We start from the raw sequence: 57,671 nt of genomic DNA, 5'->3' as shown, positions 1-57,671 counted from the left end.
CCCTCATGATTTTATCTGACGAATACAACAAACCTTTCGACAACAATCGAAAAGGACTAAATCTGGGTGAGGCAGCTGCTTTTCTGGTTTTAGAATCCGATGAAGTCGTTCAGAAACAAAACAAAAAAGTGCTGGCTCGTGTTTCAGGTTATGGCAATGCCAATGATGCTTTTCATCAAACGGCTTCTTCAGAAAACGGAGACGGTGCTTATCTGGCCATGAAAAAAGCCTTTGACGTTTCGGGTTTAAAACCAAGTGAAATTGACTATATCAACGTTCACGGAACGGCCACTCCAAACAACGATTTGTCTGAAGGAAGGGCCCTGCTTCGAATCTACGGTGACGAAAAAGTCCCTGATTTTAGTTCAACAAAACCTTATACCGGACATACTTTGGCAGCTGCGGCAGCCATTGAAGCTGTTTATAGTGTTCTGGCGATTCAGAATAATGTGGTTTACCCCAATCTGAATTTTGAAACACCAATGGAAGAGTTTGACTTAAAACCACAAACGACTTTAAAGAATAAAAATATTGAACACGTTTTATCAAACTCTTTTGGGTTTGGAGGAAACTGCTCCACTCTTATCTTCTCAAAATGCAATTAAAAAAAACATATATAAATGGAATAGGTTGTATTTCGACTCAAAAAACATTTGATACTGTTTTTTTAGAAGAAGCCATACACAACCTCAACGAGAATGTGCTTAAAATCGTTCCGCCGGTTTACAAGGATTATATTTCTCCTGCTGCCATAAGAAGAATGGCAAAAGGGGTAAAAAACGGAATCGTGGCCTCGGCAATTGCCATGAAAGATGCACAGCTTGAAAATGTGGATGCCATTATTACCGGAACAGGATTAGGATGTATTGAAGATTCTGAAAAATTCCTAACCAACATCCTCGATAATAATGAGCAATTCTTAACACCAACCTCCTTCATTCAATCGACTCATAATACGGTTGGCGCTCAAATTGCGTTATTGCAAAAATGCAACGGTTACAATTTTACCTATGTCAATGGAGCTGTTTCTTTTGAATCGGCACTTTTGGATGCTAAAATGCAAATTGAGGAAGAAGAAGTACAGTCTGTTCTTGTGGGCGGTGTGGATGAAAATGGTGATTATACTACCGCACTTTTCAAATTGTCAGGACGAATTAAACCAGACGATCAGCAACCCTACAATCTTTTAGATGCTACTACAAGCGGTGCCGTTTATGGAGAAGGTGCCAGTTTTTTTGTTTTAGAAAATGAACGAAAAGAAACTACCTATGCGGAAGTTCTGGACATTGCCATAGTAAATACTCTGGAAGAAAATGAAATTGAAGCAGAAATCAGATCGTTTTTGAAATCCAATCAATTAGAAATTTCAGATGTTGACGCTTTGATTTTAGGATTTGACGGTAATGTGGATTTTGAAAATTATTATAAAAATCTAACTCAAAATGATTTCGTTCAGACCCCGCAATTGTATTACAAACATTTGAGTGGTGAATACGATACAGCCTCTTCTTTTGCTTTATGGGTGGCGTCTAAAATTTTAAAAACTCAGGAAATCCCTGAAATTATAAAAGTAAATTCAGTCGAAAGACCGGCTTACAAAACCATTTTATTGTACAATCAGCTCAACGGAAAAAACCATAGTTTTACGTTACTTTCAAAATGATAACGCATAAAAACATTTCGTTATTCTTTCTCTTTGTATTGCTGCTACTGCTTCTTCTGAATCTCTATACAGCAATTAACTTATCATGGTTTATCGCAATTGTTTTAATTTGGTTAGGCATAAATGCTGTGGGCTCTGCTTTAATTTCTTCTAATTATCATGTAAAAGCTTACTGCAGCAATCCGTTAGAAACCCAAAAGAAAATTGCGATTACTTTTGATGACGGACCCTCTATTTTTACTCCGGAAGTTTTGACCCTTTTAAAGAAATACAATGTCAAAGCTACTTTTTTCTGCATCGGGAAAAACATCGAAACTCATCCTGAAATCGTACAACAAATTATAGCAGAAGGGCATTTGGTCGGCAATCATTCGTACAGCCATTCTCCTTTTTTTGATTTTTATAATGCTAAAAAAATCACAGCCGAAATTCAGAAAACAGACGCTCTTTTAGAAAAATACACCTCTAAAAAAATAAACTTCTTCCGCCCACCCTACGGAGTTACAACACCCTCCATCCGAAGAGCTTTAAAACGTACCGACCACAAAGTAGTTGGATGGAATATTCGCTCATTGGACGGCGGCACAACCAACCAAAATTTAATTTTCAACCGAATCATAAACCGTATTTCTCCGGGTGGAATTGTACTTTTGCACGACACAGGAGCACACTCTGTTTTGGTACTGGAACAGTTTTTGCAATTTTTGCAGCAAAACAATTATAATGTAATTTCAACCGAAGAACTTTTGAATCTTAATGCTTATGAAAACTGAACGCGGATGAAGCAGATTCGCTTACGCGAAGACGCGGATAAAAACGGGTTTTAATAATTTAATCTGTGAGAATCCTTTAATCTGTGACAAAATAATAAAGCGCAATTCGTAATAAATATGAAAACTAAAATAGCACTCTTAATTTTATTTATCTCAGGCAATTTGTTCGCTCAGGAGCAAAAAATGTCTGATGCCGAAATTAATGCTTTTAAGCAGGATGTCAATATTGTCGCGAAGAAAATTAAAACCCTGAGTACCGATTTTGTTCAATACAAACACTTGGACTTTTTATCGAAAGATATTGAAACTTCGGGAAAAATGATTTTTAAAGAACCTTCTTTACTGCAATGGCAATACAAGAAACCATACAATTACAGTATTGTTTTTAAAAACGGAAAAATACTGATTAACGACGAAGGGAAGAAAAGTGCCGTTGATATTGGCAACAGCAAAATCTTTGGCAGAATCAACAAATTGATTGTCGGAAGCGTAAGCGGTAATATGTTTGACGACAAGGAGTTTGTCATTTCTTATTTCAAATCAAAAGGACAAAATATAGCGAAGTTTGTTCCTAAAGATGCTACTTTAAAAAAATACATCAAACAAATTGAACTGACTTTCGACAAAGAAGAAGCAACTGTAGTTCAGGTAAAACTGTTAGAATCCTCTGAAGATTATACCCGAATTGTACTTAAAAATAAAGTAATCAATGCAAAAATCGACGATTCAGTATTTAATAATTAATTGCTTCCTTGCAATTGTTCTGGTTTCTTGCGGTTCTGTCACAAAAAACTATACTCCTAAAAAATTAGACCGAACGTCTTACCAGATTCCTTATTTCTCCGATTCAAAAACCGATTACATTTACAAAACGAACATCACGGTTTACGGCCATGAAATGTCAGGAATTTTCATCGCCAAAAAAATAAACGACACCACGCATCGTATCGTTTTTACAACAGAATTCGGTAACAAATTAATGGATTTTGAGATTTCAGAAACAGGCTTTAAAATCAACTCAATTGTATCCGAATTAGACCGGAAGATCCTCATCAACACACTAAGAGAAGATTTTCGCTTGCTGCTGAAAAAAGATTATATCCTTCAAGAACAATTCGAAAACGAATCCACTGACATTTATAAATCACAGGATGGAAAACGTGACAACTATCTTTTTATCTCCAAAAAGGACCAGAAATTAGAAAAGGTCGTTCAGTCTTCTAAAACAAAAGAAAAATTTACACTGACATTTCGTTCAGAAAACGATATTTTTGCTGAGAAAATTTTGATTAATCATCAAAATATTAAGCTGAAAATTGAATTAAATTATTTGAAATCAGAATAAAAATTTAAACTAAAGCTAAACTTAAATCAAAACCCAAATGAAAAAAATAACCGTAATTGCCTTTGCTTTATTTATTGGAATTATAACGACAAATGCACAAGTAAAGGTTAGCCCTGGATTTCGCGGAGGTTTAAACATATCCGATTTGACCAATATGCCGGGAAACAGCAGTTCAAAATCTGATTTTTATATCGGTGCACTAGCAGCCATAAAATTCAATAAATATTTTACGCTGCAGCCTGAGTTAAATTATTCGAGACAGGGTTCTGAGATTCGTTTGTCTTATTTAGATTTTGACAACAGTACTTCCCGTCGCAGAAGCCAGAAAGCCGAAATCAACTATCTTACACTGGGAGCTGTGGCGAAATTTAATTTTAAAGGAAAAGGTTTCCACGTATTAGCCGGACCATCTATAGATTTTAAAACCAATGATAATTTTGACAAATTTGGTGAGAATCCTGTTGATGTTGACTTTGCTATTGTTGGCGGAGTTGGATATACCCTTCCAAACGGATTAACTTTTGAAGCCCGATTAAAACAGGGATTAGTTGATATTTATGGATATGACAGACGTTATTATGATAATGAAAACAGACGTTATTATGATGACATCACTCTAAATGAGGTTTTCCAAATTGGTATTAGTTACACTTTCAAAGTAAAATAAATTAAATCATGAGCAAAAGAAATTTAGTCATTATCGTATTGACCTTATTTGCCCTAACAAATTTACAGGCACAGGTTACCTTTAAACCCGGTTTGAGAGCCGGAGCGTCCTTTTCAACATTCTCAAATACCCGTTCCGACTATAAAACTGATTTTTATATTGGTGGTTTTGGTGAAATCAAATTAACCAAAATTTACACGTTACAACCTGAAATCACGTATAGCCAGCAAGGTGCTAAAAATGTAAAAACTTTTATCAGTACCAATAATGGTAATGATGTGGTGAGCTCGAAAGATCTAGAAATTGATTATCTTTCCATTGCTGCAGTCAATAAATTTACTTTAAAAAATGGTTTTCAGTTTCAGGCTGGTCCCACTTTAGACTTTAGACTACAGGACAATTTACTTTATGAAAAATCAGATATTGATCTGGCTTTTATCATGGGTATTGGTTATAGATTGCCGTCAGGATTAACTTTTGAAGCCCGTTTCAAAAAAGGAATTGTAGATGTTCTCGACAGTGATTATTACGGAAGCAATGGCAACAATAGCGATTATTGGTTTGGTGATTATAATACAAATGTTAGTTTTCAATTAGGTATTTCATATCCTTTTGGCAAATAAAAAAATATGGTTTTAAACAATTTTTACAAAGTTCTTTCCGAAGAAAAAACAGGCGATTCTAAATACACAATTTCGATTCTGATCAATGAAAAACATGACGTTTTCAAAGGTCATTTTCCGGGCAATCCAATTATGCCGGGAGTTTGCATGATTCAGATTATAAAAGAACTTACGGAGTCTATCACCAAAAGTACTCTGATTATGCAGACACTTTCCAATGTGAAATTCATGGCGCTGATCAATCCGGAAGTGAATCCGGAATTGCGCTTAGAACTTGATATTGTTACAACAGAAGACGATTTGGTTAAGGTAAAAAACACCACTTATTTTAACGACACCGTTGCACTGAAACTGAGCAATGTGTACAAAAAAATATAACTATGAAATTACTATTGTCATTGTTTTTATGGGTTCATTTTGTGAGTACTCCGGATTTGGCCAGCATCAGAAAAATGTATGCCGACGTCACAAAATCAGAAGCAAATGCTAAAGAATTTTCAGAAAAACTTTCCGGTATTTCTGCCAACGATGATAAAATTTTAGTAGCTTATAAAGCAGCTTCTATTTTATTGGATTCAAAGTTTAAAAACAAATTAAAAGATAAAATGGATCGTTTTAAAGAAGGCGCAAAATTATTGGAAGCCACTATTAAAACGGACCCCAATAATATCGAAATGAGAATGATTCGCCTGAGTATTCAGGAGAACGTTCCCGGAATTACCGGCTATAGAAAAAACATTAAAGAAGACAAAAAATACCTCACCGATCATTACGCTGAGCAAAGTGCCGCTTTAAAAGAATATCTAAAAAACTTTGTTTTACAATCAAAAAGTTTCTCTGAAAAAGAGAAGCAATTTGCCAAGTAGATAAAGGAAAAAAAACTCATGAAACCTACTTTACCACAGCAGGAATTACTAAACGCTACAAGTTTTTGTGTGATTGTTCCAACGTACAACAATCACAAAACGCTGAAAAGAGTGTTGGATTCTGTTTTAGATTTCACTTCAAATGTCATTATTGTTAATGACGGTTCGACTGATGAAACTTCTGAAATTCTGAAACACTATTCGCAATGCACTCAGATTCATCATCCTAAAAATCTGGGAAAAGGAAGAGCTTTACGAAATGGTTTCAGAAAAGCAATCGAGTTAGATTTTGAGTACGCGATTACAATTGATTCAGACGGACAGCATTTTGCTGCCGATATTCCGTATTTTATTGCCGAGATTCAAAACCAACCTCATTCGTTATTGATTGGGAGCCGCAATATGACTCAGGAAAATGTTCCCAAAAAGAGCAGTTTCGGAAATAAGTTTTCTAATTTCTGGTTTAAATTTGAAACCGGAATTCAACTCGATGATACTCAATCCGGTTACCGACTGTATCCTTTGAAGCTCATTCCGAAACAATTTTACACCAATAAATTTGAATTCGAAATTGAAGTAATCGTTCGTTCTGCCTGGAAAGGTATTGTGGTTAAAAATATTCCTGTTCAAATTCTGTACGATCCTGCTGAACGCGTTTCTCATTTTCGTCCGTTTAAAGACTTTACCCGCATCAGTATACTAAATACGGTTTTGGTCGTTTGCGCATTGCTGTACATCAAACCCAGAGACTTTTTTAGAAAAGCAAAAAAAAAAGGTTTTAAAAAATTCTTTCTCGAAGACATTTTAGAAAGCAGTGATTCCAATTTCAAAAAATCGGCAGCAATTGCTTTGGGGATTTTTATCGGAATTTCTCCTTTCTGGGGTTTCCAGACCATTCTGCTTTTAACTTTTGCAACCTTATTTAAGCTTAACAAAGTGATTGCTTTTCTGGCTTCAAATGTGAGTTTCCCCCCTTTCATTCCGTTTGTCATTTACGGATCTCTAAAAATGGGAAGTTACTTTGTTTCGAACGATGTTATGCTAACGGCAAATGGTTCGGTTACACTCGACGATATTCAAAAAAATGCAACACAATATATCGTGGGAAGTCTTATTTTAGCATCCGTTTTAGCGCTCTCAGCAGGTCTCATAAGTTATTTACTTTTAACCGCTTTTAGCTCCAGAAATAAAACAAAGATTATGTAACGTTTTGCCAGATTGAAAGGATTAAATTGATTTTAAATGCTGTTGCCGGTTCGCCACGAGTTCACGAATTGGCACAAATTAATTTGCAAAAATTCATGAAATTCGTGGCGAAAAAAAAAGTAGCCAAAAACAATAATAGATAAACATGCATCAATACTTCTACGCCATTCATATGTTTGTAAACCGAAGAAAATCTTTATCGGTTGTTCTGGCTATTTTGATCCTTTTTGTTTTTGGATTTTTCGCCTCTCAAATTAAATTCGAAGAGGATATCACCAAACTGATTCCCACAAACGACAAAACAGATGTCACGGCAAAAGTGCTCAAACAACTTAATTTTGCTGATAAAACTACCGTTATTTTCAAACTCGATAAAAACGGAACCGAAGACGATCTGAAAGAAATGGCAACTGCTTTTTCAGACAGTGTCACTCAATCCTGCAAGCCCTATGTAAGCGGTATTCAGGGAAAAATTGACGAAGAAAACATTCAGGAAACCATCGATTTCGTCTACCACAATCTGCCTCTTTTTCTGGAAAACAAAGATTACGAAGTCCTGCAGAGTAAACTTCAAAAAGACAGTATCGCGGCGACAGTTCAGGCCAATTATAAATCGATTATTTCTCCATCCGGATTTATCACGAAAGATTTTATTTTACAGGATCCGTTGGGAATCTCCTTTATCGCTTTAAAAAAATTACAGCAATTAAATATTGGTGACGATTTTACGCTAGACAATGGTTTTGTCATGACCAAAGACAAAAAGAAATTACTCCTTTTTATTACCTCAAATCTTCCTTCAAGCGAAACTGAACAGAATACAATCTTTGCAGCAAAACTGAAATCCATTCAGGACAATCTGAATCAGAAATTCAAAACCAAAACCTCGATTCATTATTTTGGTTCAGCACTGATTGCGGTCGCAAATGCCAATCAAATTAAAAGCGATATCATCCTGACCACATCAATCGCGATGTGTACACTGATGCTTATTTTGATTTTGTTTTATCGAAAAATATTGATTCCGGTAATTATTTTTCTTCCTACTGTTTTTGGCGCTTTGTTTGCCATCGCCTTTTTATATTTTGTAAAAGAACAGATTTCTGCTATTTCACTCGGAATTGGTTCTATTTTATTAGGAATCACGATTGATTATTCCCTTCATATTCTCACGCATTACAAGCATAACAGCGATATAAAAACCTTGTACAAAGACATTACCATGCCGGTAATCATGAGCAGTTCCACCACGGCTGTTGCTTTTTTGTGTCTCCTTTTTGTAAAATCGGATGCCTTAAATGACCTGGGAATTTTCGCTGCCGTTATCGTAATGGCTTCTGCATTTTTCTCTCTTTTAATTATTCCGCATCTCTACAAACCGAAAGAGAATAACTTAGAGCATAAGAAAAATGTGATTGATCAACTGGCTCATTTTTCCTTTCACAACAACAAATTTCTGATTGGTTTTTGTGTTTTGGTAGTCATTGTTTCCTGTTTTACTTATAAGAATGTAGGTTTCAATAACGATTTGTCACAGCTGAATTTTATTCCGACAGAAATAAAAGCGGCTGAAAAAGATCTGGAAGAAAGTACAAGTCTGACCTCCAAAACTATTTACGTAGCATCTTACGGAAATAGTATGGAAGAGGTTTTACGGAACAACTCTGTCCTGTTCTCCGATTTATCAAAAGAAAAACAAAACGGCAAAATATTGAATTTTAGTTCTGTTGGCGGTATTATGCTTTCGCAAAAGGAGCAACAGCAAAAAATCGAACGTTGGAATTCATTTTGGGATACCAGCAAAAAACAGCTTTTACAAGCCGGACTAATTGCCGAAGGTTCCAAACTCGGATTTAAACCTACCACTTATACCGCCTTTTTTGATCATTTGAATTTCAATTTCAAACCCATTTCGGCACAGGAATATTTGAAAATACAAGCTTTGCAGCTGAAAGAATTTGTAACCGAAAAAAACGGATTCTTCACCATTTCTACTCTGGTAAAAGTGAGTCCTGAGCAAAGAGATGCTTTTGTAAAATCAACTGACACCAGACAAAATCTGATTGCAATTGATCGTCAGCAGATGAATGAAACATTTTTCAGTACTTTAAAAACCGATTTCAATACACTGGTAAATTATTCGTTTATAGCGGTGATTCTGATTTTATTTTTCTTTTTCCGAAGACTTGAACTGGTTATTGTAAGCTGCATTCCTATTGCTTTAACTGGAATTGTTACAGCTGGAATTATGGGCGTTTTTGGACTTCAGATGAATATTTTCAGCCTGATTGTCTGCACACTGATTTTTGGTCACGGTGTCGATTTCAGTATTTTCATGACCAGTGCCCTTCAAAAAGAATACACGACCGGAAAAAACGAAATAGCCATTTACCGAACCTCTATCATTCTTGCAGTAATCACCACTATCTTAGGAATCGGTGCAATGATTTTTGCGAAGCATCCGGCCTTGCGATCTATTTCATCCGTATCTTTAATAGGAGTTTTTGCGGCACTTATTATTACGTTTATTTTCTATCCGATTCTTTTTAAAATCTTCATTTCAAACCGTTCAAAAAAAGGAAATCCTCCATTCGTCGTACGCACTTTTATACACGGTGTCCTCTCTTTTTTCTATTACGGTATGGGCGGAATTTTAATGTCGCTTTTCAGCATTACTATTATGCCGTTGCTGCCGATAAAGGAGAAAACAAAAATGAAAGCCTTCCGATATGTGATCTCAAAATTCATGAAATCGGTGCTTTATTCCAATCCGTTTATTCATAAAAAAGTCGTGAATAAATTTGGAGAAACCTTTAAAAAACCGGCCATTATTATTGCCAATCATTCTTCGTTCATTGATATTTTGGCAATGGGAATGTTAAGTCCTAAGATTATATTTTTGGTAAGCGACTGGGTGTACAACTCTCCTATTTTTGGCGGTACTGTCAGAAAAGCAGGTTTTTATCCGGTTTCGGAAGGAATTGAAGGCGGAGTAGAACATTTGCGCCAAAAAGTAAACGAAGGGTATTCGTTAATGATCTTTCCCGAAGGAACACGTTCTGAGAGCAATCAGGTCAAACGTTTCCATAAAGGAGCCTTTTATCTGGCTGAGGAATTTAATCTGGATATTATTCCTGTGATCATTCACGGAGCTTCAGAAGCCATTCCAAAAGGTGATTTTGTCATTCATCACAGCAGTCTTACTATTTCAATTCTGGAACGAATTTCTCCTGATAATACTTCTTTCGGAAAAAATTATGCCGAGAGAACCAAACAAATGAGTGCTTTTTTCAAAGAAGAGTACCACAAAATCCGTCAACAATTAGAAGGCCCGGATTATTTCAAAAAAATGCTTTTACACAGTTTTGATTATAAAGAAATCGAAATCATCAATACTGTTGAGAGCGATTTAAAAAAGAATCTGGAAGTCTATTATCGTCTAAACAAACAGCTTTCGACGAAAGACAGAATACTCCATTTATCCAATGATTACGGACAATTAGATGTGTTACTAACCTTGCAGGAGCCTCAGCGAAAAATAACTTCGTTCAATAATGACGAAGAAAAAAGAGCGGTTTCAAAAACCAATTATTTCCTCAAAAAAAGGAAAATCTCTTATTTAGATATACTTGAACCTGCTTTGCAAAATCAATATGATGTTCTTTTAATTTCCGATAAGAATCAGGTGAATGATCTTGAAAAAGTCATTACTCTAACTTCTACAGTAATCCTGCTCAACCATTCTGATTTAAAAAACACTTTGATTACATTTGGTTTTGAATGTGTTTTCGAAGAAGACGTTATAATTGCATTAAAGAAAAAAGGAGCATGAAAGAACATTACGATGTTGTAATTGTTGGCAGCGGATTGGGTGGATTAGTCTCTTCGATTATTCTCGCCAAAGAAGGTTATAGCGTCTGCGTGCTCGAAAAAAACAATCAGTATGGTGGAAATCTGCAGACTTTTGTACGCGATAAAACTATTTTTGATACCGGAATTCACTACATCGGAGGCTTAGAAGAAGGACAAAATCTGTTCAAATACTTCAACTATTTGGGCATTATGGAACATCTTAACCTCAAAAAAATGGACGATAACGGTTTTGACATCATCTCTTTTGAAGACGATCCAAACGAATATCCTCATGCACAGGGTTACGCTAATTTTACTTCCCAATTGGAACATTTTTTTCCGGAAGAAAAAACCGGTATTGAGGAATACTGCAAAAAAATAAAAACAATTTGCGAGTCTTTTCCCCTCTATAATTTAGAATGGGAAGGCAAATACGATAATGAAATCTTAGGGTTAAACGCCAAACAGACGATCGATGAATGTACCCAAAATGAAAAGTTAAAAGCTGTTCTGGCAGGTTCTAATTTTTTGTATGCCGGAATTGCCGACAAAACACCTTTTTATGTTCATGCACTTTCTGTAAATTCTTACATTCAAAGTTCGTGGCGCTGCATCAATGGCGGAAGTCAGATTACCAAACAGCTTTTAAAACAGCTCAAGAAATATGGTGGTGAATTTTACAAATACAAAGAAGTCACCCGTTTTAATGTGGAAGACAAAAAAGTAACTTCGGTAGACATTAAAGACGGAACCAGCGTCTCCGGTACCCGTTTTATCTCTAACATCGAACCTAAAACAACTCTGAAACTGACTGGGGAGGAACATTTCCGAAAATCATTTTACAGTAGGGTTCAAAGTCTTGAAGGTGTAATTTCGGCATTTAGTCTGTACATTGTCTTTAAACCAAAAACTTTTAAATACATCAATCACAACCATTATCACTTTAAGAAAAGCAGCGAAGTCTGGACCGCTTATGAGTATGATGATAATTCCTGGCCCAAAGCCTTTATGGCCTCCATGAATGCCTCAAAAAAACAGGAAGAATGGGCAGAAGGGATGACTTTTATTACCTATATGAAATACGATGATGTAATACCATGGGCAGCTACCTTTAATACTACCGTAGACGAAAATGACCGTGGAGAAAGTTACGAAGAATTTAAATCGAGAAAAGCGGCGAAATTCTTAGACGAAATCGAACTAAAATTTCCGGGTATCAAAAACTGTATTCAATCGATTCATACTTCGACACCACTCTCCTATCGGGATTATATTGGCGGAGACCATGGTAATATGTACGGATATGTTAAGGATTCAAATAATCCGATGAAAACACTGATTCCCTCAAAAACCAAGCTGGATAATTTGTATCTTACGGGCCAAAGTATCAACATGCATGGTGTACTCGGAGTAACTATTGGAGCCGTGGTAACCTGTTCTGAAATTGTTGGTAAAGAATATTTGGTAAACAAAATCAATCAGGCATCTGAATAAAAAGCTATGAAAAACCGAATTATATTCTTTTTATCTATCGGTTTTTTAACGACGCTTGTCTCTTGCGGAACAGCAAAATCAATGCGGCACCAGCCTGAAATTGCCAAATACAATGTGACAAAACCTATTGTCACCAAACTTTCCGACAGTATTTTTATTTCCGGAAAAAATTCACTTTTAAAAAACAAACAAGGACTCTGGGAATTGTATGCCGAAGGTGATCCTTTAGAAATAGGGCTCAACACCGGTGCTTTATCAGATTCGCTTTTAAAAAAACAAGAGCGTATTTTCTTTTCTAAAATACAGGATATCGTTCCGTCAAAATTTCAGCAGAAACTCCTTCGTCATTTTCTGAAATGGTACAATCGAAAATTATATTTGAATGTTCCGGAAGAATATCAAACCGAAATTTTTGGAATTTCACAGTACACCTCTCCTGATTTTAATAACATTGCACCACAATACCAACGCAGTTTGTACCTGCATGCTGCACACGACATTGGTCACGCCTTGCAGGATCTGGCATTAGTCGGCTGTTCGTCTTTTGCTGCATGGGGAGAAAAATCGGAAGACGGAAATTTAATTCTGGGGCGCAACTTTGATTTTTATGTGAACGATGCTTTCGCAGAAAACAAAATAGTAGCGTTTATCAATCCGAAAGAAGGCCACAAATTTATGATGATTACCTGGCCCGGAATGATTGGTGCTGTTTCCGGAATGAATGAAAAAGGACTAACCGTTACCATTAATGCCGGAAAATCTGAAATTCCGCTGATTGCCAAAACCCCCATTTCGATTCTTACCCGCGAAATATTACAGCACGCCAAAAACATAAACGAAGCAATTGCGATTGCCCAAAAAAGAGCCGTTTTTGTATCCGAATCAATTATGGTGGGAAGTGCCGAAGATAACAAAGCTGTTCTGATTGAAGTCACACCTCAAAAAATGGACGTTTACGAGACTCCAAACGGCAATCAATTATTTTGTTCGAATCATTTTCAGGGAGAAGATTTAAAAAACGAAAAGCGCAATCAGTTTCAAATGACCAACAGTCATTCTCAATATCGTCTGGAAAAAATGAAGGAACTCTTTGCTGAAAATCCGAAAATCGACCCTAAAATTGCAGCAGATATTCTTCGAAATAAAGAAGGTTTAAATAATATTAGTCTGGGATATGGAAATGAAAAAGCACTTAACCAGCTGATGGCGCATCACGGTGTTATCTTTAAACCAGCGACAAAACAGGTTTGGGTGTCCACAAATCCGTATCAATTAGGAGAATTTGTGTGTTACAATCTGGATAGCATTTTTAAAGAAAGAAAAACGGATCACATTGTTTCCTTACAACAAGTAAATTTAGACATCCCAAAAGATCCTTTTTTAGAAACAATAGCCTATAAAAATTACCAAAAATTTAGAGTCGAAGACCACAAATTCGATTTGTATCTGAAAAACAAAGAAACACTAAGCCCTGAATTTATTGCGAATTACCAATCGTTAAACCCTGATTATTGGGTTGTGTATTACAAAGCAGGGTTGTACTTTTATCAAAAAAAAGAGTACTGTCTTTCTCAGTCTAATTTTGAAAAAGCACTAACAAAAGAAATCACAACTGTTCCTGACAAAACAGTCCTTGAAAAATATTTAAAAAAAATCAAAAGAAAATTACAATGATTCCATTAATAGAAAAAAATTCTTTAGAAGAAATTAAAATTTTTCAAGAGCAGAAGTTAGCGGAACTATTACACTATATCAGTCAAAATTCTCCTTTTTACAAACGTCTTTTCGCCGGACAAAATATTGACCTTTCGAAGATTAAAACCCTTGAAGATTTACAACATTTACCCGTAACTACAAAAGAAGATTTACAAGAGTACAACGATGATTTTTTATGTGTCCCACAGCATCAGATTATCGATTATGCTTCTACTTCCGGAACTTTGGGTGATCCTGTTACTTTTGGTTTAACCGATTCTGATCTGGACCGTCTGGCGTATAACGAAGCCATTTCGTTTGCCTGCGCCGGAATTGCCGAAGGTGATGTAGTACAGCTGATGACGACAATTGACAGAAAATTTATGGCCGGTCTGGCTTATTTTCTGGGATTGCGAAAATTAAAAGTAGGTGTAATCCGCGTTGGTGCCGGAATACCAGAATTACAATGGGACTCTATTTTAAAATACAAACCTTCATACCTAATTACCGTTCCTTCTTTTTTACTGAAGTTAATCGAATATGCCGAAGCACACGGAATTGACTACAACAACTCCAGCATAAAAGGCGCTATTTGTATTGGCGAGCCTTTGCGAAATCAGGATTTTTCAATGAATACCCTGTCAAACAAAATCACCGAAAAGTGGAATATTAAGTTGTTCTCCACTTATGCCTCTACCGAAATGAGCACCGCTTTTACCGAATGTGAACATGGTGTTGGCGGTCATCATCATCCGGAATTGATCATTGTTGAAGTTTTAGATGAAAATAATATTCCTGTAAAAGAAGGTGAAATTGGCGAATTGACTTTTACTACTTTAGGTATTGAAGCCATGCCTTTACTCCGTTTTAAAACCGGAGATATTGTGCAATTACACAATGCTCCCTGCGCCTGCGGGAGAAATACCTTGCGTGTTGGTCCTGTAGTTGGCCGCAAAAAACAAATGATCAAATACAAAGGCACAACACTTTATCCGCCTGCGATGAATGATGTTCTGAGCGGATTTGACAATATCGAAAATCATATTATTGAAATCTCTACCAACGATTTAGGAACCGACGAGATCCTGATAAAAATAGCCGTGAAAAATCAGTCTCCTGAATTCTTACAGGAGATCAAAGATCATTTTAGAGCCAAATTAAGAGTAACCCCAAAAATTGAATTCGCTCCAAAAGAAGCGTTGAATCCTTTGGTTTTTAATCCTATGAGCCGAAAACCTATTCGTTTTTTTGATTATAGATCTTCTATATAAGTTGCTAAGATACTGAGATTCTAAGGTTCTACGTTTTTCTTTTACTATTAAATAAGAATGAAAACTCAGAACCTTAGCATCTTAGAGACTTAGAATCTTTTAAATTGAACTAAATGTTGTAATTTTGCAAAAAATATTGAAGATGGTCAAGATTGGCAACATAGAATTACCCGAATTTCCTTTATTACTCGCACCGATGGAAGATGTGAGCGATCCGCCGTTTCGCAGATTGTGCAAAACGCATGGTGCTGACTTAATGTATTCTGAATTTATTTCGTCGGAAGGATTGATTCGTGATGCTATCAAAAGTCGAATGAAGCTGGATATTTTTGATTACGAGCGTCCTGTTGGAATCCAGATTTTTGGTGGTGATGAAGAGGCAATGGCACTTTCGTCTAAAATTGTTTCTGCCGTAAAACCGGATTTGGTGGACATTAACTTTGGATGTCCGGTAAAAAAAGTAGTCTGCAAAGGTGCAGGAGCAGGAGTTTTGAAAGATGTCGATTTAATGGTACGTTTAACCAAAGCGGTGATCAGAAGTACCGATTTACCAGTAACGGTAAAAACACGTTTGGGCTGGGATGACAGTTCTATTAATATTGATGAAGTAGCCGAAAGACTTCAGGATATTGGCGTTCAGGCTCTAACCATTCACGCCAGAACCCGTGCACAAATGTATAAAGGTCATTCAGATTGGTCACACATCGCACGTGTAAAAAACAACCCGAGAATTACCATGCCTATTTTTGGAAATGGCGATATCGACAGTCCTGAAAAAGCATTAAAATACAAAAATGAATACGGTATCGACGGGATCATGATCGGTCGTGCTGCGATTGGTTATCCGTGGATTTTTAACGAAATCAAACACTATTTTAATACCGGTGAGCATTTACCTGCTCCAACTGTAATCGATCGTGTTGAAGCAGCCAGAAATCATTTGCAATGGTCTATGGATTGGAAAGGCGAACGTCTTGGAATTGTTGAAATGCGCCGTCATTACACCAATTATTTCAAAGGAATTCACTCGTTTAAAGAATACAAACAAAAACTGGTTACTACCGATGAACCTGAAAATCTTTTCGCTGTTATGAAAGAAATTGAACAGGTTTATGCGGGATATGAGTTTGTTTAAAATATAATTTTTGTCAAATTTTGAAACTTTGACAAAAAACTTGACATAAAAGAAAGGCTAACCATTAAGTTAGTCTTTCTCTTTTACTGTCTAATTTTTAGTTCTTGACTTTCTCTAACTTTTCAAGTCTTTTTTCAAGATCAGAGAACCTTTTATTCTCTTTTTGAAGCTCATTAATTTTTTTATTCTGTTCAATAGTATAAAGCGTTAACTCTTCAATTTTTTGTAAAAGTTTTATATTCATCTCCGATAAATTAATACCTTTATTTTGCATTTCTTTAGCCGAAGCAATTTCCGGTAAATGTTTATTTTCTTTAATATAATTATCCACGAATTCTAACGATGGCAAATTATAATCTTTGTCAAAAACAAAATCAGCTCCGGCATCCACCGTAACCTTAACTTCTCGCGAATTAATATTTCCTGCTACTGTTAATTTTGAAGTTGGATTTATTGTCCCTATACCGACATTTCCATTTTCAGCAATTCTAACTTTTTCAGTTAGATCTTCATTATTATCCGCTTTTGTCCAAAAAGTCAAATACCCCATATATGTTCCTCCAGCTCTGGGCATTCCAATTCTAGCGATCTCGACAGATTCTTGTTTTGCACTTATTCTACCAACATCAACAAACGAAAAATCATTTCTTTTGCTTTTTAGGGAAACTACAGCCGGTGTTGTATCTGAGTTATAAATTTCTAATTTTTCACTTGGATTCGAAGTTCCTATACCAACATTTCCAGTAATTATTTGATCTCCTATAAAGTTATTTTTCCCTCTGGTTGCTAATTCATGCCACTTTGGGTTGGTTGCAGTTGCATCTCCTGCAGCTAACTTTCTGAAATATAATTTATCATTTTCAGATATAATTGAGGCTATCTGTAATTGATAGTTATTGTTAAGGTTTGGGTGTCTCACTACAAATAAATGTTGCCAATCATTTTCAGGAACTTTTCCATTTGGATTAAGCGCACAATAAGTTCCTGAAAGAAGAGGCACCGTAAAATCTCCAATTCCAGTAGCTAATCCATTTCCAATTTGTTGAGATTGCATCGTAAAAGCAAATAGGCCAAGTCCAATAGTAATCTTAATTTTTCTAAACCGATTTTTCATTATTCTATATTTAAATATTTTGATTGTTTTAAGATTCAAAAGTACCATTTTATATACGTTTTATGGTCAGTCACTATTTATACCAAACAAAAAAACCTTCAAAATAGAAGGTTTTTCTCGTATTTAAAAAATGCTGATTTTAAGAATTACACCTGAACCCTTTTCCATTTTCCTTTTTTGTAAAAGAAAATCCCCGCTAAGGTTATAGCAGTTTCAGCAACCGGAATGGCAATAAAAACACCTTTTGGTCCCATATTAAAATGTTTCGCCAGCACAAATGCCAACGGAATCTGAAACAGCCAAAATCCAAAGAAATTAATTCCTGTTGGTGTCCAGGTATCTCCCGCCCCATTAAACGTGTTGATCAAAACCATCCCGATTCCGTAAAAAATAAATCCGATACTCATAATCTGTAAGGCTTCAACAGCAATTGTTTTCACCATTTCATCATTGGTAAAAAATGAGATGATATATTCTCCAAAACATAAGGTGACAATCATAATTGTTGCCATAAAAATAACATTGTATTTGGCTGTGGTATAAACAGATTTTTCGGCGCGCTCAATTTGTTTGGCCCCTAAATTTTGTCCCACCAAAGTCGCAGCGGCATTACTCAATCCCCAAGCCGGAAGAATAAAAAACATCATTATCCTAAGAGCAGTCTGATAACCTGCCGATCCGTGATCTCCTCCCGTTGTTGCTACCAATTGTGCCAGAAAAATCCAACTGCAGGAAGCTATCACAAACTGTAATACACCCGGTGCTGCAATTTTTACTAAGGCATTTATCTGTTTGAAATCCGGTAAAAAATATGACATTTTTATTTTCAAAACTCCATTTCCGTAGAACAAATGATAAACTTGATACAAAACACCAATACTTCTTCCGGTAGTTGTGGCAATCGCCGCACCAAGTAAACCAAGTGCAGGAATTTCCGCAAAACCATTAATTAGTATCGGACATAAAATAATATTGCAAATATTGGCAATCCAAAGACTTTTCATTGCGATTGCAGCATTTCCGGCACCACGAAAAATTCCATTAATCAGGAATAAAAATGTAATGCTTAAACTGGAACCAATCATAATTTGGGTATATCTAAAACCATGTTCGGCTGCGTCTGCAGATGCTCCCATTAAAAGAAGAATATCCTTGGCATAGATAATTCCAAAAATGCTTAAAAAAATACTTAACACAAATGCAATAACGATGGCCTGCATTCCCGCTTTTGCTGCAGCGACAGGATCTTTCTCTCCAATTCGTCTCGCCACGACTGCAGTTGCTGCCATACTCAAGCCAATGTCCAGAGAATATATAATTGTTAAAACAGATTCGGTTAAACCAACTGTTTGAATGGCAAAACTGCTATGTTCCAAATGTCCTACAAAGTACAAATCGACAAGAGCAAAAACAGATTCCATCATCATTTCCAAAACCATAGGAATGGCTAATAGAATGACTGCTTTTTTAATATTTCCTGCCGTATAATCAAAAGACTCATCTCCTTGGAGAGCTTGTTTTAAAGTAGTGTAAATTTTAGAAAATAGATTTTTCTCTATGGTAGTTTCTGTCATGATATATTAAGATAAATGATAAAATTTGTTCAGATGTAATGATCTGAACTCAAAAAACAAACGTAAGTATCCTAATTATTCCAAAAATAAAATAGGACTAGGCAGAAACTATCATATGCTGCAGATTTTTAATACGGTAAATATAGGTAATATTTTTCTGGTAGAAATACTAATCGAGAAGCTTTTTACTCACACGGCTGCTTGCAATTAAAGAAGCAACAAAACCAAGTGATACAATGGTTGCCATCACAATGAGTACATTTTCTAAGGTAAAAACTACCGGATAGGCCAAAGTGGGTGTCAGCATAATCAGATTGTATTCTTGTTGAAGCAATACTAAAATAATCCCTAAAACAAGACCAATTATACCTCCAAATACACTTAACAAGGTTCCCTGAAGCAGGAATATTTTGCGTAAACCGGTGATTTCTGTTCCCAGATTAAAAAGCGTTTTCAGATTAGGCTTTTTCTCCAAAATCATCATAATTAAGGCACCTACTAAATTAAAAAGCGCCACGATAATTACCAATGTAAAGATTAGATACACTACAATATTTTCGGTATTGAGCATCTTATACAAAGATTCGTTAAGCTGTGCTCTGTTTTTTATAGTGATTTTATTTTTGAATAGCTTTTCAAGCTGAGATCGAATAGCCGTTTCATTTGCATTTTCTTTCAGATTGAATTCTATTCCGGAAATCTGATTGGTTTTATACATCAGTAATTCCTGCGTCAGACCCAAATCAGCAAAGACATACTTTGAATCTAAATCCTCACTGATCGAATAAATTGCGACGGGCAAAACATCTGTTTTATTGAAGGCTTCTTCCGGATTTTCGATAGCTCCTTTTCCGGGTTTAGGTGCAAATATTTGCAAAGGGTTTTCGAAATCCAGAATCCCTAACGAAAAATCACGGGCAATTCCGTAGCCAATAACCACCTGATACGTATCCGGTTTCAGCCATTCTCCGTTAAAAAGTTTTTTCTTAATATCGTTAACAACAACATAATTTTTGTCAACACCCTTTAAGTAGGTTACAAGCTGTTTGTCTTTAAACAGAAACAAAACCCGCTCTTCAATGATTTTACTGTACGAAGCAATTCCTTCAATTTTTTTAAGCTGAGCTTCCTGATCCGGTGTTACAAAAAAAGACTTCCCGTAAGTACTGCTTATTTTCAGATCAGGATCAATTTCGTTGGTGAACGAAAGACTGAAGACTTTTAGTCCGCTAAAAACGGACAAAACCACAAACAAAGCCATTGTTCCAACAATAATTCCCATGCTGGCAATACGATTGATGATATTGATAGCATTGTTTTTACTTCTGCTAAAAATATAACGTTTGGCTATGTAAAGGGGGAAATTCAATTTATGATTTTCTTCTTTTTTCTAAAAGATCACGGTTTTCAATTGGGTTTTCTCTGTTCGATAACGCATTATCAATCTTTTCGATATAATCTAAAGAGTCATCAATAAAAAACACCAAATTTGGCACACGACGCAATTGCAAACGCACACGTTGTGACAAATCGTGTTTGATTAAAGTTGTATTTGACTTTATTCCTTCTAAAGTTTCCTGGGCTTTATCCTGAGGAAAGATGCTTAAATATACTGTCGCTACCGATAAATCTGTAGTAACACTAACTTTGGATACTGAAATTACTAAATTAGTGATTCCGTTTTTTCGCACTTCACCTTGCAAAATATCAACCAAATCTTTTTGGATGACACCGCCTATTTTTTTCTGTCTGTTTGTTTCCATACTGCAAAAATACTATTTTTAAATTTCAATCGGTGCAATTTCAAATGAACAATAGGATGATTTTTGTATTCTGGTTCACTTTCTTTCAAAAATAGCTCTCCTTCTAAAGAAAATTCAACAAATACTCTACTTGTTTCAACATTTTGAAAAGTTGCGAAACATGATAAAGGTCATTTGTTTTACGTGTATTATTTCACAATTTTAATGAAAATAATACAACACTTCCTATTATGAAAAAGAGAGAACCTATCAGTCATATTATGACTAAAAGCGTCATTACTGCAAGTGAAAATGACGACCTTAAAAAAATCGTTGAACTTATAAAACAACACAATATCCGCCATATTCCCATTGTCAGAGGCAAAGAAGTAATTGGTATCATAAGCCGCACGGATATTAATCGCCTAACTTTTGGTGCTTTGTTCGAAGGACAGCAAGAAGCTGACGAAGCTATTTTAGAAATGCTCACTATCCCTCAAATCATGACTTCAAAACCAAAAACAGTTTCATCAGATACCAGTATTCGGGATTTAGCTCAAATTTTAGTTACTGAGGAATTTCATGCACTGCCTGTTGTCGACAATGGCAAACTTACCGGAATTGTAACCACAACAGATGTTATAAAATATTTACTTGAACAATACGATTAACTTCAAATAACAAAAAACCTTTTCACCAGTCTATTTCCGGTGAAAAGGTTTTTTTCTATTTAAGTGTGAATCGACTTTATTACTGCACAGTTTTGAAATTTTTTTAAAAATTAAACTTAAAACTGCTGTTGACTACTATTATCTGTTTTGCAGCCATCCTTCCGGATTGTTATTGGATGTATTTTGAAGAATTAAAAACTTAATAATTGTTTTTCCGGTATCACCACTGGTTCTTACTTTTCCAATGCTTTGTTTCACATTTACTTTATCACCTTTCTCCACAAAAACCTGACTAAGATTTTGGTAAACTGTAAAATAATCTCCATGCTGAATCATAACAGCTCTGTTAATTGGAGATAAAACAATTACACTCGATACTACTCCTTCAAATACGGCACGGGCACTTGCTCCTTGTTCTGTTGTAATTTCGACTCCTGAATTGTGCACCGTTAATGACGGATAAAGAGGATGGGGCTGATCACCGTATCCTAATGAAATAAATCCTTTTTCTACCGGCCATGGTAATTTTCCTCTGTTGGCTTTAAAGTCGGCAGCTAAAATTTTTCCTTCCGGAGTTAATGCAATTTTAGAAGAAGATACCGGAACTTTAGATGCTGTTGAACCCGGATTTTCTTTTGCTCTTTCCAGGGCAGCTTTTCTGTTGGCTTCCGCAATGGCTTCACGAATCAAACGATCAATTTGTCTGTCGATTCTTTTGGCTTCCTGCTGTTTGCTTTTCGTATCGGCAATAATTTTATTTTTGTCCTTTTTAATCGAATTAACTAGCTTTTGCTGCTCTTTCTTTTCGGTTTCTAAACTTTGTTTTTCTTTTTCATTTTCAGCAATAATTTTCTTCTTCACAATACGCTGACCGTTTAATCTGGCATTATACTCTTCCAGCTCCGCGGTTTTAGTTTGAATTTCTAATCCCTGATTTTTTCTGAAATTGGTATATTGTTTTAAGTATTGTGCTCTTTTGTAGGCTTGCAAAAAGCTCTCTGAAGATAAAATAAACATAGCTCTGCTTTGCTCAGATCGGCTTTTGTATGATTTAAGAATCATTTTTGAATAATCTGCCTTTAATACTTCCAGTTCTTTTTTAAGTTTATTAACCTTAACCTGATTAATATACATATCATTACTCAAAAGTCTTTCCTGTTTTGCAGTAGTATTAATCAGCTTCTCTTTCAGTTTGATTTTATTGGACTGAATTAAATAAACATTTACTGCCGATTTTTCTTTTTTCTTTACCGATTGCAGCATTTTTTCATTATCTCTAATTTCCTGCTGGATCTGAGCTTTACGCTGTTCCAGTTTTTCTTGTTGCGAATCTTGTGCCCACATAAAAGTAGTGGCACATATAAAAATTAGGCTTAGGAGAAATTTTGGCATGTTTATATTTTCTTTTTGCAAATTTACTTAATTATAACTTTCTTATAACCACTTGGCACACTGTAAGGAAAAGAAAGTTCTTCGTTAAACGAAATCGTATTGTAATTTAAACTAATATTTGTTTTTCCTTTTGGCTGAACCGCACTGATTTCAATACTTGTAGGAAGTATTCCCTGATTGAAAATCTTACTGTCGGCATAGGAAATCTGCAGGAATCTGTTTTCTGATGGCTGTGAGATCTCTTCTTTTTGCAACAGGTATTTTTCGGGATCCAAATAGAATGATTTCTTCAAATTAGAATCTTTTTCATCTTCTAAACGAAAAAGATTATCTACTATCGTTTGTGCATATTTTCCTTTTCTCAAATCGTCTAAAGCTTCACCAACCAATAGATTCTGAACTTTACTGTAATCGAGTTCTGTTCCCAGCCACTTACTTAAACTTGTAAAATCGCCTTCATAATAGGTACCGTTTATTTTTTCGTAGTAGCTTACTGCTGTTGGCGTAATCAAAGCTTTTGCCATAGTAATCCCCAGGAAACGAACACTTACTAAAATTTGTTTGTCTTTTTCAATTTTAATCTCAGCTGTAACATTCTGACTTTGTTTATCGTCAACATATCGTGCACCGGCTTTTACGTAAAGCGTTGAAAAATCTAACTTATTGTTATAGTGGTTCTCTATTACTTTTTTTTCTTCTTTTGGAGTAATTTCTTTTACTTCGCTGGTATTGTTCTGTACTGCAACCGCCTTTGATTTACAGGAAATCATAAAAACCGACAATATCGCTATCGCTATATACTTTTTCATCTGGACTTAATCTTTTACTTTTTTTTCTTTAATAATTCATTTGCCTTCAAAAAGTATTCCTCTTTTTTCTTTGCATCTCCCAATCCATTGTAAGCCTCTCCCAACTGAATATTAAAATTTGCCTCTAGTGTTTTGTCCTCTACTACATAATCGAGTCCTATTTCTAAAACGGTTTTTGCATTTTTAAATTGCTTTAACTGATTGTTTCCTAAACCTGCATAATAATAAAACTGCGGCTGACTTGGATACACCTCAATCATGCTCATCGCTCTTTTTGTCATTGGCTCGAACTGTTTCATCTGAGCATATGCTTCAAGCAAAAGCAAATTGGTCTCGCGGTCTGTCTCTGAATTGGCTTTTAAATCTTTTTCATAATATTTAATCGCATTTTCAAACTGACCTTTGCTGTGATAGAACTTTCCAATTTCTTTGGCCACATCCACACTAGGATCATTATCGAAATATGAAATGGCTTTCTCTAAATCTGCAGCATATTGTGGATTTTTGTTCGTATAGATCAAAAACTCATTTAAGGTACGATGTTTTATTTTGGAATCGATTTTTGAACTTCCCAAAATTACATTCATTGCCTTAATCGCTTTATCGGCCTGATTGGCATCCAGATACACTTTAAACAAACTTACCTGTGCCCATTCTGACGTTGGAATCTCCTTTGCCAGTTGTTTCACAACATTCAGTGCTTTATCTGTTTCTTCTGATTTTGAATATAAAAAAATCAGATTTACATAGTTTGATTCTTCTTTTGGATGCTGCTTTATCTGCTCAATCAAGTTATCAATTTCTGCATTTTGATATTTTCCCTGAGATAAGATCTGCAATCTATAACGATCACGATCTTCAGATTTTCCAAATTTTTCATTCATTTCATTGATCGCCACCAACGCTTTATCAAACTGATTGGTGATCATATACAGCGAAATCAAATCGTCTTTGTACTCTTCATCAAAAACCATTATTTTCTGAATGGTTTCTATAGCCAAAGGATAGTTTTTGGTTTCATAACTTACGTCATAAATTCCCAACCAATACCATTTGTTTTTAGGATCAAGCTGAGTCGCTTTCTCAAACGAATCCTGCGCGCTTCGATAATCTTTTAAGGACAGATAATTTTTCCCTAGTTCAAAATAAGCTACCGCATCATTGGGTTTTAGCTTGATACACTTTTGTAATGAAGTGACGGCCTTATCATAATTTTCAATTCCTTTTTGTTTCAATGATTCATAAAAAGCATCCTGATACTCATCAGTTGCCACAGCAATATCTTCCGGTTCTGTTTGAGCCATAATCGAAATGGGATTGCCAAGCAAAACGAAAAATAAAATTGCGATAACTCCTTTTTGTATCATTCCTTTAAATTTATTTTTAAACAAAAACGAATCTATTCCAACTGATAATCTATTCTAAAACGGAATAATCTCCAATGCTGACACTGCTAAACTTACCATCATAAACTACATGATTTCCAATCATTGCATTGTCAAGCTGTGCATTTTTTATTTGAGAATACGTTTGTATTAAACTGTTGCTAATTGTACTGTCTGTAACGTGACAACCTTTACCAATGGATACATTTGGACCAACTGTGGTATTTTTCAACACTACATTTTCTCCTATATAACATGGTGGAATGATAGTAGAATTCTCCAATTTCACATCGTAATCTACTAAATGCTCTCCATCATTGTGTAAAAACCCTAACATTCTTGAATTGGTTTCAACGGTAACATCTTTATTTCCGCAATCCATCCATTCATCCACACTTCCGGTTTTAAACACTTTACCGTTTGCCATCATGGCTTTGATTCCATCATTGATCTGATATTCTCCACCATTTTGAATGTTATTATCCAAAACTCCCTGAAGTTCCTTTTTCAAATCACCTACTTCTTTAAAATAATAGATTCCAATAACTGCTAAGTCAGTAACAAATTCTTTTGGTTTTTCTACTAATTCTATAATTTCATTATTTGGATTTAATTTTACTACACCAAATGCTTCCGGCTGATCCACTTGTTTCACCCAAATAACAGCATCGGCAGAAGGGTCTAATTCAAAATCAGCTCTGATTAAAGTATCTGCATAAGCAATTACAGCAGGACCTGATAAAGATTCTTTGGCACACATAATCGCATGGCCGGTTCCTAAAGGTAAATCCTGTCGGTAGATTGAAGCTTTAGCTCCTAAACTTCCTGCCAATTCTTCTAAACTTGCAACAAGATCGTCTCCAAAAAAAGCAGGATCCCCTAAAATAAAGGCAACTTCTTCAATAGGTTCTTTTAAAATTTTGGCAATGTCTTCCACCAATCGGTGCACGATCGATTTACCTGCAACAGGAATTAATGGTTTTGGAACTGTTAAAGTATGTGGTCTTAGTCTTGATCCACGACCCGCCATTGGAACGATTATTTTCATTTTATTTTTTTTATTTTTTAGGTGAAGATGTTTAAATCTTCTGAGATTGGTTCTTTTTTATTTAACCGCAAAGTCCGCAAAGATTAATCGCAAACAATGCTAAGTATTTACACTTCATTTTTAAGATCGCAAAGCACGGAACTGCTTACTGCGACCGTGACTGAAAACTATTTCACTCCAGTACTCCCGAATCCTCCTTCTCCTCTTGAAGTTTCAGAAAGTTCTTCGACTTCAATCCACTCTGCTCTCTCGTGTTTTGCAATTATCAGTTGTGCTATTCTCTCTCCGTTTTCGATTACGAATTCTTCGTTGGATAAATTTACTAAAATTACACCTATTTCGCCTCTATAATCTGCATCAACGGTTCCCGGAGAGTTTAAAACCGTTACTCCTTTTTTCGCTGCCAGTCCGCTTCTTGGTCGTACCTGTGCTTCATAACCAATCGGTAACTCTATAAAAAGTCCGGTTTTTACAATGGTTCTTTCTAAGGGTTTTAACGTAATGGCTTCTGTTAAATTGGCACGTAAATCCATTCCTGCCGAAGCGATCGTTTCGTAGTTTGGTAAAGCGTGCTGTGATTTATTGATAATTTGTATTTTCATTTTTATTATAAAAGATTAAAAAGTACCGTTACTTTTTATTCATAATTCCTTTGATAGTTTGTTTTTCGTTATGATAAACAAAATAGACAAAGCCTAAAAACAAAGGGATTCCAACAAAGTAATTTTCTCTGAATCCGTAAAACGAAATAGCCGAAAATATTATTGAAACACCTAAATAAGCTCCAATTTTGTTCATATCATAAGGGATGGGATAGTATCTGTTTCCTAAAACATAAGAAATCAACATCATACTTCCATATGCAGAAATAGTCGCAATTGCAGAACCGTAATAACTATATACCGGAATTAAAACATAGTTTAAAATCAAAGTCACGATGGCTCCCACGATTGAGATATAAGCTCCGATTTGTGTTTTGTCTGTCAGTTTATACCAAACCGATAAGTTGTTATAAATCCCTAAAAAGAAATTTGCCAAAATAATCAACGGCACCACTTTCATGGCCTCCCAATACGATTTATTATCGAGCAACAAATATTTTAAAACGTCTGCAAATACAATAACTCCCAACAAAATCAGTGATCCTAAAATCACGAAGTATTTTGTAATTACGGCATAGGTCTGTGGTGCATTTTCGTTTTTCGCATGACTGAAAAAGAACGGTTCGATCCCTAATCTGAATGCAGTGGCAAATAAAACCATGAACAAACCTAATTTATAACAGGCTGAATAGGCTCCAACTTCGGATTTTGCAAGATTCTCCGGTAACAGATAGCCCAGCAAAATTTTATCAAAATGTTCGTTAACTGCGAAAGCAAGTCCTGCCACTAAAATAGGCAAACCGTATTTCATCATTTTCTTCCAAAGTACCGGATCAAATTTTCGTCCAAGCGAAAGATAGTTTGGTGAAAGCACGATAAATGTCGCTAAACTCGCCAATAGATTTGCAATGAAAATATAGGCAATCTGAAAGTTTTCCACATACAAATTATCCCAAACAGAATTAGGATTTGATGCTGCCAAATTAGGAAGGTATAACAAAAAGAATATGTTCAGCAACAGATTGATTATAACATTTCCAATTTTAATCGCCGCATAAACCATAGGCCGCTGATTGGCTCTTAACTTAGAAAAAGGGATTAAAACCAAGGCGTCCAAAACCAAAATCCAAACGGTATACGTGATGTATTGCACATCGACCTCGGCCAGATTGGCCAGTGTATTTCTAAAAATTAAGGCTGCAAAAAGGAAAATTATCGACGACCAAAATATCGAAATTGTAGAAGTTGCGATTACATTTTTCTTATCTTCTTCGGCACTGTAAAACCTAAAAAATGCCGTTTCCATTCCGTACGAAAGTACCACATTAAAGAAAACCATCCAGGACAAAACAATCGAAACTTCACCGTATTCTGCAGTTGGTAAAATACCTGTATACAATCTGACTAACAGAAAACTCAGCATTCGCGGCAAAACCGTTGCTAGTCCATAAATAGCCGTTTGTTTGAATAGATTTTTATATAATCCCAAAATATATGTGTGTAATAAAATTTATAAAACAAAAATAACCAATTCTTTGGTTTATTATTGATTTTGCAGTTCAATAAAAGAACTTACAGAAATTTTAGTGCGTTAATTTTTTCTCGTCTAAAATTTTAACAAAATGAAAACCTTTTGGTCCGTACCCCTGATTGTAATAGAAACGGTGCGCGGCAAAATTTCCGGTAAAAGCATCCAAAACGATACTGCTGCAATCTAAATCAATCGCTTTTTGTTCGATATAATCGGTTAGTAATTTCCCGATTCCTTTTGATCTAACGTCTGGATTTACCACAAAATTGTCTATCTCAAGATATTTACCTGTCCATAATTTGGTAGCCGACCAGCAGCCGGTAATCCCTAAACAAACGCCCTCTTCAAAAACTCCGATCTGGATATAATTATGAGGAACCATTTCTGATAGATAAGCGGTATACTTTTCGAGGGTAAGATTTGGATAAAGAAATCGCATGGTATCAATCTGATCCACCATTTCTTTGATTGTCGTGAGTTCTTGTATTTGTAGTTTCATTGTTTAAAAAAATAGATTTCAAAAATACTCAATTTTTTCCATTGCTCCTCACAAAATTCAGCTGCAAAGCCACATGTAAAAGCTGTAATAAAGTTCGAAAATTCTGTAAGCGAAAAAATAGCTTCTATGCTAACTTTGTAACAAAGGGAATGAGAAAAGCTAGAATACAACCCTTCAAAAAAAGCAAAGCATGAGGACAAATAAAGCTAGTTTGTTCCTATAAAAGACAAAGCAACGGGACTGATTCTGCTGAAATGTAACCCTCAAAAAAACAGAGCATTGGGACTAATAAAGCTAGTTTGTTCCCACAAAAGACAAAGCACTTGGTGATTTATAAAATGGTATTGATTCTCTTTTTTTGACTAAATTGAGAATCACCATTTTATAAGCTTCATTTCAAAAAACAACAACCCTATATATAAAAAAGGAGCCGACATTGATATGCCGGCTCTTTTGCTTTTTCTTATACTGAAATGTTCTTATCCATTCAAAGCTTCCGCTCCACCAACGATTTCTAAAATCTCGTTAGTAATAGCAGCCTGACGCGCTTTGTTGTACGTCAATTTCAATTGGTTTCTTAATTCAGTTGCGTTGTCAGTTGCTTTGTGCATTGCTGTCATACGTGCTCCGTGTTCTGAAGCAAATGAATCGCGGATTCCTTTATATAATTGTGTTTTCAATGATTTAGGAATCAAAGTCAACACGATTTCTTCTTTTGAAGGTTCAAAAATGTAATCTCCTGTAGAAACTGCAGCATCAGATTTAATTGGTGCTAATGGTAAAAACTGTTCTGTCTGAACAATTTGAGTTGCAGCATTTTTAAACTGATTGTAGATCAATTCGATTCTGTCGTACTCTCCAGTAAGGAATTTCTCTGTTAAGTTATCAGCAATTCCGGCAACATTTTCAAAAGTTAAATGATCAAAAATTGCATTATGATGACCGTGTACTTTATGCGTTTTGCTTAAAACATCATTTCCTTTTTTACCAATAGCAAAAACGTCAACTTGTTTTCCTGCGTAAAATTCGGTACGATTCTTAACCTCTTTAATTACGTTAGAATTGAATGCACCACATAAACCTCTGTTTGAAGTTATGGCTACAAGCAATACTTTTTTTACTTCACGTTGAGTAGTGTAATCTCCTCCAACTTCACCATCAAGTGTAGCGGAAAGATTTTGCAACAACTCCGTTAATTTCTCGGCATAAGGGCGCATCGCAGTGATTGCATCTTGTGCTTTCTTAAGCTTTGCAGCAGAAACCATTTTCATAGCCGATGTAATCTGCATCGTCGATGAAACGGAAGTAATTCTATTACGGATTTCCTTTAAATTTGCCATTAATTTTATGTTTATTGTTTGTTGTTTTTAGTTTATTGTTGGGACAAACCACAAACAATAAACTAAAAACTATAAACTAAATATTAGTTATATTTTGCTGAAATTTCTTTTGCTGCTTTTTCGATAACATCAGTAATGTTGTCATCTAACTTACCAGCTTTTAACGCGTTAAGCGTATCTTTATGTTTGCTGTTTAAGTAAGCTAAGAAATCAGCTTCAAATTCTTTTACTTTATTTACAGGAACGTTTCTTAATAAGTTTTTAGAACCTGCATAGATAATAGCTACTTGATTTTCAACAGGATAAGGATCATTTAAACCTTGTTTCAAGATTTCAACGTTTCTTTTTCCTTTTTCAATTACGTTTAAAGTAACTGAATCAAGATCAGAACCAAATTTAGCGAAAGCTTCTAATTCACGGAATTGAGCCTGATCTAATTTTAAAGTTCCTGAAACTTTTTTCATTGATTTAATCTGAGCATTACCTCCAACACGAGATACAGAGATACCTACGTTAATCGCAGGACGAACTCCAGAGTTGAACAAATCTCCATCAAGGAAGATCTGACCATCTGTAATCGAAATTACGTTTGTTGGGATATAAGCAGAAACGTCACCAGCCTGTGTTTCGATAATTGGTAATGCAGTTAACGAACCACCACCTTTTACGATAGACTTGATAGAATCTGGTAAATCGTTCATGTTTTTAGCAATTCCATCATCAGCAATTACTTTACAAGCACGCTCTAATAAACGAGAGTGTAAGTAGAAAACGTCTCCAGGGTAAGCCTCACGTCCCGGTGGTCTTCTTAATAAAAGAGAAACCTCACGGTAAGCAACAGCTTGTTTAGATAAATCGTCATAAACAATTAAAGCCGGACGACCTGAATCTCTAAAATATTCTCCAATTGCAGCACCTGCGAAAGGAGCATAAACTTGCATTGGAGCTGGATCAGAAGCATTAGCTGCAACAATAACGGTATAAGCCATTGCACCTTTTTCTTCTAACATTTTAGCAATTCCTGCTACAGTTGAAGCTTTTTGTCCAATTGCAACATATATACAGAATACAGGTTTTCCTGCATCATAAAATTCTTTTTGATTTAAGATGGTATCGATACAAACAGTTGATTTACCTGTTTGACGGTCACCAATTACAAGCTCACGTTGTCCACGACCTACCGGGATCATAGCATCAACTGCTTTTACTCCAGTTTGTAATGGCTCCGTTACCGGCTGACGGAAGATAACACCAGGTGCTTTTCTTTCTAACGGCATTTCATATAAGTCTCCTCCAATTGGTCCTTTTCCGTCAATTGGAAAACCAAGAGTGTTTACTACACGTCCTACCATTTGCTCACCTACTTTAAGAGAAGCAATACGTTGTGTTCTTTTTGCTGTTGATCCTTCTTTGATTCCAGTTGATGGTCCTAAAAGTACCACACCAACGTTGTCTTCTTCAAGGTTCAATACAATAGCTTCAAGTCCGTTGTCAAATTCAACTAACTCACCATATTGTACATTCGATAGCCCGTAAATACGAGCAATACCGTCTCCAACTTGAAGTACTGTTCCTACTTCCTCTAGCGTAGCACCAGATTCAAAACCTTCTACTTGCTTTCTTAATATTGCTGAAATTTCAGCAGGTTTGATTTCCGCCATCTTAATTTATAATTTAGACACTTTTATGTGTAATAAAACTAATTACTTAACTCTCTTTTTAATACCTGCAATCTGTTTGCAACAGAAGCATTGTATTGTTGATCACCTATTCTTAAAATAAACCCTCCAATGATAGATGGGTCTACTGTATTTTCAATTGTTATTTTTTTATCCGATAAAGTAGCCACTTTTGCCAAAACTTTAGCTTCTAAAGCGGCATCCATTGGGATTGCTGTTGTAACTTTTGCTACTTCAACACCATTACCTTCGTCAAATATTTTTTTGTATTCTAAAGCAATAGCTTCCAGAATTTCAAATCTTTTGTTTTCAAACAATAAATGAAATAACCCTTTAGTTACACCATTTACATCTGCGAAAACTTCTAAAAGAGCACTTTCTTTCACTTCAACTTTTGTAGTTGGGTTTTGAATAAAGGCACTTAATTCTTCATTACTTTCAATTGCCACAGCAATTGACTTCATATCGTTATTGACAGCTTCGGCAACACCTTTAGAGTTTGCTAAGTCCAGAATTGCTTTTGCATAACGAATTGCTGCTCTTGTACTTGCCATAATCTTAGTTTAGCTTTACGTCACCTAACATTTTCTCTACTAATTTAGTTTGAGATTCTTTGTTAGATAATTCTTCTTTCAATAATTTTTCAGCGATGCTTAATGATAAAGTTGAAACTTGTGATTTCAATTCAGCCATAGCAGCATTCTTTTCACTTTCGATAGCAGCTTTAGCCTGCTCGATCATTTTCTGACCTGCTTCTTGTGCTTCGTTTTTAGAATCAGCAATCATTTTCTCTTTCATTTCACGAGCTTCTTTTAGCATCGCGTCACGCTCTGCACGAGCTTCATTCAAAATTCTTTGATTGTCAGCTTGTAAGTTTTCCATTTCTCTCTTTGCATTTTCTGCAGAAAGTAATGCATCTTTAATACCTTCTTCTCTTGCTGTAATAGATTCCATAATTGGTTTCCAGGCAAACTTTACTAAAAGTAAAATCAATACCAACAAGATTAGTGCTTGCCAAAAGAATAGACCGAATGAAAAATCATTAATTAACTTATCCATTTTATAACTATATTAAATATTTAATTTCTTTTTTTAAAAGTAACAACACCTTTAACCAACCGTTAAAGATGTTGTCATTTCTTTCTTTATTATTTTCCTAAGATTAAAGCAGCAAACGCTAAACCTTCTAATAAAGCCGCGATAATAATCATCGCAGTTTGAATTTTACCAGCAGCTTCTGGTTGACGAGCAATCGCGTCCATAGCAGATCCACCGATTTTACCTAAACCTAAACCTGCACCGATTACTACTAAACCTGCACCTACTAAAGTTGGAATTGTTCCCATAAGTATTTATATATATAAAATTAAACTTCTAAATTAAATAATAACATTCTCTTCGTGACCGTGTTCGTGATCATGGTGGTGATCCTGAACAGCCATACCTATAAATAATGAAGATAACATTGTGAAAATGAACGCTTGCAAAAATGCAACTAAAACTTCAATTACCGAAATAAATAATGTTAGCCCCAGAGAGATTGGCAAATCTGCTGCTAAATTTTTACCTACGAAAATCATCGCGATCAAACTCATAATTACTACGTGACCTGCAGTAATATTTGCATACAAACGAATTAATAATGCAAATGGTTTTGTTAATGTTCCTAAAACTTCGATCGGAGCTAAAATAATTTTCATCGGAACTGGTACTCCCGGCATCCAGAAAATGTGTCCCCAATAATCTTTGTTCGCACTGAACTGAGTAATGATAAAAGTAAACGCAGCTAAACAAACTGTGATGGCAATATTTCCTGTAACGTTAATTCCAAGTGGAGTCATACCTAATAAGTTTAACAACCACACAAAGAAAAACACCGTTAAAAGGTAACCCATAAATTTTCTGTATTTTTTCTCTCCAATATTTGGAACAGCGATCTCATCTCTGATGAAAATAATAAGCGGTTCTAATATTCTTCCAAAACCAGTTGGGATTGGTCCTTTTTTATAGGACTTCGCTAATCCGGTAAACATTAAAAATAATAATACCGAAACAAAAAGCATTGACACTACATTTTTTGTAATCGAAAAATCTAATGGTTTTTCGTTTTCAGGATGTCCGTGGTCATTATAAGTAATAGTTCCGGCAGCATCTGTTTTGTAAATTTTACCGTGAACTAATTTGTAGAAGTTTCCGTCAACTTCAGCAACTGCTTCACCGTGGTGTAATTTTGAAGAAGAGAAAATTTTCAAACCTCCGTCAATAAGAATTACAGGTAATGGAAAACCGTAATGTTTATTTTCTTTTTCATCTGAGAAGAAAACAAAATCATGAGAATCTTGTAAGTGATGATCAATAAAAGCGTCCACTTTTGCTTTTGGATCAAGAGCTGCATGCTCTTCTTCTGACGGCGCGTTATGTGAAATTACTTTTTCTTCATGAGCGGCTTCGGCATGTACATGCGTTGAGTCATTCTCTGAATTTGCAAAACTCATTACTGGAGAACAAGCTACTAAAGCTGCAAGAATAAATTTGAGCGGTTTGTTTGAAATCACCATATCTGTTAAAAATCTTATTTTTTACGTTTCTAAAATTTGGTGCAAAGGTACATTTTTTATTAATATTCAAAAGGATATGAAAAATTATTTTTGAACCTTCTTTTGCATAATCCCCATTTTAATGCTTTTCATTTAATAATCGGACAGTTAAAAGCGTCTGAAATAACAAAAACAAAATAAATGTTATAAAAAAATTGATTTTTTCAACCATCACTTCGCCCGTTTTATTTTCCAGAATCGGTCTTAAAATTAAATAAGCCAATAACATTTGACTGGCAGTCCCGAAAAGGAAAGCCATTCCGACAATTTCAAAATTCTTCTTTTTTACTACTACTAATATAAGGTATAAAAATGCCGACAGTCCGAAAAAAATCAAATACAAAAAGGCTGTACTGTAATAAAAGTTTTCGGCATTAATTTCTAAAACTGAAAAAAGTGCTTTGTGCAAGACATAAGCCGCCAAAGCAAAAAAGAATAAATATAAAATGGGTTTGTAATTTTTTAAAAGCATTTGAAATATTTTTTTGCAAAGATGCAATATTTATTTCAAGCTGTTTAAAAGATGATTTACTTTGTTTTATTGATTTCGTTAACCTGACGAATTACATTATACAAAGCCAGTCCAACTCCAATCATGACAAAAATGGTGTTGTAATCTAATTTTGGACTGGGGTGATTTTCATCCAGCCAGGTACCAAAATAGGAGAATAAAAAAATAATAATCCCCATTTGGACGGGAATATTAATGAGCGGAAGCCACTTGTTCCTTTTGTTTTTGTTCGGTTCCTTTTCCATCTTTTAGGGTTACATCTTTAGTATGAGTTAACATGGTACAGGTAGCGGTAAAATTTGCACCTGGTTCTATAGACAGTTTTCCTATGGCAACTTCTCCATGAATCTGTGCCGATGCTTTTATATTAAGGACTTCTAAAACTTTAATTTTTCCCTGAAATACTCCTTCAATATCGGCATTATTACAAACAATTTCACCTTTAACAACGCCGGAGGCTCCAATAACCAATTTACCTTGTGAAGTAAAATTTCCTATCAATTCTCCGTCCAGTCTAAAATCGTCTTTAGCAACGATGTCTCCTACAATAGAGGTTCCTTCAACTATTCTATTTGTTTTTCCTAAAAGTTCTGTTCCGTTTTTTTTTACTTTATCAAACATGATTATGGTGTTTTGGGGGCTACGTATGTTTCGAGATTTTTCTTAATTTGAACCAGCTTGTAATTATCACTCGATATGATAATTGCAGGATCTGATATTTTATACTTTTTATCATCTCTGAAAACTCCTGATATATCTCTGGCGTATGCCTCTGATTTTAAACCGTGAATCACCACAAAGCTTTCGGTTCTATTGTATTTATCAAAAGAAGTTGTCAATCTCTCATAGTTCTCTACTAACAAAAAGACTCTGATCGCTTCTTCAATCTTCTTACGGGTTTTAGTGTCGTTATTAGCCACTACATATATAATTTTCCAGTTTTTACTGTCAACTGACGTAAAATCAAGTTTTTCTAGAGCCGGTATTTGCTTTTCTAAAATCTCACGCGCATTTTTCCCTTCATCACTGTTCGGATAATTATCGGCAACTGTTTCTAAGCCTTTTTTGTAGGCGGCCAGACCATTTACTTTTCCTAAAGTATTGGCCTTTAACAATTCATACTTAGAAACAATTTCATCTCCTGAATATTGATTGATCAGATTGTCAATATTATCTAAAACGGTATCAAACTGCTCTTCCTGAAACAATTTGTACCATTTTTGGTACTCCTTATCCGGTGATGCTAAATCGCCCGCATTGGTATTGTTTAAAATTTGAGCGTATCTTGAAGTTGGATAATTGTTTGTTATATCTGATTTTATTCTTTCGGCACGGGCAGGATTTGTAATTTGATATATTTTATACAAGTTATACATCGCCGGCAAAACCAATTTTTCTTCTGGCTTATTTTTTAATAACTGCTCCAGTTTGTCGCTCGCCAGATTGTATTCCTTAAATTTTTCTTTGTAAATAAGCCCTAACTGGTAGTACGCAAAATTACGTTCTACACCAATACTATCAATTGCTGCTTGTGTTTGAGGAAGTTGTTTTTCGTAGAAATCTGTAGTATATTTTTCAATAACAATAGAATCTTTGAGCGTATTTGCAGCATCTTTATTTAAAGTATCATTCAATGCGGCATTATTGGCTGATTTTACAGCGGCTAATCTCCAGTTGCCTTCTAAAACCCGATTACCCCATAATTTCTTAAACTGTAATTTTCCGTAAGCAACTGTAGTAGGATTGTAAAAATAAAAAGTACTGGTACTTGTACTCGCCGTTTCGTTTCCTGATGGCGGATTAAATGCTCCAATTCCCGGATTAGGCGTTCCAACTGCCTGAGGGTTAACCGCTGTTGGTCCTCCGTTAGCATTTGTATTACGATCGATGTTGGCCAGTTTTTCCTTTTCTTTTTCTTCTAAGATTCGTTTTGCCTCATCTTTTTCTTTTAGTACCGCGATATAATCGTTAAAATAGCTTTTTCTATCGGCCGGGGACAATCCGTATACTTTTATGATACTGTCGTTACGTTTTGCAATTGCTTCGTACTTAATAACATTGTCCAGATTTTTTCTGTTTTTTTCAATAAAAGCAAATTCTCTTGATTTAGGATCTAATTTTACTAACGTACTGTCGTAATATTTGGCCGCTATAGTATAGTTGGTATTCTTAAAATACATGTCCCCAATATTTCTATAAGTCGACGCTACTAAGTAAGAGTCTTTTGATTTTCTTCCCAATGACTTGTTGTAGAAAACCAAAGCATCCTGCTGCTCATCATTTTTGTCAAAGAAAACTCCCATCTCATAAAATAAAACATCCAGATAAGGTCTGTTTTCACGATCTGCCACTAACTTATTGTACATTTCTATAAACAAATCCTGATCTCCATTTTTATAATCAAACATCTGCGCCTTTTTTGCGTAGGCATGCATCATGTATTTTCGATCCGCTTTTCTGTTCATGTCAATTACACCGTCATAGTAATAGAAGGCGGTGTCTCTGATTCCGGCTTCCTGATACATCTGGCCTAAGATAAAACGGTAACGTGCGCGGTCTTCATTTATTCTGGTAAACTGCTCGGCAATTTTAAGTTTGGCAACTGCACTGTCCTTTTTTTCCAAATTTAAATAGGCTTCTGCCAATAAAGCATTCGCATCCGAAAAAGTCTGCTTGTTCAGATCTGTATTTTTTAAGAGCAGATTGATATTTTTTACCGCAATAGCATCATTGCCTAAGCGCATATTGGTTTTCTCACGCCATATTTTCGCCGTATAAATATTACTACTGTTCGGGTATTTGTACAAAATATAATTGAATGCCTCCAAAGCCGGAATAAACCTCTGATCATAATATCTGGCTTTTCCAAGCATTAAATAGGCTTCATCTATTTGTGAATTTCGCTCTCTTCCTCCGATATTCATGGAGTGTTTTTGAATGGCTTTCGTGGCCTTGGTCTCAGCCTTTTCAAAATCAGCATTTTTGGGTTTATCCCCTTGAGAGAAATTTTCATCGAATTGCATCTTCTCAATCGGAAGCATTTTCCAAAAGTTATCCTGATTATTAGCATGAACAGCCTTTAATCCTTTGTCAAGACCGATTCCACCATTGTACAGAATGTTGTATTTTGTACTTAGCGCATGGGAATTTCTGGCCAAAAAGTTATTTTTCTTGGTAGAACAGGCTATCAAAAAGAATAAAAAAACAATAAAAAAACTATATTTAAGAGTATTCTTTTTCAATAGAAAAGAGTTTATATCAATTAACTTCTAAAAAGGATTTTTAGTATATTGACTTGTAAAAATACGCTTCTTTTTGAAATATAGAAACTTATACCGCAAAAAACAATTCCAGTTCTTGTAAGGTTTCTTTTGAAGTTTGAATGTCCTTCACAATTTCTCCTTTATTTAATGCTACTATTCGGTCACAAACCTCTACGGTATGCTGCAAATCATGACTGGAAACCAATACAGTAACGTTTGGATTATCTGCCAAATCCTTAATGATTTTTTTTAATCGGCTCACGGTTGTCGGGTCCAGATTTGCAAAAGGTTCGTCTAAAATAACAACTTCCGGATTTCCGATAAGTGTAGCAATGATGCCTACTTTCTTCTGATTTCCCTTCGATAAATCTCTTAAATATTTTTTATTGTTCAGGATTTCTCCATTGAAAAACTCTTCATGCTGCTGTAATAAGGCATCAATATCAGCTTTGTTTTGGTGGCGTAAATCGCCAATAAAATAAAAATATTCCTCCGGAGTTAAATACCCAATCAGGAAACTTTCGTCAAGAAAAGATCCGGTAAAAGATTTCCAGTGCTCGTTTGCATTCACCTGAATATCGTTGTTTACTATATTTCCGGTTGAAGGCTGAATCAAATCGAGTAACAAGCTGAAAAAAGTGGTTTTCCCCGCCCCGTTGTTTCCTACTAATCCAAAGCTCTGTCCTTTTGGAATTTCAAGATTGTTTATGTTTAAAACTGTTGTACCGTTATATTTTTTTGAAAGTTGATTTACTTGTATCATGATGATTTTAGATTTTAGATTGTTGATTTTAGATTGCTGATTTAATGATATCAGCTGGAATTATCTCATTATCAAATTGACAAATTCTCTAATTTAATTCTTTTGTTTATAAGCACTTATGGTGCTGTACTTTTCGATTTTATATCTTTTTTCGATCAGTGAAAATACTTTTTCTTTAAAAGCAAAGCCTAAAACTCCTGCCCCTCCTACGAGTGCTAACCCGATGGTTTTGTTTCCTAAATACAGTCCGATTCCATAAAGACCTAAAGGCACTAATATCTTCGGTAATGTCAGCAGCATTGCATTAACATTAAACGCTTTTTTATCTCCAAAGGCACCTCCCGCCGAACTCAAATCAATTGGCGTTTTGGTGAAAGCGCCACCCAAAAGTACCAGATGCGAATTGACTCCTATATTGTAAATTGCGCCAACAACAACCGTTAGATAAATTTGCCATCCATAAAAAAGATAGAAAGAAGCCAGTATTGTAGAGATAAAAGTAGCAATAACAATCAGCCACCATTTTGAGGTTATGTATCCGCGATACGGAATATTCTGGGTCATCATTAATTGGTAGTAGGAACTATCCCAGCTCGGTACAAATTGTCCGAAAACGAATAAGAATCCACCTGAAACAAATATTCCGGCAAAAATAGTCATTACCTCGGGCTGTTGTTTGTTTCCGAAAAAAATAAGTCCATAAAACAAAAAGATAAAACTCATTACCAGAGTCGTTTTTGACCTTTTGTTTCTCTTTATCAATTTGATATCATTTTTAAGAAAAGTTCCCAAAGTCCCGAATTGATTCAGCCAGGAAAGATTTTCAGTGGTAGCGATGTCTTCTTTTTGCGAAAGTCCGGCATCTAAAAACAAATTATTCTTGAAGTATTTGAAGGTAAACAGATAGAGTCCTATCAGAATCAAAACAGGAATCATAAACAATCCTTTTGCAGCATAAAACCCCTGGAAAACTGGCGTCGTAAAACTGGTAATATCAAAGAGTTTATAGTACTGTGCGGCTCCTAAAGCAATAATTGCTCCAACAAAAACAACAAACAACTTGTCGATATTGCTTAGAATAATATTCAAAAAATTGTTGATATAAATTAAGGAGAATGCTGCTAAAAACCAGAAGATAACTCCTAAAAGATCATACCCTTCTAAAACCAACACTATTGAAAAAGGAATAAAAAACAGCGCATGAACCCAATTGAAAAAAGACAATACTGTTTTACCTAGTGAAAAATGAACGATGGTCGATTTTTGGAACGGTAGAATTAATAATGGTTTAATATTCAAAACCGGAATTGCCTGCATCAATAAACGAATCACCAGATCGAAAAGAAAATAGTAAATCAAAAATTGGTTGATTGTCACCAGCGGTTCTAATTTCAATTTTTTCAATATATAAAATGCACCTACTCCTGCTCCCACAAAAAGCAAGGAAAAATAGATCATTAAAAAGCCTATTAAAACTTTCATCACGACACTCGTACCAAATGATGCAGATCTAACAAAGGCTTTCCATTCCAGATAAATAAACTTTTTAATCATGGTTATTTGTTTTTTAGTTTTCCAGTATGTGATCAAATGTAAGGAAACGTTACAAAAAAAGTTAAAAATAATCGTTTAGTACCTGTCAATTAACTGTCGTTTGCTACTTTTGCATAAAAAATACAATCATGCCTTCATTTTTAAAACTAATAATTAAAGAGGTAAAACGCGAAACTGCAGATGCTGTTTCTGTACTTTTTAATGTTCCTGAAGAACTAAAATCGGACTATAAATTTATAGCCGGACAATACATAAATTTAAAACTAACTCTTGATAATCAAGAGATTCGTCGTGCTTATTCTATTTGTTCTGCACCAGAAAGCAACGAATTGCGCATTGCTGTAAAAGCAGTAAAAAATGGTTTATTCTCTCAATTTGCCAATACGAGACTTAAGGCCGGAGATGTTCTTGAAGTAGGTCACCCGGAAGGAAAATTTACTTTTGAACCAGATGCTGAAAGACAAAAAAACTATGCGGCTTTTGTGGCCGGAAGCGGAATTACTCCGGTACTTTCTATTATTAAATCAGTTTTAAAAAGTGAGCCAAAAAGCTCATTTGTATTGGTTTATGGAAACAAAACTCCTGAAGATACTATTTTTCATCAGGAATTACATGATTTACAATTGCAGTATGTAGGCCGTTTTTTCATTCATTATGTTTTCAGTCAGGCCAAAGCCGAAAATGCTTTGTTTGGAAGAATTGATAAATCGGCAGTAAATTTTGTTTTAAATAACAAACACAAAGAATTACAGTTTGACAAATTTTTCTTGTGTGGTCCTGAAGAAATGATCGATACGGTTTCGGGAATTTTAAAGGAGAAGAATGTAAAAGAATCGGCAATTAAATTTGAACTTTTTACTTCTTCTACTCAGGAAAATAAAATCAATACTTCATTAGAAGGACATACAAAAATTACGGTTTTGGTTGATGATGAAGAAGTTTCATTTGAAATGTCTCAAAAACAAACGATCCTTGACGCAGCTTTAAAACAAGGAGTCGACGCTCCATACTCGTGTCAGGGCGGAATTTGCAGCAGCTGTCTGGCTCGTGTAACTTCCGGAAGTGCTGAAATGACTAAAAACTCAATTTTAACGGATAGCGAAATCGCTGAAGGTTTAATTTTAACCTGCCAGGCGCATCCTACTTCAGAGTCTATTTATGTAGATTACGATGATGTTTAATCGTTAAAATCCCAAAATATTCAAATTCCAAATTCCAAACTTACAATTGGGATTTGGAATTTTTTTGTCTTATAATTATTACCCATCTTTGTAAAATTTGAATTGGAGATTTAAAAATTACGTTATGAAATCTGTAAAAGAAATTTTTAAAAATAAAGAATATCTTCTCGATGAACCTGAAGTTGAGAAACTTATTGAATATTGCGAAGAACTTCAGGATGAACTTGTAGAATTTAAATTTCAGAAGACAAATAATAAAGAACTCGCTATGCTGGATATGCTTAAAGAAGTTATAAAAGGCTGTGATGCTGTCGAAAAAGAACAAATGGAACACGAACGATTTGGTTATGAAGCACCAAATTATCAAGCCACAATTTCGAATCTAAAAAGTTATATCTATGGCAGATGTCGGGAGGAGAAAATTTGGCTTTAATCACATTTGCAATAAAAGTATTTTTCCGATAAAATATTGCTGAATTTTTATTATATTAGAGGTAAAATTAAAGCAATCGCAATCTCCTGTTCTTGTGTAGATTTGTAGAGCTAAATCAAGTTTGTCAACACGTTTAAATCTTAAATATTATGACAATACATCACTTACTTCGTTTATCTTTTATAGCACTTTTTGTAATAACAGCTCTTTTTTGTATCTACTTTATAATTAAGAAACAACAAAATAAAAAAGGTCCCAAATTACTTACCAAAGAAAAATATAGTGCGACAATGACTGGCAAAATGACTGAAATAAATGTTTCAGAGAAGAATACCTTTAATATCTGGCCCTATATAAGCAAGTTAAAAGCTGCTAAAATACTATCAAACAAAATTAAAGAATCTCAATTGGTCTATAAAATCTACAGAAATTCAACAGAAGATTTTGAGCACATTTTATTGTCTACAGAAAAAGAAAATCATTTTGTAGTAGTTGTTGCTAATAAAAACAAAAAGAAAACAGTTGGCTACTTTCTCTATGATTTAAATGGATTATATGCTTAACTGAATCTTTTTGACTATATCATTTGGAGAAATTGATCTCATAGCATCTTCATAACCTTCAACGATTTTGTTTCCATAAACAGATGTTGGTAATTTTGGATATTGATTTCTGTCCGAAACCAAAGCATTTTCCATTGTTTGTCCAAATGGTAAAAATCCCGCATACGGATGTGTAGCACCCCAAAGTGTAATGACTTTTACTCCGAGCATTGCAGCAATATGCGCATTTCCGGAATCCATAGAAAGCATAACGTCAAGATTACTAATGAGCTGTAATTCCTGTTGAAATTTAATTTTTCCAGCCACATTAACTACATTTTCAAAGGGTTGTGAAAACAAATTCAAAATTTCAATTTCTTTCTTTCCTCCACCAAAAAGTAAAATTTTATAGGTTTTATTCTCCGCCAATTTTGCAATTACGTCCTGCATTAAATCTTGTGGATATACTTTAGAATTGTATTGTGCGAAAGGTGCGATCCCAATTAATTTTTGATTTTGATCGCCAATGATTTCTAAAATATCTGAACTTAATTTTGCTTTTTGCGGGAATTCAGGATTTGATAGGTCTAAAGGAAAGCCTAGTTTTTCAAACACTTTCCCATGTCTTTCGAACATGGTTGGTAATTGCACAAAAATTTTATTCTCGGCACGGGTTAATTCTTTTTTACCTTCACGTCCTTTATCAACTGTGGCTCTTTTTTTTCCGCTTAAAGCGAAAAGAAGGCTTACAATTTTAGATCTCAAGACATTATGAAGGTCCGCAAAAGCATCAATTTTTAGTTTTTTTACATCACTGTATAATCTAAGTAATCCTGCAAATCCTTTGTGACGCTGCTTTTCATCAAAAGCAAAAAACTCAAGATTTGGAATTCCTTCAAAAAATGGCTTAAAAAACGGTCTTGAAATTACAGTGATTTTAACCGTTGGATACTGCTTTACAAAAGCCCGTAAAACAGGAACCGTCATGGCGACATCTCCCATTGCGGATAGTCTCATGACGGCTATATGCTTTATTGTATTGGACAACTCTGCCAAATTATTTTTTGTTTTGATATAAAACAGGATTCAATTCATCGTCATTGTACATTTTCATTTGTTTGTACACTTTCATGAATTTATCTCCATTTTCAATGTCTGTCAATAAATCATCAATTGCCGTTGACAAATCAGTTCTTTGTTCTAAAAGGACATTTAATTTTTCCTGACACTTATCTCTATGTTCCTGAGAAGCTTCAGTACGTGTAGCTTCTTCATGCATGTGATAAATCTTTAACGCTAAAATAGACAATCTGTCAAAAGCCCAGGCCGGACTTTCAGAATTGATTTTTGCCCCGTCTTTTACTTTTACATCACTGTATTTTTGTAAAAAGTAGCTGTCGATATATTCTACCATATCAGTACGCTCCTGATTTGAAGCATCAATTCTTCTTTTTAAAGTAAGCGCCGCTACCGGATCAATTTGCGGATCACGAATGATATCTTCAAAATGCCATTGAACAGTGTCAATCCAGTTCTTTAGATACAACAAGTGCTCAAATTTATCCTTTGGATAAGGATTGTTTATAGGTTGATCAACATTATCAAATTGATGATAATCTTTAATGCTTTGTTCGAAAACAGAATATGCTAATTTTGAAAACATGTCTTTATTTATTAGAGTGACAAAGATACTTTTTATACTTTTATGGTGTGAAGAAAACGATTAATTTTTCGTTATTGCACAACAATCTATCCATAATTCTAAAAATTCAGTATGAAAATTCATTATATCTCCAAAAATAACAGCGTATTAAATCACTTTTTAGGCCAAATCAGAAATGTTAATGTTCAGAACGACAGCATGCGTTTCCGAAGAAATATTGAACGAATCGGCGAGATTATGGCTTATGAACTGAGCAAGGATCTGGCTTATAAAAATGTTGAAATCCAAACTCCGCTTGGCATTAAAAATACGACTGAAATAGAGAGTGATTTAGTTTTATGTTCTATTTTAAGAGCCGGTTTGCCGCTGCATAATGGTTTTCTAAATTACTTTGACCATGCCGAAAACAGTTTTGTTTCGGCTTGTCGATACCATCCCAATAACGATGCCGAATTCGAAATTCGGGTTGAATACCAGGCTGTTTCAAACATAAACAACAAGACCGTTTTACTTCTTGATCCAATGTTGGCAACGGGTCAGTCTATCGTTGCTGTTCACGAAAAACTAATTCAAAATGCCACTCCAAAAGAGATTCATATTGTTGTAGTTATTGCGGCACCGGAAGGCGTTGCTTTCCTGGAAGAAAATCTTCCGGAAAACTGTCACTTATGGGTCGCTTCTTTAGATGAAAAGCTAAATGAAAAAAATTACATTGTTCCGGGTCTTGGCGATGCCGGAGATCTTGCTTACGGAAGTAAATTATAATTGAGAAAAAAATGTAAATAAACTGCACAAAATCAACACATAAAAAACAATTTCGTTATTGAGTTTTTGTTGCATATATTCTACATGACTTGCTGCCATAATAGTCAAGGGCGCAACACTAAAAAAGAGTAAATCGTTACTTTTATCCGGCGATAGAATATAAACAAAGGCTGCAATAAAGAAACAAGCTACCACTTTTTTGTATGAAGAATGCACTATTTGTGGTCGATTTGACAATGTAGTCAGCATCGAAACTACAAAAAATAAGGCTACGGCTACATAGATTGAAAGTGCTCCGTTTTCATAATTGCTCTTGAAATAATCAATGTTAAAATCGATTACGGCACGTTTCTGAAAAAAATCTGTGATGTCGATATGAAAAATTAAAGAGACCAATAAAAAGATTATGGAGACTGCTACAAGCGCTATAAAAGGTAAAATCCAGTTTCTATAATCTCTGGAAACATGGAAAACTATTGAGATAAAAACTAAAATCAGGAAAAGAATACACCAAAATTGAAATAAAGAAGCTATTAAAATCCAAAATGATGCATCAAATATTTTTTCCTTAGAAGCTTTCAGCGACTGCAGCGAAATCAATCTTCGAAGTGCCAATAGTATAAAAAAGTTACCATATATTACATTGGCATTGTTAAATATGGCGGGGAAAAACAATAAAAACAATAAATAGAAAAATATCGCGTATCCATTGTCTTTACTGAGTCCGTTCTTTTTTACGATAAAATTTATCAGAAAAAAGGAGGCCAGAATAAAGCACAACAAGCTTACTTTTTGGAATACCAAAAAATAAGATGTTATCCAGGAAGGTTCCTGAATTTGAAACAGAAAAAAGAAAACCAGTATTAAAATTACAACCAATGAATAATTTAATGGCGTAGATTTTTTAAAAACACTTGTTATCATAAGGATATTTTATACTTTTGTGATTGTAAATATAATACTTGTTTAAAAAGGAAAACCAACAAGTTGAAAAAAGATTCTGCTAACAGACTTCTGGTTTCAACGCGTTACACAACAATAAATAACATATAATTTTATAAATTATGACAGCTTTTTTTGAAGGAATTCAATACTTATTCGTTAACATTTTGTTTGCTCCTCTTGATTTTTTACGTCGTTTGGAATTAATTACATGGTTTGGTGCAAACACTATCAACTGGATTTTCATGATTATCTGCTCTGCAGCAATTGTATATTGGATTAAACAATTACGCATTTTTGATGATGCCGGAACTGAAAACCAAGATACAACAGCTCATTCATTTTTAAAATAAAAACCAAACCCTTAATTAAAAGGGTTGGTCACCATTTATTTTTAAATTAGATCGAAGCCGATATCTTTTCTAAAATACATCTTATCAAAGCTTAGTTTATCTATGTTTTGGTAAGATTTTTTTATGGCCTGTTGGAAATCGTCTCCATAAGACGTTACGGTTAACACACGTCCTCCATTACTCACGATACTATCGTTTTCTAATTTTGTACCTGCATGAAAAACAATAGAATCTTCAATATTTTCTAAACCTGTAATTACTTTTCCTTTTTCAAATTCTTCAGGATATCCACCGGAAACCACCATAATAGTAGTGGCACTTCTTGGATCAACTTTTAATTCGAATGTATCTAATTTTTGATTGGCTACCGAAAGGAACAATTCCACTAGATCAGATTCTAATCTTGGTACTACAACTTCAGTCTCAGGATCTCCCATTCTTACGTTGTACTCAATTACGATTGGTTCATTTTTTACATTGATCAAACCAATAAATACAAATCCTTTATATTCAATTCCGTCCTTCTGAAACCCTTCAATTGTTGGTTTTACAATACGTGTTTCAATTTTTTCCATCAAAACTGCATCCACATAAGGAACCGGAGAAACAGCTCCCATTCCGCCTGTATTTAAACCTGTATCGCCTTCACCAATACGTTTGTAATCTTTTGCTGTTGGAAGTATTTTATAGCTTTTCCCGTCAGTCAAAACAAAACAGCTTAATTCAATTCCGTCCAAAAATTCTTCGATTACCACTTTTGAACTCGCTGCTCCGAATTTTTCGTGAACCAGCATGTTTCTTAATTCTGTTTTAGCTTCTTCTAAATCCTGAATAATCAAAACTCCTTTTCCTGCCGCTAAACCATCTGCCTTTAAAACGTATGGAGGTTGTAATGTTTCTAAAAAAGCACATCCTTTCTCTACCGTTTCAGCCGTAAAACTGTCATAAGCAGCAGTTGGAATATTATGCTTCATTAAAAACTCTTTGGCAAACTCTTTACTTCCTTCTAACTGAGCTCCTAATTTTGATGGCCCGATAACCGGAATATGTTGTAAACTCTCATCGTTTTTAAAATAATCGTAAATCCCTTTAACCAAAGGATCTTCCGGGCCTACGACTACCATTTTTACATTCTCCTGAATTACAAATGCTTTGATTGCATCAAAATCTGTTGGAGACATTGCAACGTTTGTAGCAATTGCCGAAGTTCCAGCATTTCCAGGTGCAACAAAAAGTTTTTCGCAAAGCGGGCTCTGAGTCATTTTCCAGGCAAAAGCATGCTCTCTTCCGCCCGATCCCAATAGTAAAATTGTCATGATGTAGTTGTATTTAGTTGTGGTGCAAAAATAATTGCTTTTACACGTAAAAAATAATTAAATCTTAAAAAGTTGTTGATTGTTCTCTGTTAGTAATTTGATAGTATTATTTTTGACGAAAATTAGCTCCTCAAATGATTTCTCTTTTCGATATTTCGCTGCAATTAAATGGTTTTCCGATAAAGAAAGCCAAAACACAATTGGATGAAATCAGAAATTTATCGGAGGAACAATATGCACATTTTCTTCAGAACAGAAAAGAAGAAATCGTAGCTTTTCATTTGGAAAACAATTCTTTCTATCTGGAATTGGTTGGAGGTAACACAAAATTGGAATGGAAAAATTTACCCATCCTGAACAAGCAAAATTTACAAAGACCGCTCAAAGAAAGGCTTTCAAAAGGCTACACCTTAAAAAATGTGTACCTCAACAAAACGTCCGGATCCAGTGGAACTCCTTTTGTTTTTGCCAAAGATAAGCCTTGTCATGCCCTAACCTGGACTTCGATTTTCATGCGTTTTGGCTGGTACAATATCGATTTTAATCGCTCGTATCAAGCTCGTTTTTATGGTATTCCAATGAATTTTGCCGGATATTATAAAGAACGGATAAAGGATTTTTTGACTCATCGTTTCCGGTTTCCGGTTTTTGATTTATCGGATGCAGTTCTTGAAAAGTTTTTACGAAAATTCAAAACTAAAAAATTCGATTATATCAACGGTTACACAAGTTCAATCGTGTTATTTGCTAAATATTTAGAACAAAAAAATCTTATTTTAAAAGACGTTTGTCCCTCTTTAAAAGCCTGTTTTGTTACTTCGGAGATGCTTTTTGAATCCGATAAAAAACTCTTAGAAAAGCAATTTAATGTTCCTGTTATTAATGAATATGGCGCTTCAGAACTCGATTTGATTGCTTTTGAAAACTTAAAAGGAGAATGGCAGGTTAATTCGGAAACACTTTTTGTAGAAATTCTGGATGAAAACAATCAGGCTCTTCCATATGGGAAAGAAGGCCGTATTGTGATTACATCTTTGTTCAATAAGGCACATCCATTTATAAGATATGATATTGGTGATATCGGAATTCTGGATGAGAAAAGTACGCCACAAAAACCCATTTTAAAAAAACTTATTGGAAGGACCAATGATATTGCTGTCTTACCCAGTGGGAAAAAAGCACCGGGTTTAACCTTTTATTATGTTACTAAAAGCATTATTGAAGACGATGGAAACGTTAAAGAATTTACCATCAAACAAACACAATTAAATACTTTTGAAATTGAATATGTTAGTGATATTGAATTAAATACAACTCAGATTCAAAAGATAGAAAAGGCAATTTCTGTCTATTTAGAACCTAATTTAACTTTCAACTTTACCCGAAAAACAGTTTTAGACAGAAGCAAAAGCGGAAAATTAAAACAGTTCAAATCTTACTTATAAATATAAATAAAATCTTACATTTGTTTTTTTTTAATGAAAACGTATGAAAGACCATTCTTTACTTTCTTCAGAAACTATTTCTAATAAAATATACTATATACGCAATCAAAAAGTAATGCTTGATCGTGATCTTGCTTTGCTTTATGAAATTGAAACCAAGGTTTTAAAACAAGCTGTTAAAAGGAATTTATCCAGATTTCCTGAAGATTTCATGTTTGAATTATCACAAAGTGAATTTAATAACTTGAGGTCACAAATTGTGACCTCAAGTTGGGGAGGAACGCGAATATTACCTTTTGCATTTACTGAACATGGAATCTTAATGTTATCAAGCGTTTTAAAAAGCGATAAAGCCATTCAAACTAATATTCAGATTATGCGTATTTTTACAAAAGTGAGAGAAATGCTGCTGGATACAACTGAAATTAAAGTTGATATTCTTCAGATTCAAAAGAAGTTAGAGAATCATGATAAAAATATCGAATTGGTTTTTTCTTATTTAGATGAATTAACCGAGAAAAAAGAAGACGGAAATAAAAGAGTAAAAATTGGTTATAAAAAATAAGCAAATTCACAGTTCACTATTTAAGAAATTATTCCATTCTGATTAAATTCCAATTTAAACTTTACTTTTGCCGAAAGAATGTTTTTAGAAAGAATTTAATCGTCCCATGAAAATCACCCTAATCGCAGGTGCAAGACCTAATTTTATAAAAATAGCACCTCTTATTAATGCTATAAAAGACAAGCAAAATGAAGGCATTGATGTTTCCTTTCGTTTGGTTCATACCGGGCAGCATTACGATAAAAACTTAAGTGATACCTTTTTCGAAGAATTAAATATTCCGAAACCAAATGTAAATCTGGAAGTAAAAAGTGGTTCTCAGGCAGAACAAACAGCTGCAATTATGATTGCTTTCGAAAAAGAACTCATTCAAAATCCTTGTGATTTAGTTCTGGTTGTTGGCGACGTAAATTCAACTATGGCCTGTTCAATTGTAGCTAAAAAATGCCATACGAAAGTGGCACACGTTGAAGCTGGAATTCGTTCCGGAGACTTAACAATGCCCGAAGAAATCAACAGAATGTTAACCGATAGCATTACCGATTATTTTTTTACAACCTCAACATCCGCTTCAGAAAATCTGCTAAAATTAGGATCAAATCCTGAGAATGTACATTTCGTAGGAAATGTTATGATCGATACTTTATACCAGAACATCAATAGAATTTCGGCACCTGATTTTTGGGAAGAACATCAGCTTAGTGAAAAAAACTACATTGTTCTAACCTTACATCGTCCGGGAAATGTTGATGAAGTTTCTTCTCTTATAGCTTTACTTCATGGAATTGATGATTTAGTTCACGACAAAAAAATACTGTTTCCTATTCATCCCAGAACACAAGCTATCTTAAGCGAAAGCTCAACTGAGTTTAAAAATATTCTCTTTGTTGCTCCACAAGGCTATCTGAATTTCATGTATTTAATACAAAACAGTTTTGCCGTTATTACTGATAGCGGTGGTATTTCTGAGGAAACAACCGTTATGGGAATTCCTTGCTTTACAATGCGAAATAACACCGAACGTCCTGAAACCGAAACTATTGGATCGAATACTATTGTAGGAACGTCATTAGAAAATCTACAAAAAGTATATGGTTTATTTTTAAAAAATGGTCCCAAGAAAAGTGGTATACCTGATTTATGGGACGGAAAAGCATCGGAACGAATTGTTTCAATTTTACTGGGAAAAAAATAATGAAGGATATTCTAATTATATCAAACTATTATCCACCCGAAAAAGGTGCTGCGGCTAATAGAATAGAACAACTGGCTTTAAAATTGGATCAGAATGGTTATGAAGTTTCCGTAATTTCTCCTCTTCCAAATTATCCAAAAGGCGAATTATTTCCGGAATATAAAGGCCGGTTTTCTATTACCGAAAAAATCCAGAATATTACCTTAAAACGTCTTTGGATCTATCCGAGTAACAGTTCGAATATCTTTAAACGAATTGTCTCGACACTGTCGTTTTCGAGTACCTTATTTTTTTATTTGTTGTTTGCCAAAACACCTAAAAAAGTAATTGTACAATCTCCTCCGCTATTACTTTCTTTCGTCTCTGTTTTTGTACTTTGGCTCAAAAGAAAAACAATAATCCTAAATGTTTCTGATCTTTGGCCAACTGCTGCGATTGAACTGCAAGTACTGAAGAAAAACAGTATTTCGCACAAAATCTTGCTTTTTATTGAACGTTTTATTTACAAAAAAGCAACGCATATTTTTGGTCAGTCTAATGAGATTATTGCTCATATTCATTCCATCTTTCCTGAAAAAAAATGCTTTCTATATCGCAATTACCCGGATCATTTTGTAGAAGACTTCCTGGAAGAAAAAAACAATTCAAACGAACCTATTAAATTATTCTATGCCGGATTGTTAGGCGTTGCGCAAGGGGTTTTTGAACTTATTCAGCAATTGAACTTAGAAAATGGTAACATCGAACTGCATATTTTTGGTGATGGTGCCGAGAAAATTCAGATTGTGAATTATCTCAGCCAAAATCCAACTCAAAAAATTGTTTTTCACGGAATGTTAGAACGAAACGTTTTGCACGAAACTTTGAAAAATTTAGATATTGCCCTTGTTCCGCTCAAAACGAGAATTTACGGCTCTGTACCGTCCAAAATATTTGAATATAGTGCATTAGGATTTCCAATACTTTACTATGGAGGAGGTGAAGGAGAAAATATTGTAGAAGAGAATAACCTTGGTTGGGTAGTTCCCGTTGAAGATTTCCAACAATTAAATACAACGATAGAAGCAATCTCGGCACTAGATAAAGCAGAAATACAGAAGATGAAAAAGGCTATTTTTCTTCATGCCAAAAATCATTTTAATCTGAATCAGCAAATGAAGGAACTCATCGAAAAAAATGCTTTTTAAGCAACTTAATAAAAAACGGGCAATTATTTCAAGAGTAATTGCCCGTTTAAATTTTCTTATTTGATATAGTTCGAAAAATCTTTGTGTTCTTCTTTTGAAAGTTCTTCTTTTGAAAGTGATCTGAAATAATCATAAGTAATTTTCATTCCTTCAGAGCGGCTTACTTTTGCTTCCCAACCCAATAGTTCTTTCGCTTTTGTGGTGTCTGGCTGACGTTGTAACGGATCATTTATGGGTAATGGATGGTAGACTACCTTTTGATTGGTTCCTGTTAATTTAATGATCTCTTCTGCAAAATCCTTAATCGTGATTTCATCCGGATTTCCAATATTAACAGGATATACATAATCTGAATGCAAAAGTCTGAAAATACCTTCCACCTGATCATCTACATAACAGAAAGAACGCGTTTGCATTCCATCTCCAAAAATGGTTAAATCTTCCCCGCGTAATGCCTGTCCGATAAAAGCCGGAATAACACGTCCGTCGTTCAGACGCATTCTTGGACCATAAGTATTAAAAATACGTACGATTCTAGTCTCTACACCATGAAAAGTATGATAAGCCATGGTGATTGATTCCTGAAAGCGTTTGGCCTCATCATAAACCCCGCGTGGTCCAATGGTATTTACATTTCCATAGTACTCCTCCGTTTGCGGGTGAACCAACGGATCTCCGTAAACTTCAGATGTCGACGCAATTAAAATTCTCGCTTTTTTTACACGCGCTAATCCCAACAAATTATGTGTCCCAAGAGATCCAACTTTTAAGGTCTGAATCGGAATTTTTAAATAATCAATCGGGCTTGCCGGTGATGCAAAATGTAAAATATAATCTAACTCACCCGGAATATGTACAAACTTGGTGATATCGTGATGGTAAAATTCGAAATGCTCTAACTTGAATAAATGCTCTATGTTTTTAAGATCTCCGGTAATCAAATTATCCATTCCGATAACATAATATCCTTCTTTGATAAAACGATCACATAAATGCGATCCCAGAAATCCAGCAGCTCCTGTAATAAGTATTCTTTTCATAGTAATTATTTATACCTCGCAAATGTAACTGATTTGTAAATTATAAAAACTATTCTATAAAAAAACTGCCTAAAAAATAATTAGGCAGTTTTAAAAATATTAAAAAAACAAATGTACTATTGTTTTATGAATTTGATTGTTTCATTATAATTATTGCCCGTTAGTCTAATCAAATATACACCAGTTTGCAAATGTGGTAAATTTACACTCATTACTGATTTATCTGTATGATCTGAAAACATTATCTTTCCGGTACTATCATAAATAATACAATTAACTAATGTTCCCTCCTTTATTCCAAAAGATATTGTAAAAACACCGTTATTCGGATTTGGTGAAAGAATAGCCTTGCCCTCTCTTTCAATCGTCTTTTCGAGTTCAGTTGTACTTAAATATTCATCGTCCCTAAAATCTAGTTTTTCATTACTTTTCTTAGAAGCTACAATTGAATTACAAAGACCATAAATGTCTGTGATTTTTAACTTGACTTTTGAACCTCCAGATATTATTGTCCCAGGCTTTAAAACAACTCTATTATTAGCGATAAATTCTTTTTCAACATAATTAAACTCTATTTTATTAGACTCTCCAATTGTTATAATTTGTGCTGATGTTGAATAATCAGATGGCATAATATTTACTTTTTTGTTGTAAAAATCTGAATTATCAATAAACGTTTGATCATAACCTTCTCTAGTAAGAATATCTGACAAATTATATATATTAATGGTCGCTCCTCCATATCCGTAAAACAACAAGTTTCCAAACACTTCGAAATCATCCGGATCACCAACACGATTAGCACACGTTATCTTTTTCTTATTATTCCTCTGCCAATTTGGTAAACTTGCGGATCCAAAATTAGAGTTGTAAAATAAACCTAAAGGCTCAAATTGAATATTATCAATAAATAAAAATTGATTATTAAAAACTTTCAATTTAACATCTGAATTTATCTGTGTATTACTAATTATTTCCTGTTTATTATAATCCCCCTGAAATGGAAAATTAGTTCCTGTTCTATCTGTAATTTTAAAAGTATACAAATACATTGTATCATTTAAATATCCGTTAGGATTTAAGCCCGTTATTACATATATAAAATCATTTGACACTTCAAAATCAAGAACTCCTTCTGAACTGGACAATCCAGCAGGTTGTACTGTGGTCTTTAAATTCCACACATTACTGCTGTTTAATTCAAACATTACAAAACTTCCACGACCGTTAGAAACTAAAATTTCAAGTGGATCATAAGATCCTGTAAAGCTGCTGGAATTAAAATTGATGATATTTTTTGTAAAATTTCCAGATTTAATATTCTTTCCTAAACTTGGCAGATTAAATCCCGGTACTGCAATATTTTGATGAAATACATATGTTCCTGAATCATTTTTATAATACACTCTGAATATATTGTCTGCATTAGTATTTCTTTCCAAGATAAATAAAAATTTTCCTATGGTATAGGTGCTGTTTCCAACTTCACTAGTAGAAGAAATATTTTGTATTTGCTGTACAATACTCCAAGTATCATTAGATTGATTTAAACGACATATAGAAACTTGATCTGTTACTGCTGAACTTATTATTATTTCATCTCCATTCAATAACAAGCCAAAATCAGTTGTTTTTTGAGAATTATTAAGCGGTACATCAATCATTTGATGTAAAGCATATTTACAACCTTCTCTTTTATAAATTAGAATAGTATTAACTATTGGAGTCGTTGGCGGAGGTGTCCCTGTTACATAATATGCTGTTGTATTATATATTGTTACTAACCATTTATCATTTACTTCTAAACGTTCTCCAAATTTTATAGAAGGATTAACAAATTGTGATAAATCCTGATATATGTTTGGTCGTGATATTCTTTGTGAAGGTAAAGTACTATCTTCTGTACATCCTCCGCCTCCGCCTCCATAAGAGCTTGCCTTACACGCGGTAAAATCAAATAATGTACCTTGACTATAAAATGAAGATCTGTAAAAGGATAAAATATCTCTCATTCTCTTTTTCTGTCCAACCGTAAATTTTGTTCTGCAAATTAACCGTGCAGCTGATTGGTAATCCATGAAATTCTGAACTGCATTTGTTATTTGACCATTGCAATTATATCCCAAACAATTTCCTGGAGCAACATTTGTATTACCTGATGAAGGGATGCTTTCAGTATCACAAATCATATCACCCTGAGTCTCACAAGAAGTTTCATTACATGCTATTGAATCATCATCTTTAAAAGTATGAAAAAGCCCTAGCCAATGTCCTATTTCATGTACTGCAGCAGTTCCATTTGAAGAATTAATATTAGGTGGATTTGTTGTATTGATTCCAATCTGGAGATAATCTAAAACAACCCCATCTAACCGACTGTATGCACTTTCATCTTCATCCGTTGATGGATCATCTTCTAAAGAATATGGAAAACTGGAATATCCTCGCATATCATTGAATCCATTACGCACTAGATCTGCTACCCAAATATTTAAAAAAAGATTATTTGGAAAACCAGAAGAAAAATTCTTTTTTATTTTCTGATCTGTAATTAAATTAAATTCCGTGTTGATATCATACATATCATATGTAGAATTACCCAAAAAACGATTTACACCTGTTGTTATCTGACCAACTGTATTCTGTTTCGCTAAACAAAATCTAATCTTAGTATCAATACCCCCATATTTACCGCTATAGGCTTCATTTAAAATAGTAATTAATTCATCTATTTTATTTTGTTCAATATTTCTTCCCGTCCCTATAGCTTCTCCGTTATGAATAATATTAAAAACTACAGGAATTACAATTATTTCATCACTCGCAATCATTGCTTCTTGAGTGTTCAATTGTTTATTTGTAATACTTTTTTGATTACTAGTAAATGTAGATATAACTTTTTTAATTCTATTTTCTAATAATGGGTTTTGGCTTTTAATTTTTCTTAAATACTGGTCTGACAAACATTCTTGAGAATGACAAAATGTATATATGAAAATAAAAAGAATAATAGTAATTTTTTTAATCATCTTTCTTTGTTTTTTTAAAACGTAAAATATGTTCCTCGTGAACCATAATTTTTTTATTCAAGTACAAAGTATCTTTAAAAAATACCATAGAAAAAGGTTTAGTACCACTTCCGATATATAATTTAGAACAATCTTCATCTAATTTATATCCACTCATTTTACCATTTATCGTTAATGTTCCATTTTCATTAAAGATCCATATCTCATTCTTATTTGGAGGATCAATTCCAAAAGGAAGTTGAATGTAGTAAGTTTCCCATCTTCCATAAAGTTGCTGACATAAATCATTCGTATCCGCTTGTGCAGAAACATGAAAACCGACTAAAATAAAAAATAGAAATATAATTTTTCTCATAGAATTAACTCTAAAATTACTTATCATTTACTTTCGCTTCAAGTAATTCAATCCTTTTATTTTGTTCTATAATGTAAAGTGTTAATTCTTCTATTTTCTGCAAAAGTGCGTTGCTCATTTCTCCTACCTGCAGTCCTTTTTCTTTTATTTCCTGAGCGGAAGGGACACTTGGTAAGTGATTATTCTCTTTCGTGAATTTTTCTACCTCAGCCAGAGTTGGCATCACATAATCGGATTTTAAATCGGATTTACCTGTGTAGTACTTTTGAAAAACATAATCTGCAGGGACCTGTAAATCCACTCTTACTTCCTCAGCATGAATTTTTCCTTTTACTGTTAGTTTTTCATCGGGATTGATTGAACCTATGCCGACATTACCGTTATTATTACTTATAAACAATCTAACTTTGGCTCCCGAAAAATCATTATTTGCATGAAGAGGTATTGTACTAAAAGCTAATCCGAAATTATTTCCATCGGTTCCTGTTGGGGAAAATAGAGTATGAATTGCATTCGAAGTATATGTTTTTTCTGGGTTACCCGACCACCTGGAAAACAGGATTGTAGGTTCATTTGCCGCACTACCCGTAGGTATAACTCCTAATAATAGTTTCATATTAAGGATGTCGTAAATTTCTAATTTACTTGTTGGTGTACTTGTCCCGATACCAACATTAACACCACTTTGAAAAATGTTTTGACAATAAGATAATATACTAGCAAAAATAGCAATGGTCGAAAATATTTTTTTCATAATTTAAAAACTAATGGTTAAATTTTATTACAATTATAAGAAAAAAATTACATTAAATAATCCGAAAAATATTATAGATCAAATTGTTGCGATATGATCTTAATTCTTCCCTATAAATAAGTTCAAGATCCTTTATTTTTTCATTGATATTATGATCTATAAAAAATGTTTTTTTTGCATTTCTTGAAAACTCATTATACAAATGTTCTTCTCTCAACAATTTAATTATCCTTTGACTAAAT

The 57,671-nt window shown here is 34.4% G+C and carries 57 protein-coding genes (2 of these 57 only partly in view); 25 read left to right on the top strand and 32 right to left on the bottom strand.

The window, feature by feature from the left end; all coding sequences use genetic code 11:
- From ACAM30_RS08620 to dusB, 15 genes are all read left to right on the top strand, one after another.
- Nucleotides 1-605: the 3' portion of a beta-ketoacyl-[acyl-carrier-protein] synthase family protein gene (locus tag ACAM30_RS08620; RefSeq protein WP_369618119.1), read on the top strand. 598 nt of this gene lie to the left of the window's left edge; 605 of the gene's 1,203 nt are visible here — the last part of the coding sequence; its start codon lies beyond the left edge, outside the window; the stop codon is at nucleotides 603-605.
- Nucleotides 596-1,663, top strand: a complete 1,068-nt coding sequence (locus ACAM30_RS08615) for a beta-ketoacyl synthase N-terminal-like domain-containing protein (protein ID WP_369618118.1) — start codon at nucleotides 596-598, stop codon at nucleotides 1,661-1,663. Before ACAM30_RS08620 ends, ACAM30_RS08615 begins: the two co-directional genes overlap by 10 nt.
- Nucleotides 1,660-2,436: a polysaccharide deacetylase family protein gene (locus tag ACAM30_RS08610; protein ID WP_369618117.1), complete on the top strand. Its 777-nt coding sequence runs from the start codon at nucleotides 1,660-1,662 to the stop codon at nucleotides 2,434-2,436. The genes ACAM30_RS08615 and ACAM30_RS08610 overlap by 4 nt, the downstream gene beginning before the upstream one ends.
- 117 nt (nucleotides 2,437-2,553) lie before the next feature.
- Nucleotides 2,554-3,180, top strand: a complete 627-nt coding sequence (locus ACAM30_RS08605; RefSeq protein ID WP_369618116.1) for an outer membrane lipoprotein carrier protein LolA — start codon at nucleotides 2,554-2,556, stop codon at nucleotides 3,178-3,180.
- Nucleotides 3,146-3,781 carry a hypothetical protein gene (locus ACAM30_RS08600; protein ID WP_369618115.1) on the top strand — a complete coding sequence of 212 codons (636 nt, stop codon included), beginning with the start codon at nucleotides 3,146-3,148 and terminating at the stop codon, nucleotides 3,779-3,781. Before ACAM30_RS08605 ends, ACAM30_RS08600 begins: the two co-directional genes overlap by 35 nt.
- Nucleotides 3,782-3,818: 37 nt before the next feature.
- Nucleotides 3,819-4,448 (top strand): porin family protein, encoded by a 630-nt coding sequence (locus ACAM30_RS08595; RefSeq protein ID WP_369618114.1) that lies wholly within the window; start codon nucleotides 3,819-3,821, stop codon nucleotides 4,446-4,448.
- Between the two features lie 8 nt (nucleotides 4,449-4,456).
- Nucleotides 4,457-5,071, top strand: coding sequence for an outer membrane beta-barrel protein (locus tag ACAM30_RS08590; protein ID WP_369618113.1), 615 nt, complete (start codon nucleotides 4,457-4,459; stop codon nucleotides 5,069-5,071).
- A gap of 6 nt (nucleotides 5,072-5,077) precedes the next feature.
- Complete coding sequence (locus ACAM30_RS08585; RefSeq protein ID WP_369618112.1) at nucleotides 5,078-5,449, top strand: 3-hydroxyacyl-ACP dehydratase; 372 nt, start codon at nucleotides 5,078-5,080, stop codon at nucleotides 5,447-5,449.
- 2 nt (nucleotides 5,450-5,451) lie between these two features.
- Nucleotides 5,452-5,937 (top strand): hypothetical protein, encoded by a 486-nt coding sequence (locus ACAM30_RS08580; protein WP_369618111.1) that lies wholly within the window; start codon nucleotides 5,452-5,454, stop codon nucleotides 5,935-5,937.
- 18 nt (nucleotides 5,938-5,955) lie between these two features.
- A complete protein-coding gene (locus ACAM30_RS08575) occupies nucleotides 5,956-7,143 on the top strand; it encodes a DUF2062 domain-containing protein (protein WP_369618110.1) in 1,188 nt (395 codons plus the stop codon).
- Between the two features lie 145 nt (nucleotides 7,144-7,288).
- Nucleotides 7,289-10,975 (top strand): 1-acyl-sn-glycerol-3-phosphate acyltransferase, encoded by a 3,687-nt coding sequence (locus ACAM30_RS08570; protein ID WP_369618109.1) that lies wholly within the window; start codon nucleotides 7,289-7,291, stop codon nucleotides 10,973-10,975.
- Entirely contained in the window at nucleotides 10,972-12,489 is a 1,518-nt protein-coding gene (locus ACAM30_RS08565; RefSeq protein WP_369618108.1) for a phytoene desaturase family protein, read from the top strand. Before ACAM30_RS08570 ends, ACAM30_RS08565 begins: the two co-directional genes overlap by 4 nt.
- A 6-nt stretch (nucleotides 12,490-12,495) precedes the next feature.
- Nucleotides 12,496-14,163: a C45 family autoproteolytic acyltransferase/hydolase gene (locus tag ACAM30_RS08560; RefSeq protein WP_369618107.1), complete on the top strand. Its 1,668-nt coding sequence runs from the start codon at nucleotides 12,496-12,498 to the stop codon at nucleotides 14,161-14,163.
- Nucleotides 14,160-15,455 carry a phenylacetate--CoA ligase family protein gene (locus ACAM30_RS08555; protein ID WP_369618106.1) on the top strand — a complete coding sequence of 432 codons (1,296 nt, stop codon included), beginning with the start codon at nucleotides 14,160-14,162 and terminating at the stop codon, nucleotides 15,453-15,455. The genes ACAM30_RS08560 and ACAM30_RS08555 overlap by 4 nt, the downstream gene beginning before the upstream one ends.
- A 142-nt stretch (nucleotides 15,456-15,597) precedes the next feature.
- Entirely contained in the window at nucleotides 15,598-16,590 is a 993-nt protein-coding gene (dusB, locus tag ACAM30_RS08550) for a tRNA dihydrouridine synthase DusB (RefSeq protein ID WP_089076640.1), read from the top strand.
- A gap of 97 nt (nucleotides 16,591-16,687) precedes the next feature.
- Here dusB and ACAM30_RS08545 read toward each other — a convergent pair whose 3' ends face one another.
- The 4 genes from ACAM30_RS08545 to rbfA form a co-directional block, all read right to left on the bottom strand.
- On the bottom strand, nucleotides 16,688-17,752 hold the full coding sequence (locus ACAM30_RS08545) for a hypothetical protein (protein WP_369618105.1): 1,065 nt from the start codon (nucleotides 17,750-17,752) through the stop codon (nucleotides 16,688-16,690).
- A 98-nt stretch (nucleotides 17,753-17,850) separates the two neighbouring features.
- Complete coding sequence (locus ACAM30_RS08540) at nucleotides 17,851-19,278, bottom strand: MATE family efflux transporter (RefSeq protein ID WP_369618104.1); 1,428 nt, start codon at nucleotides 19,276-19,278, stop codon at nucleotides 17,851-17,853.
- 169 nt (nucleotides 19,279-19,447) lie between these two features.
- Entirely contained in the window at nucleotides 19,448-20,647 is a 1,200-nt protein-coding gene (locus ACAM30_RS08535) for an ABC transporter permease (RefSeq protein WP_369618103.1), read from the bottom strand.
- 1 nt (nucleotide 20,648) lies between these two features.
- On the bottom strand, nucleotides 20,649-21,041 hold the full coding sequence (gene rbfA, locus ACAM30_RS08530; RefSeq protein ID WP_017496883.1) for a 30S ribosome-binding factor RbfA: 393 nt from the start codon (nucleotides 21,039-21,041) through the stop codon (nucleotides 20,649-20,651).
- Nucleotides 21,042-21,271: 230 nt separating this feature from the next.
- On the opposite strand from rbfA, the gene ACAM30_RS08525 reads away from it, so the two are divergent.
- Complete coding sequence (locus ACAM30_RS08525; RefSeq protein WP_369618102.1) at nucleotides 21,272-21,691, top strand: HPP family protein; 420 nt, start codon at nucleotides 21,272-21,274, stop codon at nucleotides 21,689-21,691.
- A gap of 138 nt (nucleotides 21,692-21,829) precedes the next feature.
- Here the strand turns inward: ACAM30_RS08525 and ACAM30_RS08520 are convergent, their stop codons facing one another.
- The 19 genes from ACAM30_RS08520 to ACAM30_RS08430 all read right to left on the bottom strand — a co-directional run bounded on the left by ACAM30_RS08520 (nucleotide 21,830) and on the right by ACAM30_RS08430 (nucleotide 40,664).
- Complete coding sequence (locus ACAM30_RS08520) at nucleotides 21,830-23,083, bottom strand: murein hydrolase activator EnvC (RefSeq protein WP_369618101.1); 1,254 nt, start codon at nucleotides 23,081-23,083, stop codon at nucleotides 21,830-21,832.
- 23 nt (nucleotides 23,084-23,106) lie between these two features.
- Nucleotides 23,107-23,892 (bottom strand): DUF4292 domain-containing protein, encoded by a 786-nt coding sequence (locus ACAM30_RS08515; RefSeq protein ID WP_369618100.1) that lies wholly within the window; start codon nucleotides 23,890-23,892, stop codon nucleotides 23,107-23,109.
- A 14-nt stretch (nucleotides 23,893-23,906) separates the two neighbouring features.
- Nucleotides 23,907-25,259 carry a tetratricopeptide repeat protein gene (locus ACAM30_RS08510; RefSeq protein WP_369618099.1) on the bottom strand — a complete coding sequence of 451 codons (1,353 nt, stop codon included), beginning with the start codon at nucleotides 25,257-25,259 and terminating at the stop codon, nucleotides 23,907-23,909.
- Between the two features lie 49 nt (nucleotides 25,260-25,308).
- Nucleotides 25,309-26,325, bottom strand: coding sequence for a sugar phosphate nucleotidyltransferase (locus ACAM30_RS08505; protein WP_369618098.1), 1,017 nt, complete (start codon nucleotides 26,323-26,325; stop codon nucleotides 25,309-25,311).
- 167 nt (nucleotides 26,326-26,492) lie between these two features.
- On the bottom strand, nucleotides 26,493-26,927 hold the full coding sequence (dut, locus tag ACAM30_RS08500) for a dUTP diphosphatase (RefSeq protein ID WP_017496876.1): 435 nt from the start codon (nucleotides 26,925-26,927) through the stop codon (nucleotides 26,493-26,495).
- A gap of 28 nt (nucleotides 26,928-26,955) precedes the next feature.
- The gene (locus ACAM30_RS08495) at nucleotides 26,956-28,416 is read right to left on the bottom strand and encodes a lipopolysaccharide biosynthesis protein (RefSeq protein ID WP_369618097.1); all 1,461 of its coding nucleotides are present in this window, start codon (nucleotides 28,414-28,416) and stop codon (nucleotides 26,956-26,958) included.
- 94 nt (nucleotides 28,417-28,510) lie between these two features.
- The gene (locus tag ACAM30_RS08490; protein WP_369618096.1) at nucleotides 28,511-28,957 is read right to left on the bottom strand and encodes a GNAT family N-acetyltransferase; all 447 of its coding nucleotides are present in this window, start codon (nucleotides 28,955-28,957) and stop codon (nucleotides 28,511-28,513) included.
- 479 nt (nucleotides 28,958-29,436) lie between these two features.
- Nucleotides 29,437-30,297: an ATP synthase F1 subunit gamma gene (atpG, locus tag ACAM30_RS08485; protein WP_017496873.1), complete on the bottom strand. Its 861-nt coding sequence runs from the start codon at nucleotides 30,295-30,297 to the stop codon at nucleotides 29,437-29,439.
- Nucleotides 30,298-30,380: 83 nt separating this feature from the next.
- Nucleotides 30,381-31,958, bottom strand: coding sequence for a F0F1 ATP synthase subunit alpha (atpA, locus tag ACAM30_RS08480; protein ID WP_017496872.1), 1,578 nt, complete (start codon nucleotides 31,956-31,958; stop codon nucleotides 30,381-30,383).
- Between the two features lie 38 nt (nucleotides 31,959-31,996).
- Complete coding sequence (gene atpH / locus ACAM30_RS08475) at nucleotides 31,997-32,530, bottom strand: ATP synthase F1 subunit delta (RefSeq protein ID WP_369618095.1); 534 nt, start codon at nucleotides 32,528-32,530, stop codon at nucleotides 31,997-31,999.
- A gap of 4 nt (nucleotides 32,531-32,534) precedes the next feature.
- Nucleotides 32,535-33,035 carry a F0F1 ATP synthase subunit B gene (locus ACAM30_RS08470; protein ID WP_017496870.1) on the bottom strand — a complete coding sequence of 167 codons (501 nt, stop codon included), beginning with the start codon at nucleotides 33,033-33,035 and terminating at the stop codon, nucleotides 32,535-32,537.
- An 89-nt stretch (nucleotides 33,036-33,124) separates the two neighbouring features.
- Nucleotides 33,125-33,322, bottom strand: coding sequence for an ATP synthase F0 subunit C (gene atpE, locus ACAM30_RS08465; protein ID WP_008465835.1), 198 nt, complete (start codon nucleotides 33,320-33,322; stop codon nucleotides 33,125-33,127).
- Nucleotides 33,323-33,355: 33 nt separating this feature from the next.
- Nucleotides 33,356-34,534, bottom strand: a complete 1,179-nt coding sequence (gene atpB, locus ACAM30_RS08460; protein WP_369618094.1) for a F0F1 ATP synthase subunit A — start codon at nucleotides 34,532-34,534, stop codon at nucleotides 33,356-33,358.
- 118 nt (nucleotides 34,535-34,652) lie between these two features.
- Nucleotides 34,653-35,045, bottom strand: coding sequence for a hypothetical protein (locus ACAM30_RS08455; protein ID WP_369618093.1), 393 nt, complete (start codon nucleotides 35,043-35,045; stop codon nucleotides 34,653-34,655).
- 56 nt (nucleotides 35,046-35,101) lie between these two features.
- Nucleotides 35,102-35,329 carry an AtpZ/AtpI family protein gene (locus ACAM30_RS08450; protein WP_202700912.1) on the bottom strand — a complete coding sequence of 76 codons (228 nt, stop codon included), beginning with the start codon at nucleotides 35,327-35,329 and terminating at the stop codon, nucleotides 35,102-35,104.
- Nucleotides 35,277-35,705 carry a polymer-forming cytoskeletal protein gene (locus tag ACAM30_RS08445; RefSeq protein ID WP_070906208.1) on the bottom strand — a complete coding sequence of 143 codons (429 nt, stop codon included), beginning with the start codon at nucleotides 35,703-35,705 and terminating at the stop codon, nucleotides 35,277-35,279. Before ACAM30_RS08445 ends, ACAM30_RS08450 begins: the two co-directional genes overlap by 53 nt.
- A gap of 2 nt (nucleotides 35,706-35,707) precedes the next feature.
- Complete coding sequence (locus tag ACAM30_RS08440) at nucleotides 35,708-38,326, bottom strand: gliding motility protein (RefSeq protein ID WP_369618092.1); 2,619 nt, start codon at nucleotides 38,324-38,326, stop codon at nucleotides 35,708-35,710.
- An 88-nt stretch (nucleotides 38,327-38,414) separates the two neighbouring features.
- Nucleotides 38,415-39,110: an ABC transporter ATP-binding protein gene (locus ACAM30_RS08435; protein ID WP_369618091.1), complete on the bottom strand. Its 696-nt coding sequence runs from the start codon at nucleotides 39,108-39,110 to the stop codon at nucleotides 38,415-38,417.
- Nucleotides 39,111-39,203: 93 nt separating this feature from the next.
- Entirely contained in the window at nucleotides 39,204-40,664 is a 1,461-nt protein-coding gene (locus tag ACAM30_RS08430; RefSeq protein WP_369618090.1) for a DUF5687 family protein, read from the bottom strand.
- Between the two features lie 128 nt (nucleotides 40,665-40,792).
- Here ACAM30_RS08430 and ACAM30_RS08425 point away from each other — a divergent pair, with 128 nt between their 5' ends.
- The 3 genes from ACAM30_RS08425 to ACAM30_RS08415 all read left to right on the top strand — a co-directional run bounded on the left by ACAM30_RS08425 (nucleotide 40,793) and on the right by ACAM30_RS08415 (nucleotide 42,841).
- Complete coding sequence (locus ACAM30_RS08425) at nucleotides 40,793-41,845, top strand: 2Fe-2S iron-sulfur cluster-binding protein (RefSeq protein WP_369618089.1); 1,053 nt, start codon at nucleotides 40,793-40,795, stop codon at nucleotides 41,843-41,845.
- A 124-nt stretch (nucleotides 41,846-41,969) separates the two neighbouring features.
- Entirely contained in the window at nucleotides 41,970-42,278 is a 309-nt protein-coding gene (locus tag ACAM30_RS08420; RefSeq protein WP_369618088.1) for a hypothetical protein, read from the top strand.
- Between the two features lie 149 nt (nucleotides 42,279-42,427).
- A complete protein-coding gene (locus tag ACAM30_RS08415) occupies nucleotides 42,428-42,841 on the top strand; it encodes a hypothetical protein (protein WP_369618087.1) in 414 nt (137 codons plus the stop codon).
- On the opposite strand, the gene ACAM30_RS08410 is transcribed toward ACAM30_RS08415, so the two are convergent.
- Together ACAM30_RS08410 and ACAM30_RS08405 are read right to left on the bottom strand one after the other, a co-directional pair.
- Entirely contained in the window at nucleotides 42,830-43,837 is a 1,008-nt protein-coding gene (locus ACAM30_RS08410; protein ID WP_369618086.1) for a glycosyltransferase family 9 protein, read from the bottom strand. The genes ACAM30_RS08415 and ACAM30_RS08410 overlap by 12 nt on opposite strands.
- 40 nt (nucleotides 43,838-43,877) lie before the next feature.
- Nucleotides 43,878-44,483: a DUF4254 domain-containing protein gene (locus tag ACAM30_RS08405; protein ID WP_369618085.1), complete on the bottom strand. Its 606-nt coding sequence runs from the start codon at nucleotides 44,481-44,483 to the stop codon at nucleotides 43,878-43,880.
- 111 nt (nucleotides 44,484-44,594) lie between these two features.
- Here ACAM30_RS08405 and upp point away from each other — a divergent pair, with 111 nt between their 5' ends.
- Complete coding sequence (upp, locus tag ACAM30_RS08400) at nucleotides 44,595-45,248, top strand: uracil phosphoribosyltransferase (protein ID WP_369618084.1); 654 nt, start codon at nucleotides 44,595-44,597, stop codon at nucleotides 45,246-45,248.
- Here the strand turns inward: upp and ACAM30_RS08395 are convergent.
- Entirely contained in the window at nucleotides 45,243-46,172 is a 930-nt protein-coding gene (locus tag ACAM30_RS08395) for a DUF6427 family protein (protein WP_369618083.1), read from the bottom strand. The two genes, upp and ACAM30_RS08395, sit on opposite strands and share 6 nt — an antisense overlap.
- A 140-nt stretch (nucleotides 46,173-46,312) precedes the next feature.
- Between ACAM30_RS08395 and ACAM30_RS08390 the strand changes: the two genes are divergently transcribed.
- Complete coding sequence (locus tag ACAM30_RS08390; RefSeq protein ID WP_025571310.1) at nucleotides 46,313-46,543, top strand: hypothetical protein; 231 nt, start codon at nucleotides 46,313-46,315, stop codon at nucleotides 46,541-46,543.
- Nucleotides 46,544-46,584: 41 nt separating this feature from the next.
- Here the strand turns inward: ACAM30_RS08390 and purD are convergent, their stop codons facing one another.
- Nucleotides 46,585-47,859 (bottom strand): phosphoribosylamine--glycine ligase, encoded by a 1,275-nt coding sequence (gene purD / locus ACAM30_RS08385; RefSeq protein ID WP_369618082.1) that lies wholly within the window; start codon nucleotides 47,857-47,859, stop codon nucleotides 46,585-46,587.
- Between the two features lie 134 nt (nucleotides 47,860-47,993).
- Between purD and ACAM30_RS08380 the strand changes: the two genes are divergently transcribed.
- The 4 genes from ACAM30_RS08380 (at nucleotide 47,994) to ACAM30_RS08365 (ending at nucleotide 52,251) form a co-directional block, all read left to right on the top strand.
- The gene (locus tag ACAM30_RS08380; protein WP_369618081.1) at nucleotides 47,994-49,304 is read left to right on the top strand and encodes a phenylacetate--CoA ligase family protein; all 1,311 of its coding nucleotides are present in this window, start codon (nucleotides 47,994-47,996) and stop codon (nucleotides 49,302-49,304) included.
- A 43-nt stretch (nucleotides 49,305-49,347) separates the two neighbouring features.
- The gene (locus ACAM30_RS08375) at nucleotides 49,348-49,869 is read left to right on the top strand and encodes an ORF6N domain-containing protein (protein ID WP_369618080.1); all 522 of its coding nucleotides are present in this window, start codon (nucleotides 49,348-49,350) and stop codon (nucleotides 49,867-49,869) included.
- Nucleotides 49,870-49,975: 106 nt separating this feature from the next.
- Nucleotides 49,976-51,064 (top strand): non-hydrolyzing UDP-N-acetylglucosamine 2-epimerase, encoded by a 1,089-nt coding sequence (gene wecB, locus ACAM30_RS08370; RefSeq protein WP_369618079.1) that lies wholly within the window; start codon nucleotides 49,976-49,978, stop codon nucleotides 51,062-51,064.
- Complete coding sequence (locus ACAM30_RS08365; protein WP_369618078.1) at nucleotides 51,064-52,251, top strand: glycosyltransferase family 4 protein; 1,188 nt, start codon at nucleotides 51,064-51,066, stop codon at nucleotides 52,249-52,251. Before wecB ends, ACAM30_RS08365 begins: the two co-directional genes overlap by 1 nt.
- 56 nt (nucleotides 52,252-52,307) lie before the next feature.
- On the opposite strand, the gene ACAM30_RS08360 is transcribed toward ACAM30_RS08365, so the two are convergent.
- The 5 genes from ACAM30_RS08360 to ACAM30_RS08340 form a co-directional block, all read right to left on the bottom strand.
- Complete coding sequence (locus ACAM30_RS08360; protein WP_369618077.1) at nucleotides 52,308-53,291, bottom strand: UDP-glucuronic acid decarboxylase family protein; 984 nt, start codon at nucleotides 53,289-53,291, stop codon at nucleotides 52,308-52,310.
- Between the two features lie 116 nt (nucleotides 53,292-53,407).
- Nucleotides 53,408-56,320, bottom strand: coding sequence for a zinc-dependent metalloprotease (locus tag ACAM30_RS08355; RefSeq protein ID WP_369618076.1), 2,913 nt, complete (start codon nucleotides 56,318-56,320; stop codon nucleotides 53,408-53,410).
- Nucleotides 56,313-56,675: a hypothetical protein gene (locus ACAM30_RS08350; protein ID WP_369618075.1), complete on the bottom strand. Its 363-nt coding sequence runs from the start codon at nucleotides 56,673-56,675 to the stop codon at nucleotides 56,313-56,315. Before ACAM30_RS08350 ends, ACAM30_RS08355 begins: the two co-directional genes overlap by 8 nt.
- A 16-nt stretch (nucleotides 56,676-56,691) precedes the next feature.
- On the bottom strand, nucleotides 56,692-57,429 hold the full coding sequence (locus ACAM30_RS08345) for a hypothetical protein (RefSeq protein WP_369618074.1): 738 nt from the start codon (nucleotides 57,427-57,429) through the stop codon (nucleotides 56,692-56,694).
- Between the two features lie 52 nt (nucleotides 57,430-57,481).
- Nucleotides 57,482-57,671, bottom strand: partial view of a glycosyltransferase gene (locus ACAM30_RS08340; RefSeq protein ID WP_369618073.1) — the end only. Its footprint extends 977 nt past the window's final position; the window shows 190 of its 1,167 coding nt (coding positions 978-1,167); its start codon lies beyond the right edge, outside the window — the gene reads right to left on this strand; it ends in the stop codon at nucleotides 57,482-57,484.

This window comes from Flavobacterium sp. CFS9, from assembly GCF_041154745.1.
GTDB lineage: Bacteria > Bacteroidota > Bacteroidia > Flavobacteriales > Flavobacteriaceae > Flavobacterium.
This window is presented reverse-complemented; position numbering and strand designations above follow the sequence as displayed.

Bases quoted from the DNA above. Each gene is read 5' to 3' on its own strand.
- wecB (WP_369618079.1), top strand. From the start codon at position 49,976: ATGAAAATCACCCTAATCGCAGGTGCAAGACCTAATTTTATAAAAATA.
- atpG (WP_017496873.1), bottom strand. From the start codon at position 30,297: ATGGCAAATTTAAAGGAAATCCGTAATAGAATTACTTCCGTTTCATCG.
- ACAM30_RS08540 (WP_369618104.1), bottom strand. From the start codon at position 19,278: ATGACAGAAACTACCATAGAGAAAAATCTATTTTCTAAAATTTACACT.
- ACAM30_RS08450 (WP_202700912.1), bottom strand. From the start codon at position 35,329: ATGGAAAAGGAACCGAACAAAAACAAAAGGAACAAGTGGCTTCCGCTC.
- ACAM30_RS08615 (WP_369618118.1), top strand. From the start codon at position 596: ATGCAATTAAAAAAAACATATATAAATGGAATAGGTTGTATTTCGACT.
- dusB (WP_089076640.1), top strand. From the start codon at position 15,598: ATGGTCAAGATTGGCAACATAGAATTACCCGAATTTCCTTTATTACTC.
- ACAM30_RS08415 (WP_369618087.1), top strand. From the start codon at position 42,428: ATGACAATACATCACTTACTTCGTTTATCTTTTATAGCACTTTTTGTA.
- ACAM30_RS08610 (WP_369618117.1), top strand. From the start codon at position 1,660: ATGATAACGCATAAAAACATTTCGTTATTCTTTCTCTTTGTATTGCTG.
- atpE (WP_008465835.1), bottom strand. From the start codon at position 33,322: ATGGGAACAATTCCAACTTTAGTAGGTGCAGGTTTAGTAGTAATCGGT.
- ACAM30_RS08425 (WP_369618089.1), top strand. From the start codon at position 40,793: ATGCCTTCATTTTTAAAACTAATAATTAAAGAGGTAAAACGCGAAACT.
- ACAM30_RS08405 (WP_369618085.1), bottom strand. From the start codon at position 44,483: ATGTTTTCAAAATTAGCATATTCTGTTTTCGAACAAAGCATTAAAGAT.
- ACAM30_RS08350 (WP_369618075.1), bottom strand. From the start codon at position 56,675: ATGAGAAAAATTATATTTCTATTTTTTATTTTAGTCGGTTTTCATGTT.
- ACAM30_RS08355 (WP_369618076.1), bottom strand. From the start codon at position 56,320: ATGATTAAAAAAATTACTATTATTCTTTTTATTTTCATATATACATTT.
- atpH (WP_369618095.1), bottom strand. From the start codon at position 32,530: ATGGCAAGTACAAGAGCAGCAATTCGTTATGCAAAAGCAATTCTGGAC.
- ACAM30_RS08605 (WP_369618116.1), top strand. From the start codon at position 2,554: ATGAAAACTAAAATAGCACTCTTAATTTTATTTATCTCAGGCAATTTG.
- ACAM30_RS08375 (WP_369618080.1), top strand. From the start codon at position 49,348: ATGAAAGACCATTCTTTACTTTCTTCAGAAACTATTTCTAATAAAATA.
- ACAM30_RS08545 (WP_369618105.1), bottom strand. From the start codon at position 17,752: ATGGTACTTTTGAATCTTAAAACAATCAAAATATTTAAATATAGAATA.
- ACAM30_RS08445 (WP_070906208.1), bottom strand. From the start codon at position 35,705: ATGTTTGATAAAGTAAAAAAAAACGGAACAGAACTTTTAGGAAAAACA.
- ACAM30_RS08565 (WP_369618108.1), top strand. From the start codon at position 10,972: ATGAAAGAACATTACGATGTTGTAATTGTTGGCAGCGGATTGGGTGGA.
- dut (WP_017496876.1), bottom strand. From the start codon at position 26,927: ATGAAAATACAAATTATCAATAAATCACAGCACGCTTTACCAAACTAC.
- ACAM30_RS08575 (WP_369618110.1), top strand. From the start codon at position 5,956: ATGAAACCTACTTTACCACAGCAGGAATTACTAAACGCTACAAGTTTT.
- ACAM30_RS08470 (WP_017496870.1), bottom strand. From the start codon at position 33,035: ATGGATAAGTTAATTAATGATTTTTCATTCGGTCTATTCTTTTGGCAA.
- rbfA (WP_017496883.1), bottom strand. From the start codon at position 21,041: ATGGAAACAAACAGACAGAAAAAAATAGGCGGTGTCATCCAAAAAGAT.
- ACAM30_RS08360 (WP_369618077.1), bottom strand. From the start codon at position 53,291: ATGAAAAGAATACTTATTACAGGAGCTGCTGGATTTCTGGGATCGCAT.
- ACAM30_RS08390 (WP_025571310.1), top strand. From the start codon at position 46,313: ATGACAGCTTTTTTTGAAGGAATTCAATACTTATTCGTTAACATTTTG.
- atpB (WP_369618094.1), bottom strand. From the start codon at position 34,534: ATGGTGATTTCAAACAAACCGCTCAAATTTATTCTTGCAGCTTTAGTA.
- ACAM30_RS08420 (WP_369618088.1), top strand. From the start codon at position 41,970: ATGAAATCTGTAAAAGAAATTTTTAAAAATAAAGAATATCTTCTCGAT.
- atpA (WP_017496872.1), bottom strand. From the start codon at position 31,958: ATGGCGGAAATCAAACCTGCTGAAATTTCAGCAATATTAAGAAAGCAA.
- ACAM30_RS08395 (WP_369618083.1), bottom strand. From the start codon at position 46,172: ATGATAACAAGTGTTTTTAAAAAATCTACGCCATTAAATTATTCATTG.
- ACAM30_RS08595 (WP_369618114.1), top strand. From the start codon at position 3,819: ATGAAAAAAATAACCGTAATTGCCTTTGCTTTATTTATTGGAATTATA.
- ACAM30_RS08430 (WP_369618090.1), bottom strand. From the start codon at position 40,664: ATGATTAAAAAGTTTATTTATCTGGAATGGAAAGCCTTTGTTAGATCT.
- ACAM30_RS08525 (WP_369618102.1), top strand. From the start codon at position 21,272: ATGAAAAAGAGAGAACCTATCAGTCATATTATGACTAAAAGCGTCATT.
- ACAM30_RS08505 (WP_369618098.1), bottom strand. From the start codon at position 26,325: ATGAAAATAATCGTTCCAATGGCGGGTCGTGGATCAAGACTAAGACCA.
- ACAM30_RS08490 (WP_369618096.1), bottom strand. From the start codon at position 28,957: ATGAAACTACAAATACAAGAACTCACGACAATCAAAGAAATGGTGGAT.
- ACAM30_RS08560 (WP_369618107.1), top strand. From the start codon at position 12,496: ATGAAAAACCGAATTATATTCTTTTTATCTATCGGTTTTTTAACGACG.
- ACAM30_RS08580 (WP_369618111.1), top strand. From the start codon at position 5,452: ATGAAATTACTATTGTCATTGTTTTTATGGGTTCATTTTGTGAGTACT.
- ACAM30_RS08520 (WP_369618101.1), bottom strand. From the start codon at position 23,083: ATGCCAAAATTTCTCCTAAGCCTAATTTTTATATGTGCCACTACTTTT.
- ACAM30_RS08345 (WP_369618074.1), bottom strand. From the start codon at position 57,429: ATGAAAAAAATATTTTCGACCATTGCTATTTTTGCTAGTATATTATCT.
- ACAM30_RS08600 (WP_369618115.1), top strand. From the start codon at position 3,146: ATGCAAAAATCGACGATTCAGTATTTAATAATTAATTGCTTCCTTGCA.
- ACAM30_RS08380 (WP_369618081.1), top strand. From the start codon at position 47,994: ATGATTTCTCTTTTCGATATTTCGCTGCAATTAAATGGTTTTCCGATA.
- ACAM30_RS08365 (WP_369618078.1), top strand. From the start codon at position 51,064: ATGAAGGATATTCTAATTATATCAAACTATTATCCACCCGAAAAAGGT.
- ACAM30_RS08435 (WP_369618091.1), bottom strand. From the start codon at position 39,110: ATGATACAAGTAAATCAACTTTCAAAAAAATATAACGGTACAACAGTT.
- ACAM30_RS08515 (WP_369618100.1), bottom strand. From the start codon at position 23,892: ATGAAAAAGTATATAGCGATAGCGATATTGTCGGTTTTTATGATTTCC.
- upp (WP_369618084.1), top strand. From the start codon at position 44,595: ATGAAAATTCATTATATCTCCAAAAATAACAGCGTATTAAATCACTTT.
- ACAM30_RS08455 (WP_369618093.1), bottom strand. From the start codon at position 35,045: ATGCTTTTAAAAAATTACAAACCCATTTTATATTTATTCTTTTTTGCT.
- ACAM30_RS08510 (WP_369618099.1), bottom strand. From the start codon at position 25,259: ATGATACAAAAAGGAGTTATCGCAATTTTATTTTTCGTTTTGCTTGGC.
- ACAM30_RS08590 (WP_369618113.1), top strand. From the start codon at position 4,457: ATGAGCAAAAGAAATTTAGTCATTATCGTATTGACCTTATTTGCCCTA.
- ACAM30_RS08585 (WP_369618112.1), top strand. From the start codon at position 5,078: ATGGTTTTAAACAATTTTTACAAAGTTCTTTCCGAAGAAAAAACAGGC.
- ACAM30_RS08555 (WP_369618106.1), top strand. From the start codon at position 14,160: ATGATTCCATTAATAGAAAAAAATTCTTTAGAAGAAATTAAAATTTTT.
- ACAM30_RS08410 (WP_369618086.1), bottom strand. From the start codon at position 43,837: ATGAGACTATCCGCAATGGGAGATGTCGCCATGACGGTTCCTGTTTTA.
- ACAM30_RS08570 (WP_369618109.1), top strand. From the start codon at position 7,289: ATGCATCAATACTTCTACGCCATTCATATGTTTGTAAACCGAAGAAAA.
- purD (WP_369618082.1), bottom strand. From the start codon at position 47,859: ATGACAATTTTACTATTGGGATCGGGCGGAAGAGAGCATGCTTTTGCC.